The 57,671-nt window shown below is 42.2% G+C and carries 48 protein-coding genes and 1 tRNA gene (1 of these 49 running past the window's edge); 16 read left to right on the forward strand and 33 right to left on the reverse strand.

Annotation, left to right across the window (positions count from 1 at the left end; all coding sequences use genetic code 11):
• Positions 1-117 precede the first annotated feature (117 nt).
• The 4 genes from ACHUFW_RS18830 to ACHUFW_RS18845 form a co-directional block, all read right to left on the reverse strand.
• Positions 118-1,038, reverse strand: a complete 921-nt coding sequence (locus tag ACHUFW_RS18830) for a manganese-dependent inorganic pyrophosphatase (protein WP_394205265.1) — start codon at positions 1,036-1,038, stop codon at positions 118-120.
• 116 nt (positions 1,039-1,154) lie between these two features.
• The gene (locus ACHUFW_RS18835; protein ID WP_394205266.1) at positions 1,155-3,731 is read right to left on the reverse strand and encodes a M1 family metallopeptidase; all 2,577 of its coding nucleotides are present in this window, start codon (positions 3,729-3,731) and stop codon (positions 1,155-1,157) included.
• A 323-nt stretch (positions 3,732-4,054) separates the two neighbouring features.
• Positions 4,055-5,941, reverse strand: coding sequence for a S8 family serine peptidase (locus ACHUFW_RS18840; protein WP_394205267.1), 1,887 nt, complete (start codon positions 5,939-5,941; stop codon positions 4,055-4,057).
• Positions 5,942-6,394: 453 nt separating this feature from the next.
• Positions 6,395-6,940, reverse strand: coding sequence for a GNAT family N-acetyltransferase (locus ACHUFW_RS18845; protein WP_394205268.1), 546 nt, complete (start codon positions 6,938-6,940; stop codon positions 6,395-6,397).
• A gap of 355 nt (positions 6,941-7,295) precedes the next feature.
• Here ACHUFW_RS18845 and ACHUFW_RS18850 point away from each other — a divergent pair, with 355 nt between their 5' ends.
• Together ACHUFW_RS18850 and ACHUFW_RS18855 are read left to right on the forward strand one after the other, a co-directional pair.
• Complete coding sequence (locus ACHUFW_RS18850; protein WP_394205269.1) at positions 7,296-8,438, forward strand: serine hydrolase domain-containing protein; 1,143 nt, start codon at positions 7,296-7,298, stop codon at positions 8,436-8,438.
• 624 nt (positions 8,439-9,062) lie between these two features.
• The gene (locus ACHUFW_RS18855; RefSeq protein WP_394205270.1) at positions 9,063-10,373 is read left to right on the forward strand and encodes a Xaa-Pro dipeptidase; all 1,311 of its coding nucleotides are present in this window, start codon (positions 9,063-9,065) and stop codon (positions 10,371-10,373) included.
• Between the two features lie 419 nt (positions 10,374-10,792).
• On the opposite strand, the gene ACHUFW_RS18860 is transcribed toward ACHUFW_RS18855, so the two are convergent.
• Positions 10,793-11,263 (reverse strand): MarR family winged helix-turn-helix transcriptional regulator, encoded by a 471-nt coding sequence (locus ACHUFW_RS18860; RefSeq protein ID WP_394205271.1) that lies wholly within the window; start codon positions 11,261-11,263, stop codon positions 10,793-10,795.
• A 176-nt stretch (positions 11,264-11,439) separates the two neighbouring features.
• Between ACHUFW_RS18860 and hmgA the strand changes: the two genes are divergently transcribed.
• Complete coding sequence (gene hmgA / locus ACHUFW_RS18865) at positions 11,440-12,729, forward strand: homogentisate 1,2-dioxygenase (RefSeq protein WP_394205272.1); 1,290 nt, start codon at positions 11,440-11,442, stop codon at positions 12,727-12,729.
• 133 nt (positions 12,730-12,862) lie between these two features.
• Here the strand turns inward: hmgA and ACHUFW_RS18870 are convergent, their stop codons facing one another.
• The 4 genes from ACHUFW_RS18870 to ACHUFW_RS18885 all read right to left on the reverse strand — a co-directional run bounded on the left by ACHUFW_RS18870 (position 12,863) and on the right by ACHUFW_RS18885 (position 15,733).
• Entirely contained in the window at positions 12,863-13,117 is a 255-nt protein-coding gene (locus tag ACHUFW_RS18870; RefSeq protein WP_394205273.1) for a hypothetical protein, read from the reverse strand.
• A 118-nt stretch (positions 13,118-13,235) separates the two neighbouring features.
• Positions 13,236-13,976 (reverse strand): tRNA-uridine aminocarboxypropyltransferase, encoded by a 741-nt coding sequence (locus ACHUFW_RS18875; protein WP_394205274.1) that lies wholly within the window; start codon positions 13,974-13,976, stop codon positions 13,236-13,238.
• 99 nt (positions 13,977-14,075) lie between these two features.
• Positions 14,076-15,389, reverse strand: a complete 1,314-nt coding sequence (gene pssA / locus ACHUFW_RS18880) for a CDP-diacylglycerol--serine O-phosphatidyltransferase (protein ID WP_394205275.1) — start codon at positions 15,387-15,389, stop codon at positions 14,076-14,078.
• Between the two features lie 11 nt (positions 15,390-15,400).
• A complete protein-coding gene (locus tag ACHUFW_RS18885; protein WP_394205277.1) occupies positions 15,401-15,733 on the reverse strand; it encodes a DUF1904 domain-containing protein in 333 nt (110 codons plus the stop codon).
• Positions 15,734-15,957: 224 nt separating this feature from the next.
• Between ACHUFW_RS18885 and ACHUFW_RS18890 the strand changes: the two genes are divergently transcribed.
• Positions 15,958-16,134, forward strand: a complete 177-nt coding sequence (locus tag ACHUFW_RS18890; RefSeq protein ID WP_394205279.1) for a hypothetical protein — start codon at positions 15,958-15,960, stop codon at positions 16,132-16,134.
• A gap of 78 nt (positions 16,135-16,212) precedes the next feature.
• Positions 16,213-17,652, forward strand: coding sequence for a D-alanyl-D-alanine carboxypeptidase/D-alanyl-D-alanine endopeptidase (dacB, locus tag ACHUFW_RS18895; RefSeq protein ID WP_394205280.1), 1,440 nt, complete (start codon positions 16,213-16,215; stop codon positions 17,650-17,652).
• 86 nt (positions 17,653-17,738) lie between these two features.
• On the opposite strand, the gene ACHUFW_RS18900 is transcribed toward dacB, so the two are convergent.
• From ACHUFW_RS18900 to aroA, 10 genes are all read right to left on the reverse strand, one after another.
• The gene (locus tag ACHUFW_RS18900; protein WP_394205281.1) at positions 17,739-19,496 is read right to left on the reverse strand and encodes an acyl-CoA dehydrogenase; all 1,758 of its coding nucleotides are present in this window, start codon (positions 19,494-19,496) and stop codon (positions 17,739-17,741) included.
• A gap of 195 nt (positions 19,497-19,691) precedes the next feature.
• Complete coding sequence (locus ACHUFW_RS18905; protein WP_394205283.1) at positions 19,692-20,234, reverse strand: DUF2058 domain-containing protein; 543 nt, start codon at positions 20,232-20,234, stop codon at positions 19,692-19,694.
• A 35-nt stretch (positions 20,235-20,269) separates the two neighbouring features.
• Positions 20,270-21,073, reverse strand: a complete 804-nt coding sequence (locus tag ACHUFW_RS18910; RefSeq protein ID WP_394205285.1) for an SDR family oxidoreductase — start codon at positions 21,071-21,073, stop codon at positions 20,270-20,272.
• Between the two features lie 64 nt (positions 21,074-21,137).
• Entirely contained in the window at positions 21,138-21,833 is a 696-nt protein-coding gene (pyrF, locus tag ACHUFW_RS18915) for an orotidine-5'-phosphate decarboxylase (protein WP_394205286.1), read from the reverse strand.
• 29 nt (positions 21,834-21,862) lie between these two features.
• Positions 21,863-23,023 (reverse strand): lipopolysaccharide assembly protein LapB, encoded by a 1,161-nt coding sequence (gene lapB / locus ACHUFW_RS18920; RefSeq protein ID WP_394205288.1) that lies wholly within the window; start codon positions 23,021-23,023, stop codon positions 21,863-21,865.
• Entirely contained in the window at positions 23,023-23,325 is a 303-nt protein-coding gene (locus ACHUFW_RS18925) for a LapA family protein (protein WP_394205290.1), read from the reverse strand. The genes lapB and ACHUFW_RS18925 overlap by 1 nt, the downstream gene beginning before the upstream one ends.
• Before the next feature lie 122 nt (positions 23,326-23,447).
• Positions 23,448-23,735, reverse strand: a complete 288-nt coding sequence (gene ihfB, locus ACHUFW_RS18930) for an integration host factor subunit beta (RefSeq protein ID WP_028772202.1) — start codon at positions 23,733-23,735, stop codon at positions 23,448-23,450.
• Positions 23,736-23,807: 72 nt separating this feature from the next.
• Positions 23,808-25,475 carry a 30S ribosomal protein S1 gene (rpsA, locus tag ACHUFW_RS18935; RefSeq protein ID WP_394205291.1) on the reverse strand — a complete coding sequence of 556 codons (1,668 nt, stop codon included), beginning with the start codon at positions 25,473-25,475 and terminating at the stop codon, positions 23,808-23,810.
• Between the two features lie 102 nt (positions 25,476-25,577).
• Complete coding sequence (cmk, locus tag ACHUFW_RS18940; RefSeq protein WP_394205292.1) at positions 25,578-26,267, reverse strand: (d)CMP kinase; 690 nt, start codon at positions 26,265-26,267, stop codon at positions 25,578-25,580.
• 187 nt (positions 26,268-26,454) lie between these two features.
• Positions 26,455-27,735, reverse strand: coding sequence for a 3-phosphoshikimate 1-carboxyvinyltransferase (aroA, locus tag ACHUFW_RS18945; protein ID WP_394205294.1), 1,281 nt, complete (start codon positions 27,733-27,735; stop codon positions 26,455-26,457).
• Between the two features lie 382 nt (positions 27,736-28,117).
• On the opposite strand from aroA, the gene ACHUFW_RS18950 reads away from it, so the two are divergent.
• Positions 28,118-29,311 (forward strand): amino acid aminotransferase, encoded by a 1,194-nt coding sequence (locus ACHUFW_RS18950; RefSeq protein WP_394205296.1) that lies wholly within the window; start codon positions 28,118-28,120, stop codon positions 29,309-29,311.
• 85 nt (positions 29,312-29,396) lie between these two features.
• On the opposite strand, the gene serC is transcribed toward ACHUFW_RS18950, so the two are convergent.
• A complete protein-coding gene (gene serC, locus ACHUFW_RS18955; RefSeq protein ID WP_394205298.1) occupies positions 29,397-30,488 on the reverse strand; it encodes a 3-phosphoserine/phosphohydroxythreonine transaminase in 1,092 nt (363 codons plus the stop codon).
• A gap of 387 nt (positions 30,489-30,875) precedes the next feature.
• Positions 30,876-33,578: a DNA gyrase subunit A gene (gyrA, locus tag ACHUFW_RS18960; protein ID WP_394205300.1), complete on the reverse strand. Its 2,703-nt coding sequence runs from the start codon at positions 33,576-33,578 to the stop codon at positions 30,876-30,878.
• 300 nt (positions 33,579-33,878) lie between these two features.
• Between gyrA and ubiG the strand changes: the two genes are divergently transcribed.
• From ubiG to yfaE, 5 genes are all read left to right on the forward strand, one after another.
• Positions 33,879-34,592, forward strand: coding sequence for a bifunctional 2-polyprenyl-6-hydroxyphenol methylase/3-demethylubiquinol 3-O-methyltransferase UbiG (gene ubiG, locus ACHUFW_RS18965; RefSeq protein WP_394205302.1), 714 nt, complete (start codon positions 33,879-33,881; stop codon positions 34,590-34,592).
• A complete protein-coding gene (locus ACHUFW_RS18970; RefSeq protein WP_394205304.1) occupies positions 34,585-35,301 on the forward strand; it encodes an HAD family hydrolase in 717 nt (238 codons plus the stop codon). The genes ubiG and ACHUFW_RS18970 overlap by 8 nt, the downstream gene beginning before the upstream one ends.
• 387 nt (positions 35,302-35,688) lie before the next feature.
• The gene (nrdA, locus tag ACHUFW_RS18975; protein ID WP_394205306.1) at positions 35,689-37,977 is read left to right on the forward strand and encodes a class 1a ribonucleoside-diphosphate reductase subunit alpha; all 2,289 of its coding nucleotides are present in this window, start codon (positions 35,689-35,691) and stop codon (positions 37,975-37,977) included.
• Positions 37,978-38,043: 66 nt separating this feature from the next.
• Positions 38,044-39,174: a class Ia ribonucleoside-diphosphate reductase subunit beta gene (gene nrdB, locus ACHUFW_RS18980; RefSeq protein ID WP_394205307.1), complete on the forward strand. Its 1,131-nt coding sequence runs from the start codon at positions 38,044-38,046 to the stop codon at positions 39,172-39,174.
• Entirely contained in the window at positions 39,143-39,529 is a 387-nt protein-coding gene (gene yfaE, locus ACHUFW_RS18985) for a class I ribonucleotide reductase maintenance protein YfaE (protein WP_394205309.1), read from the forward strand. The genes nrdB and yfaE overlap by 32 nt, the downstream gene beginning before the upstream one ends.
• Positions 39,530-39,734: 205 nt before the next feature.
• Here yfaE and ACHUFW_RS18990 read toward each other — a convergent pair whose 3' ends face one another.
• Positions 39,735-40,256 (reverse strand): YciI family protein, encoded by a 522-nt coding sequence (locus ACHUFW_RS18990; RefSeq protein WP_394205311.1) that lies wholly within the window; start codon positions 40,254-40,256, stop codon positions 39,735-39,737.
• 292 nt (positions 40,257-40,548) lie between these two features.
• Between ACHUFW_RS18990 and ACHUFW_RS18995 the strand changes: the two genes are divergently transcribed.
• On the forward strand, positions 40,549-40,995 hold the full coding sequence (locus ACHUFW_RS18995; protein ID WP_394205312.1) for an ABZJ_00895 family protein: 447 nt from the start codon (positions 40,549-40,551) through the stop codon (positions 40,993-40,995).
• A gap of 67 nt (positions 40,996-41,062) precedes the next feature.
• Here ACHUFW_RS18995 and ACHUFW_RS19000 read toward each other — a convergent pair whose 3' ends face one another.
• Complete coding sequence (locus ACHUFW_RS19000) at positions 41,063-43,078, reverse strand: oxidoreductase (RefSeq protein ID WP_394205314.1); 2,016 nt, start codon at positions 43,076-43,078, stop codon at positions 41,063-41,065.
• Between the two features lie 167 nt (positions 43,079-43,245).
• Here ACHUFW_RS19000 and sppA point away from each other — a divergent pair, with 167 nt between their 5' ends.
• A complete protein-coding gene (gene sppA, locus ACHUFW_RS19005; RefSeq protein WP_394205316.1) occupies positions 43,246-45,084 on the forward strand; it encodes a signal peptide peptidase SppA in 1,839 nt (612 codons plus the stop codon).
• A 92-nt stretch (positions 45,085-45,176) separates the two neighbouring features.
• Positions 45,177-46,190: an asparaginase gene (gene ansA, locus ACHUFW_RS19010; RefSeq protein WP_394205318.1), complete on the forward strand. Its 1,014-nt coding sequence runs from the start codon at positions 45,177-45,179 to the stop codon at positions 46,188-46,190.
• 42 nt (positions 46,191-46,232) lie between these two features.
• Here ansA and ACHUFW_RS19015 read toward each other — a convergent pair whose 3' ends face one another.
• From ACHUFW_RS19015 to ACHUFW_RS19040, 6 genes are all read right to left on the reverse strand, one after another.
• Positions 46,233-46,514: a YeaC family protein gene (locus ACHUFW_RS19015; RefSeq protein ID WP_394205319.1), complete on the reverse strand. Its 282-nt coding sequence runs from the start codon at positions 46,512-46,514 to the stop codon at positions 46,233-46,235.
• Positions 46,511-46,828: a zinc ribbon domain-containing protein gene (locus tag ACHUFW_RS19020; protein ID WP_394205321.1), complete on the reverse strand. Its 318-nt coding sequence runs from the start codon at positions 46,826-46,828 to the stop codon at positions 46,511-46,513. The genes ACHUFW_RS19015 and ACHUFW_RS19020 overlap by 4 nt, the downstream gene beginning before the upstream one ends.
• Before the next feature lie 6 nt (positions 46,829-46,834).
• Positions 46,835-47,962, reverse strand: a complete 1,128-nt coding sequence (locus ACHUFW_RS19025) for a M14 family metallopeptidase (protein ID WP_394205322.1) — start codon at positions 47,960-47,962, stop codon at positions 46,835-46,837.
• 142 nt (positions 47,963-48,104) lie between these two features.
• Positions 48,105-48,782 (reverse strand): response regulator transcription factor, encoded by a 678-nt coding sequence (locus tag ACHUFW_RS19030; protein ID WP_394205324.1) that lies wholly within the window; start codon positions 48,780-48,782, stop codon positions 48,105-48,107.
• A 163-nt stretch (positions 48,783-48,945) separates the two neighbouring features.
• On the reverse strand, positions 48,946-50,724 hold the full coding sequence (locus ACHUFW_RS19035; protein WP_394205326.1) for a DUF885 domain-containing protein: 1,779 nt from the start codon (positions 50,722-50,724) through the stop codon (positions 48,946-48,948).
• A 149-nt stretch (positions 50,725-50,873) separates the two neighbouring features.
• Complete coding sequence (locus ACHUFW_RS19040) at positions 50,874-52,793, reverse strand: RecQ family ATP-dependent DNA helicase (RefSeq protein WP_394205328.1); 1,920 nt, start codon at positions 52,791-52,793, stop codon at positions 50,874-50,876.
• 192 nt (positions 52,794-52,985) lie between these two features.
• Here ACHUFW_RS19040 and ACHUFW_RS19045 point away from each other — a divergent pair, with 192 nt between their 5' ends.
• On the forward strand, positions 52,986-53,750 hold the full coding sequence (locus ACHUFW_RS19045) for a substrate-binding periplasmic protein (RefSeq protein ID WP_394205330.1): 765 nt from the start codon (positions 52,986-52,988) through the stop codon (positions 53,748-53,750).
• Here the strand turns inward: ACHUFW_RS19045 and ACHUFW_RS19050 are convergent.
• On the reverse strand, positions 53,747-54,595 hold the full coding sequence (locus tag ACHUFW_RS19050) for an endonuclease/exonuclease/phosphatase family protein (RefSeq protein ID WP_394205332.1): 849 nt from the start codon (positions 54,593-54,595) through the stop codon (positions 53,747-53,749). The two genes, ACHUFW_RS19045 and ACHUFW_RS19050, sit on opposite strands and share 4 nt — an antisense overlap.
• Before the next feature lie 124 nt (positions 54,596-54,719).
• Between ACHUFW_RS19050 and cls the strand changes: the two genes are divergently transcribed.
• Positions 54,720-56,174 (forward strand): cardiolipin synthase, encoded by a 1,455-nt coding sequence (gene cls, locus ACHUFW_RS19055; RefSeq protein ID WP_394205334.1) that lies wholly within the window; start codon positions 54,720-54,722, stop codon positions 56,172-56,174.
• On the opposite strand, the gene ACHUFW_RS19060 is transcribed toward cls, so the two are convergent.
• The 3 genes from ACHUFW_RS19060 to ACHUFW_RS19070 all read right to left on the reverse strand — a co-directional run.
• Entirely contained in the window at positions 56,150-57,076 is a 927-nt protein-coding gene (locus tag ACHUFW_RS19060; protein WP_394205335.1) for a hypothetical protein, read from the reverse strand. The genes cls and ACHUFW_RS19060 overlap by 25 nt on opposite strands.
• Positions 57,077-57,250: 174 nt before the next feature.
• Positions 57,251-57,338 (reverse strand) — tRNA-Ser (locus tag ACHUFW_RS19065).
• A gap of 122 nt (positions 57,339-57,460) precedes the next feature.
• Positions 57,461-57,671: the 3' end of a methyl-accepting chemotaxis protein gene (locus tag ACHUFW_RS19070; RefSeq protein WP_394205337.1), read on the reverse strand. Its footprint extends 1,787 nt past the window's final position; the window shows 211 of its 1,998 coding nt (coding positions 1,788-1,998); its start codon lies beyond the right edge, outside the window; its stop codon occupies positions 57,461-57,463.

The following is a 57,671-nucleotide window of genomic DNA, read 5'->3' on the forward strand; positions in this document are numbered from 1 at the left end:
AGTTCGCTTAACTATTGATTTCATAACACTCTCCAAAAAAGGTTTGAAAAGTGTCAACGTTATTTAGGACGGGTCATCGTTAATAAAAAAGGCCGCAAACTGCGGCCTTTTTTATTATTAAGCAAATGCAGCTTGTAGCGGCGGCACCACTTGCTTCTTACGGCTTAGCACACCGTCTAGCCATACTTTTCCATCTACTGATGCTTTGTTATAAGCACGTTCAGTTAGATCGGCATCATCAGATATGATTAATACTTCTGAGCCTTCTTTCATGATGTCTGTTAACAGCAACATTACGGTATGACGATTACCTTCTTGCTTAAGCTTAGCAATGTCAGCAACCAATTCAGCTTTAATATCATCAAAAACTGACAAATCAATAACTTCAAGTTGGCCGATGCCTACAAGGTTGTCGTTCATGTTAAAGTCTTTAAAGTCACGCATAACCAGATCTCGGGCAGGCGTGCCTTCAACCGCAGACTTAACCTTAAACATTTCCATACCAAGGGCTTTATAATCTTCTATACCCGCGATTTCAGCCAGCACTTCTACACAGCGGATATCTGCTGTTGTGCAGGTTGGCGATTTGAAGATCACGGTATCACTTAAAATTGCACACATCATAATACCTGCAATTTCTTTTGGAATTTCGACATTATAAAAATCGTACATCATTTTAATCACAGTATTACTGCAACCGACTGGACGAATCCAACATTCTAAAGGTGTTGAAGTCGTTAAATCTCCCAGCTTATGATGGTCAACGATACCAACAATAGTCGCTTGTTCAATATCATCAGGAGCTTGAGTTAATTCAGAATGATCAACAATGTAGACTTGTTCACCTGCATAGCTTTCTTTGTATTCAGGCGCTTCAAAACCAAAACGGTCTAGAATAAAAGCGGTTTCAGGTGATACGTCACCTAAACGCGTAGCGACAGCGCTCTCTCCAATTTGGTTTTTTAAGTAAGCTAATGCTATTGCACCACAGATAGAATCAGAATCAGGGATCTTATGTCCCACTACATACATTGGCATAATCATGTCTCTTTTAAAAAATTGGCGGCATTTTACCAAAAGCAAAAGAAATTTACATTACTCCTTTTGTCTTGATTGCTAAACAAAAGGCACCTAAAAAGGTGCCTTTTTGCTGATTAGAACTGCCTAAGGTAACTATCTACACTGGCTTTTTCTCTTAAACGCAATTGGCTGCATGTTTGAACGCTTTCTTCCAATTTTGCAATCGCTCTCGTATAGCCTGGCACCTCACCGGTGAGTTGACCAAAAAACTGTGTTGCGGTTGCTAAGTTATCGAGATCGCAACCTCCACCATATAACTCAAGTAATCGAGGCAATGCAAACGGAGGCAACTTATTCGCTATCTCGGTGTAGTGCTCATATGCCCAAGATCTAAAATCTGACTGACGCTCAGCTTGATAGCTTTGACCTAGATATAGGTAGCCTAGATCAGGTGCTTTGATGGCGTCTGTTAGACTGTAATTCAGCACTTGTTGTTGCAGTGTACCTTGGGGAGCATAGCCCAAGGCACGTAAAATTTGGGTACGCTTGGTCGGATCTTTTGTTTGCTCAAAAACTTTTATCATTTGATTAAGTAGCTTTGCATCACCGTGATACATGGCAATGGTTAAGTAGGTTCCGATTAAATAGGGATCGACGTTGTTGTCTCCCGCTAAAAATCGTCCAGTCTGATTTGCAGCAACTTCAATAATGTTTTTTTGTTTTGCTTCAAAAGCCAATAAATCGACTACACGGGACCGTAGCTGACTAACTTGAGGATCTTCGTCAGTTTTTACCACCATCCCATAACGTTCGACAATGGGTAGCAAGCTTTGGGCGATAAAGTTTGACCATTGCTGCTGATTTTTCTCATCAACAAAAGGCAACTTTTGTCGGTCAATATAACTGATTGCACTTGAAACTATCGCTGGGTGCGGATCGATAGTAAATTCTTCTAATATTTTCAGTAAGTTGCCTGCTGACAAAAAGCCGCCATCTAGCAAGGCATCTGCGGACGATATCATCGCCCTTCTTTCCCTATCGCTCAACTGTTGAACGTTGGCTAATAGCTTTTCAAAGTTTTCGGGACTTAGCGTCCAACGATAGTACCCCATTGCATTCGCGTCAGGATATATCCAGTCGGCAACCGCCTCCAGTTCAACCACGAGAGTGCGTTTAGACAAAAGTACAGATTTCTCGAAGGTTTGACCATTTACACCATACTTTAACACAACAGGCAAAACCCATTTTTGCTCAGGTGCTTTCGCTTCAGCATAGACATAACTCTGTTGACTGAGAGTGATCTTGTTCCCTTGCTGAGTGACCTTTATTAAAGGGTACGATGATTGTTCGATAAAAGATTGTAGGACACTTGGTACATCTTTTCCTGATGCCTTAGCTAATGTGTTCCACAAATCGCTAGCTTGGGTATTTTTATAGCTATAGGTTTTAATATAATCACGGATCCCTTGCTTAAACGCCTCTTCGCCGATCCAATTTTCCACCATCGACAGCACCGCTTCACCTTTGCTGTAGGCTAGTCCTAAACCATCCATAATATCCGCTTCTGTGCGAATAGGTTTACGGATAGGCTTAGTCGATAGCCGAGCATCAGCGGGCATGGCCCGGTTTCTTGACATACTTAAATGGGTTTCAAATTCAGGGTGCGTTTGATAAGTGATCTTAGCAGCCATCCAGCTGGCAAACGCTTCGTTTAACCAAAGATCGTTCCACCACGCCATGGTAACCAAATTACCGTACCATTGATGCGCAAGTTCATGGCCGATAATCGAAATTGCTCGTCGTTTACTTACATCGCTTGCATTATTCTCATCAAGCAGCAAAATATCTTCTCGATAAGTGACAAGCCCTGCGTTTTCCATTGCACCAAATGGAAACTCCGGTACTGCAACAGAATCTAATTTCTCAAATGGATAGCTAGAGCCAAAATAGTCTTCTAAGGCGGCTAAAACGACCGGCATCTTCTGTGCTGCGTACTTTGCTAACTCAATTTTGCCTTTAGTTGTGATCACTCTTCCGGGAACACTCATCCCTTTAACTGGTATCTCTTCAAATTGCCCCACGGCTAAAGCAACAAGGTATGAAGAAATAACTTGAGTTGGTGCAAATTCATGAGTGATCCAATTGCCATTAAGTGTTTCGCTCACAACAGGCGTATTGCTATATACCTTCTCAGACTTTGGAGAACGTATAGTGAGTTGAAACGGGATTTTATATTCAGGTTCATCAAATAGAGGGAACGCGCGTCTTGCATCACTCATCTCAAATTGAGTAAATAGATAAGGCAGACCTCCATCTATCGTTTTATATAAGCCAACAGCATTTCGATTGTAGGGCGCAGTAAAAGTTAAATTTAGTTGATATTTGCCAGGTACTATTTCGCTGCCACACCCCAATGAAACGATACCTTTGTCGTTCATCGCCGAATCAAGATCACAACTTGTTTCACCGACTAAAACGGCCTCATCAATGCTGTAATCAACGCCATTGACTTCAATGACGTGGGTAGGCTTAAGCACTTCAATATTGATCTTAGTACTGCCAGTAAAAGTGTCCAGATTTGGGTCAAGATTAAGATTAACGGATTGATAAGTCGGTTTAGCGACCTTTTTTAAAACATATTCATTAGCTTGAACGACAAAGGTGCTGGCTAGTGCAATCAACATCGCACCTGCCTTTATATACAATGACATGTGGTTTCCTTAGACTAAAAAATCATTCATACCTGAAAGCAGCGATTGCTTATTATCGTTATTGCGACCACTACGAGAAAATGGCCATTGTTAACCAAATGCTAACAACCTAACCTGTCTAACCTTTAATTACTAGCGGTGGGCATAGATTAACCATAAAACACTTGGCATTAGCTTGGTTTTCACTTGCTCCTTTAGTTGTTTATCCGGCGGCACCATTACACATTAATGGCTAAATTTTAATACTCACTAATTGACTAAGCGTTAAAAAGGAGGCGCGATGGCCTCCTTTTTACTTGCTTTACTTAGTTAATAGCTGGTACTTAATAGCTTGCGGTCAAACTTAACCCACTGTAAGACGTATAGCCTTTTAACATGATGTGGAAGGTACCACCTTGCCCTGAATTGATGCTACAAGTTTCATTACTGCCATTTAAGTAGGGACGACAATCATAATTGCTCGTCGTTGGTTTACTTCCTGCTCGAACATAAAGGTCAGCATCACCACTATTACCTGCGATCTGGACGGTAAGGGTTTTATTAGCGGGTACTTCGATGGTGTAGAAAGTCTCCGAAGAGCTAGTCCCAGATAGGTTGGTTTCAGGCACACCGTTATCTAAGCAATCTGCACTATTACAACCGCCACTTGAAGTATTAAAACTAGCGGTTAATGAGACATTACTATAACTAGAGTATCCTCGAACCATCACATACCACTTACCGGCTGTAGGGTTGGTAAAGTTACATGACTCATTATTACCGTTTTTATAAGGTCTACATTGATAAGAGGACTGTGTGGGCGCACTACCTTGCTGAACGTATATATCAGCATCACCGCTACCACCACTTAAATTGACATTTAGGCTCGATGTGCCTGCAGGAACGTCAATGAAAAATACTGTCTCAGATCCAGTTGCGCCACTTACAGTAACACTTGTATTGTTAGTTAATTCAGTTTCGTCAACTGGGCAATTATTTCCGCAACCGCCGCCATCACCATTTAAGCTGAAAAGTAGTTTATTTGGTGAACCAGACTTAGCATCTGTAACCTTATTACTTGTTGATTGTGTGATGAGTTTACTTTCAATTTGCGAAGGCGAAGAAGATGGAGTTTCATCTAAATACAGTGCCGCCACGCCTGCAACATGGGGAGCTGCCATAGAAGTACCACTAATCGTATTAGTAGCATTGTTAGAATTATACCAAGCCGATGTAATACTTGAGCCAGGTGCATAAATGTCTAAACAGCTACCATAATTAGAAAAGCTTGAACGACTATCGCTATTGGTTGTAGAGCCAACGGTAAGCGCATCGCTTGCCCTAGCAGGAGAATAATTACAGGCGTTACTATTGTCGTTACCCGCTGCAACGACAAAGGTGATTCCAGCTGCTACTGCTGCGTTGACGGCATCATCAGTCGCTTGCGATGCACCACCACCTAGACTCATGTTAGCAACAGATGGACCTGATGCATTATTTTTAACCCAGTTGATGCCGGCAATAACCCCGGAATTAGAGCCAGAGCCGGAACATCCTAGTACCCTGACACCAACAATATTGACATTTTTTGCGACACCATAGGTTGCACCACCAATAGTACCAGCAACATGGGTACCGTGGCCGTTACAGTCGGTAGCATTACTGTCGTTATCGATAAAATCGTAACCACTGGAAGAACGACCGCCAAATTCGCTATGAGTATTTAATACGCCAGTATCAATTACGTAAGCAGTAACACCACTACCATCAAAGTCATAATGGTAGTTATTGTCTAGTGGCAAGTTACGTTGATCAACTCTATCTAAACCCCATGTGGGACTAACTTGATCTGCATTCGTTGCTACCAATGGCCTAACATACATCATTTGATCTTGCTCGATGTACTTAATACTGCTGTCTTGCATTAAAGACTTTAACTGTATTTTATCTGCTTTTACTAAAACGCCGTTTAATGTATTACCGAAATGACGCTTAACTTCAACATCGTATTTGTTTGATAACGCTCTAGACTGTTGAACTGCGAACTCCGAAATCGCCAAGCTATTATTAAGGTTAAGCACACTAGGTGTATTAAACACAACTATATAGTTATCTTTAATTGCCTTTTCACTATCTGCTTCAATGAATTGAGCTTGATATTGTTCAGCATGAAGTGAAAAAGCATTTAAACTTAATGCGACCGCTACTGCTGTTAATTGTTTCTTATACATGTTAACTCCATTTATTATTTTATTATTTGCCTCAGGGCAGAATTAACTTAGTACATTAGTTAACGTTAAAGAATAGTTTAAAATATAAAATAATTCCCTATGGATACGTTTTGTAACAAATCATTTACATCGCCTGGTATTAATCGGCTTAAGTAAGCAAGTTAGGCTGGGATTTATCAAAGCGTCGCTTTTTTGGGCTTTACGATTAACGACTACCAAATAGGATTTAAATATCTGTTAATAGTGATAAATATGGTTAAAATCAACTTTTAAAGTTAAACATGTTGGCAGGAAAACTGTATCCAATCCTCATCACGCATAGTATTAAAGTATAAATAATGCGTGATGATGTAGTGCTTATGACTTATTCTTTAGTGTAATCGCTTACATGGTTATTATATTGATTGATGTTATATAAAAACAAAACCAAGCTGAGGAATAAAAACCTATTAACTACAAAGCCTTTCTATGAAGAACGATTTTTACGGGTTCATTATCAAACAAACCTTTTTCATAGTCACACTTAATAAAGCTAAGCCCAAGTTTTTCCATAACATTAATTGATGCTGTATTACCTGGCTCAGCAATAGCTGAAATATAATTAAACTCACCAAGTTGTTGGCATTGTTTCAATACATATTTTGCCGAACGAGTGGCAATACCTCGTCCCCAGGTTTCTCGCTTAAATCGCCAACCAATTTCTAAATCGTTAAATTTAGGTTGATTTGTGAAAAAGCCCATTGGACGAATTAAAATCCAACCGAGAAAGCTATCTCGGCTTTTATGTTGCGATGAGAATACCCCCCATAAGCCCCAGCCTTTAATGACATCAGTGAAACTCATCATTCTGGGGATCATGATCTCTTGTATCTCTTCTAGGCTAGTTGTTTTACCACCAGTAATAAATCGCATGACTTCTGGGTCTTGATCTAAATCGTGTAATAGAAGTGCATCTGCCTCTTCAAGTTGGCGAAAATACAATGTTGCATCAGTATTCATTGCTGTTCTGATCCTTGTCCTTGTAAAAGATGACTTGCGTGACTGAAGTTGAATGCTATCTATCAACATCATGGCATAACTATGGCTGAAATCCGCCTATAAAACAGACGTATTATGCCTAGATTAAGGAATTATTAAAATAGCGCTTACATCATGACAGCGAGTTAGTTAAGATACTTTGAGTCCGTGAACTAGCCAGGACTCAGGCAACTTTTGCAGGTCGCAATAACTAGGGTGTGTTGATTTTTCGAGCGGTATTTTATTCTCTATACTAAGCGTCAAACCGTTCACCACTGCCTAGACGAATTAAATAGAATTAAAGGCGTTAAGCGTCTGATTTAGTACGGTATTTTTCATGTCATTTAGATTTGTTTCACTTTCTTTAGCCCTATTGGGGACTGTCACCCCCTTGGTATCTCAGGCTACGACTTACACCGATATAAGTGATCGCTTTAAAGCCAATTTTCATCAACAACTAAGAGCCAACAAAGTTCCTGGTGGCGCCTTCGTTATCGTTAAAGATGACAAAATAATTAAGTTAAGTACTTATGGTAAAAGAAAAAAAGGTGGAGACCTTAATGTAAATGCAGACACCGTGTTTCGGTTAGCTTCAGTGTCAAAAACGTTTGCAGGAACCTTGGCAACTATGTTGGTTCAAGAAGGAAAATTTTCATGGAATGAACCTGTCTATAAATACGTTCCGGATTTTACCTTAGCAAACCCTGATAAAGGACGCACTATCAACTTAGGTCATGTGATCGGTCAAAGTACCGGTTTAATGCCAAATAGCTATGACAACATCATCAATGCCAATGGTAAACTTGAGAAAATTATCCCGAAGTTTTCGAAACTGACCCCAATGTGCTCACCAGGTAAGTGTTACAGTTATCAAAATATTGCATTCTCACTCATTCAACAGCCTATCGAGACAAGTACTGGCAAGAGTTATGAATCTCTGGTCGAGGAGCGGATTTTTAGTCCTTTAAAAATGACTAGCGCCTCGATTGGTATCGATAATTTTCTCGCGACCAAAAATAGAGCTGAGCCACATGTCAAAACCAAATCCGGATTTAGACAGGTAAAGGTCAAATCTAATTATTATCAACTGGCGCCCGCTGCTGGCGTTAATGCCAGCATCAGTGATATATCCAAATGGTTGATGGCAAATATGGGCCACCGCCCTGATGTCTTGAGCCCACTTCTGTTGTCTGAAATCACTGAGCCTGGGGTACGCACTAGAAAAGAGCTTCGCCGCCGTGATTGGCGTCAATACCTAGATAATGCTCACTATGGTAAAGGTTGGCGAGTTTACGACTTTAATGGTAAAGAGTTAATTTATCATGCCGGCTGGGTTGCAGGGTATGTGGCCGAGATTGCTTATGCGCCGGAATTGAACTTAGGTATGGCAATTTTATTAAACGGTGAATCAAGAGTTATTGCAGAGTTGGGATCACAATTTTGGTCTGAAGCCTTCGAAAAATATGAAAAATCTTTCTAACGGATGATAACCTAAGTTATCATCCGTTTATCAACGGCTTAACGACAGCTTGCTTTACAAATTTGAAATTGCTCTTTGCAATATTGAGTAGTGCCGCACTCGCGGTAGGTATTATGGCAGGTTTTATGGCAGTTTTTAAAACAGACTGTATCAACTGCGACTGCAAAATTAGACAACCCCAAGACCATACCAATTGCGAGTGAAACCAATTGTAATTTAGTCATTTCAAAATTCGTTTTTAACTAGCTACGTTTAACAAATGTCTCTAACCCCTCCCCCCAGAAAAAATCTGCCAATAACGCTACTTAAACAATTACGCAAAAGAGCTAAAAAAAAGGTACCTTGGGACAAGGTACCTAAACAGAGGGATAAACTTTGCAGAAAGTTCATCTTTTGCAGGTGATGGACTAATCACTAATCATGATTAGTTGACGATGGTGAAGCGAATTGTCACTTCAATAACCAGTACGGCTTGCTCTACTAATTAGATCATAACTTTGGTAAAAAAATTTATCTTTACACTTTTCAACCTAAAATCGCTTGCTTAGCTGTTCCTAATACCGGCGTATTTGTTAATGTTACATTAGTGTATAAATTCTAATAACAACAAGGGAAACCACTTTGATGAACAACATTATTGCGGGCGTAATCAAGAAAGCGCCATCTAAGATGGCATTACTAATTAGTTGCAGTTTAATATCATCCGCAGCACTTGCTCAAGCAGACAAACCAACCCTACTCATTGCCGACGGTTATATCGATGTTGCTCAAGGGAAAACGATTAAGAATGTCGCAGTTTATATCGAGGGAAATACTATTACCCGTGTTACTACTGAGAAGCCTTCTTTAGCTTCGGGTAGCTTTCAAGTCGTGGACTTATCCGGTAAAACATTATTGCCTGGTGTGATGGATATGCATGTTCACTTGACAGGTGATGCTGAAGATAATTTTCTTGCATCAAGAGAATATTCAATTCCTAGACAAACAGTTAAAGCAGTAAAAAACGCCGAAAAGACACTGCTAGCTGGATTTACTAGCGTAAGGAACCTTGGCGCGTCAGGTTACTCTGTAATTGGTGTAAGAGACGGAATAAACGCAGGTGAAATCGCTGGCCCAAGAATTTGGGCTGTTGGTCATTCAGTCAGTATAACCGGCGGACACTGTGATGATAATTTTTCAGCGCCAGAAAAAGCCATTAAAGCGAAAGGAGTAGCAGACGGCCCTTGGGCTGTACGTGCTAAGGTTAGAGAAAACATTAAATACGGCGCTAACGCAATCAAAGTATGCGCAACCGGTGGCGTGTTTTCTAAAGGTACCAAAGTTGGTATTCAACAACTTACTTTCGATGAAATTAAGTCCGCAGTTGATGAAGCGCATATGCGCGGTCTAACTGTTGCATCACATGCCCACGGGACGGATGGCATTAAGGCATCAATTAAAGCGGGCGTTGATAGTATTGAACACTGTAGCTTTATGGACAAAGAAGCAATAGAGATGGCTATAACTTCAGGTACTTACCTGTCTTGTGATATTTACAATACAGAATATACTTTAGCCTTTGGGGAAGCCAATGGCGTTCCTGAAGAAAACATTAATAAAGAAAAACAGGTTTCCAAAGCACAACGCGATAGCTTTACTCGAGCTGTCAAAGCTGGTGCAAAAATGGTTTTTGGCTCTGACGCTGCAATTTACCCCCATGGTGATAACGGTAAACAGTTTTCCCGCATGGTTAAATTTGGTATGAGCCCAGCACAAGCTATTCAATCAGCAACCATCAACAGTGCAGCACTCTTAAAACAAGATAATTTAGGTCAGATAAAATCAGGCTTTCTAGCAGACATCATCGCTGTAGATGGCGATCCACTTGATAATATTTCGCTACTTGAAAATGTCACCTTCGTGATGAAAGATGGTGTTATCTATAAACAGCAATAGCGTTCACTTAGCCCAAGGGTAAAGCTTTCCTTGGGCTACCAACCTCGCATTACCTTTTTAGCCTTTAAACTTCAATTAAGTCATAACTAAGCCTTGTTTGCGATAATAGCCGTGTTCAAGATAAGTTTTTAGTTAGGAGATATTGGCAGTAATGTACCAAACTATCACCTTGATTATATTGTTAACTATAACGATGTTGGCATTAACTAGTTATGTGTTAATTCCGCTAACCAAGCTGCTGTTCAATATATCACTAATCTTGATACCTTTTATCATTATTAGCATAGGCTGCTACTTAGTGTTTCAGCAGCTACAAAAGCGAGGTAAACAATGAACAGTGTCATCGTAATTGGAACGATCATCGTATGTGCAGTTGTATTGGTGATGGCTACACCTAAAAAATAACACCGTAATAACCATCAAGTGTTGGTGATATAAGTATCTAACTTGTCCAACACCGCTAAAAAGTTTTCAAGTTGCTGTGGCTCCAGTGATGCCAACATCTCTCTCTCCCACTCAAGTACCAGTGGAGCCACTTTTTCATACAGTGACCAGCCCGTCGTCGATAGTAACAACACATGAGCTCTTTTATCGACAGGATCCCCCTGTTTTAAGACAAATCCTTTCGTCAACAGAGTTTGAATTGCTCTCGAAGCCGTAGATTTATCTAAACTTGCTTCTCGGGTAATGATTTTTGCGCTAACGCTCGGATTATCAGCGCAACTTTTATCGGCTAAGTGAACCAGAATTCTCCACTCTGGCACAGTAAGATCAAACTGTTGTTGATATTTTTCTGACAAACGGTCACTGATCTTCTTACTAAGCTGGGCCAAACGATATGGTGTAAAATTGGCTAACTTCAAAGCGTGTTGATTGGGCTTAGTGTTCATCAATGCTACCTCTCTTGTAAACAAATTTTGCCGTATTGGGCCGATAAGTTGCCAAATTGAGATTCTATCACTCGATAATATTTAAGGCTTCCCTCTTGAATATGCTCTCACATGAGAGTAGTTTCTAAAGCTATCATAAATACGTAGATGATGTCATGTGACTGAAGGGAGTAATAATGAGTAAACAATTTAACTATATGACTGGCTTTGGTAATGAGTTTGAAACCGAAGCTTTAGAAGGTGCGCTACCAGTCGGCCAATTCAGTCCTCAGAAAGTGAACTATGACCTTTACGCAGAACAGTTTAACGTCACAGCTTTTACAGCGCCTAGAGCAGATAATCGCCGCAATTGGTTTTATCGTATCCGCCCTTCAGTGGTACAAGGGGAATACCAAAGAATAGACAACGGTCTCATTCGAAGTGCACCCATTACTGAAGTTGAAACCCCACCAACCATGTTACGTTGGGATCCCGTTCCTTTACCGCAAACCGCCACCGACTTTGTTGATGGCTTAACAACGATGGCAGCCAATGGCAGTGTCACAGGTCAAGCAGGTATAGGTATTCATATATACGCGATAAACAGTTCAATGGAAGGTCGTTATTTCTGCAATGCAGATGGCGAACTGCTATTTGTTCCCGAGCTTGGAGAGCTTATTTTACACACCGAGTGCGGTAAAATTGAGCTAAGCAAGGGCGAGATTGCTGTTATACCACGTGGCATTAAGTTTTCTGTGCAACTGCTTAGTGATAATGCAAGAGGTTATATCTGTGAAAACTATGGCAACCCTTATGTGTTAGCTGAGCGAGGCCCGGTAGGCGCTAACGGTTATGCTAATGACAGAGACTTTCAATATCCAGTTGCTGCTTTTGAAGATCTCGAAGGAGATTTTGAATTAGTCACTAAGTTTGCAGGTAACCTTTTCAGATGTGATATCAAACACTCGCCTTTAGATGTGGTCGCATGGACAGGTAATAGTGCACCTTACAAATATGACTTATCTCGTTTTAATGTGATGAATACAGTGAGTTTTGATCACCCTGATCCTTCTATATTTACCGTATTAACCTCACCTTCTGGCACTCCTGGTGTTGCTAATATCGACTTTGTGATTTTCCCACCACGTTGGATGGTTGCTGAAGATACCTTTAGGCCGCCCTATTACCATCGAAACATGATGAGTGAGTTTATGGGGCTTATTGAAGGCGTTTATGACGCTAAAGAAAAGGGGTTTGTTCCCGGAGGGTCAAGCTTGCATAACTGTATGTCACCTCATGGACCGGAAGCCGAGGTTTTTGAAAAAGCATCAAATGCCGAACTTGCTCCGCAGCGTTATGACAATACACTCGCCTTCATGTTTGAGTCACGATACATCATCGCTCCAACAAAATTCGCGTTAGAGGGAGATACAAGACAACAACAGTACCGTGAATGTTGGCAAGGCATTAAAAAACTATTTAGTTAAGTGATTTATCTCTGAACTAATGTACGGTCACTAAGGGACATGATGTTTTTAAGATTGATCATTGAGTATCGTGCTCTCTTAGTGGTTTTATCGTGGTTGCAGTATTTAACCGATACTGCCAAATTTGTTAAGTTCAGGCGACTAATCGATAGCGATAGTCTCGCCAGCTTTGGCAAAATTCCCAGCGATTTTCTACACACGCTTTGTTGACTTGATATCGGTTAAAGGCAGCAAAATTTAGCGGATGACTTGTTGCTTTAAGATGGACAATAGCGGCATTATTTTGTGAACTTAGCATCGCAGTGCTATTACCTGTAATACTGCAAAATGCGAATAAACCAATGCCAAGCATAAATTGCTTCATGTTGATCATTGATTTCTGTGCCATATGCAGTGCCCCTAATAACTAGTTATGCAGTAACAACACCTATTCTATTCACTATAACCAGTTTATTTGGTTTTGCAAATCCTGAGCTTAACACCACTGCAACACAAAGAGTGATGACCTAAGGCGCATTCCTAATAAATTTATCAGTGAGCGTGGTTAAAATGCTCGTATCATGATTGCTCTTTCGGCTACGGCTGAATAATGAAGACTCGATAAATAGTTCAAACCAGGTATTGAGTGCCTGTACGTTATTAGTCTCACCGAGAGAGCCTAAAGCCAAGCAGGCAACTTCTGCTGTACCTAACTGAAAATCTCGACTACCTTTTCGTAAACCATACATCGCTGCCGTTTGCGGGTTAAATGACAACATAGGTAAATCGTGTAGATAAGCAGATTTACGAAACATCTTAATCGCTTCTCGCCAGCTACCATCAAGTAATACAAATAAAGGTCGCTTATTAGAAAAAGATGGTACCGCTTCAGGTGCAACCAACTGTTGCTTAGGTGCGGCATATTCACTGGGGAAGATTAAATAAGGCTGATATTGCTCACTATTTAAGAGCTCAATAACTTTACGGTTTGTATGGGTTCTAGACCAAATATAGGCATGTGTATCTTCAATTAGATCAGCAATTAACCGCCCAGAGTTACTCGGCTTTAATACTTCATCATCATACATTAACAGTAAAAAGCTGGCGTTTGAGCTAAGCAATCGCCTTGCCTGACAAGTGCAATAAGCTTGAGCCAATAAACAACGTTCGCAGCGAACTAAATTTTTGCCTCTTGCCATATAAGGTCGGCTAGATATCGCTTTCCGATATTGGTATAGGCGATGAACTGCGTGTTCTGGCAAGTGCATGAGTTTATTCTCTTATTATTCAAGAACGCTATGGTTTGTGCTTGGTGATATAAAACAAAAATGCGGTAACCTAGATCACCGCATTTTATATATTGACGACTATAAAATCCGCCGCAATAGGAAATCTGCTTTAAGGCGTCTTATCCTATTCATGATCTTTCTTACCGGAGCTGGATAGTTTGTCAACGTCTCGATTTGACTGTAATGGTACAAACGTTCAGTGTGTTGCAAAATATGGCTTTGTTCCTGTTCGAAACTCTCTTTCCACGCACCACATTCGTCTTGTAACAGCAATCCATTCTCTAAATCGAGCGCCCAAGCGCGTGGGTTTAAGTTACTACCGGTGATTAAATGCTGTTTGCTATCTGCGCTGATGCCTTTGAGATGATAGCTATTGCGGCCATGCTTCCATAAATGAATATTTAACTGGCCATTCTCAATTGCCCATTGCTGACGTTTAGCAAACTTGCGCAGTGACTGCTCGTACATATATGGCAGCGCACCAATAGTAGAAAACTCTTCTTCAGGTGGGATATAAAAATCGTTAGAAGTTTTATCGCCAACGACAATATCAATCCGTTTCCCATCACGTAAATGCTTAGCCAGTGCGCGAGCTAGAATATAGGGTGGGTTAAAATATGGAGTGCAGATAAACAGATGTTCTTTTGATTGCGACACCATATCTACGACTAGCTTATTCAGCTTATTCTTTTTACGACCGAGACCGACTATTGGTGTTACTCGATTACCAATTTTTGTCGACTCAAATTGGTAGTGCGCTTTACCTAATCTTAGCTTCAAGCTACGAACATCATTCTTCTCGGGTAATTGTTCACAGTCTTTTTGCTGTGACAGCGAGCATACCGCGATATCCTTGACCAAATAGTCTTGGATCATCTGCTTCATGCTACGAGCCAGCTCTGCAGACTCTATGACATGATAGCGATCAAACCGATACTTTTCGCGTTGATGCAGGTAGATGTTGTTGATGCTGGCACCACTGTATATAACCGTATCATCAATAATAAAGCCTTTAAGGTGTAATACGCCCATAAATTCACGTGATTTCACCGGTACGCCCAATATATCAATAGGATGTTCGGTCTCAGCATTGGCTTGGCGATACATGAGGTAATTACCACTATCGCCTTTATGGCCTATCAGACCACGGCGCGCGCGATGAAAATCAACTAAAACTTTGATATCTAAATCAGGGTTAGCAGCTTTAGCGTCAATCAACGCCTGAAGGACTTCTCTACCCGCTTCATCATCTTCTAAATAAAGTGCGGCGATATAAATTGAGTGTTTAGCTGCTTTAATTTGCGTGATCAATTCTGACTTAAGCTTTTCTGGTGTTAGTAACCAGCGTAAAGCGTCAGGTGATAATGCTATTCCACCTAGCTTATCCAGCAAGGCATCCTCCTTTAAAAATGGTTTCCATCGCGATAGTAGTTGCGGGGCTCAAGTGCCGTAAACATGACAGCAACGTGCGTCGCCTGTCGGTAGATCGACAAAAGTTGTTGTCGAATAATACTCTCTACTTCGTCTTGGATATCGGGGGCTTTTGGGAACCACAGTACTTCAACTTGTAAAACACTATGATCTGCAGTTCCGCCACGATAACTCGTGATAGGGACCCAGTCTAAGGTAAATGCTTTAGCGTCTAGTTGAGTCACAACAGCTAAATCATTTAATAATGTATGGCTTAATTGGGCCACTACATCTTCAGGTAACCCTCTCATCCGTATGTGTGGCATAGCCTTCCCGTACGTTCTTTTAAGGATTAAGAAACTACCGATTTAAGTGCGTTTGAGCAAGGTTTTTCTGCCAAATTGGTTAACAGAGTCCGCGATATTGATGCAATAATGAGCAACCAGAGCTGCAGCGATCATTTTTAGTAAATATTTCTAACTTACTCACGGCATCAAGTCCCAATAACTGCTAGATTGATTTAATTCTCAATGACTAAGTAGACCAGACAATGAACGTTAAACTCTTGCTGACTTTAGGGGCAACTTTACTTGCCGCTTGGCTAATTTTTCACTTTAAAGCTCAGTTAGGCATATTGGTACTGCCTCTGTTTTTCGGTTTAGTCATTTTCGTGACAATTAAGCTCTATCGCTTGATGGAAAAAGATGAGCCCAGTGATCCTAATTAGGCTGACTACTTTGCTATTTGGCAGCATTGATGCAAGCTGACATAATAAAGTTTATTATTATTAAACGTATCTTAATCAATGTATAAACAGCTCGCTTTGTCAGTGTTGCTATGTTGTTTTAGCCCGTTTGGTTTCGCTGAAAATAACATTGCTAATTCCTTAAACGTCATTCAACCGCCCCACTCCCAGTTAGCCATTAAGGTGACCGATTTAGTCAGTGGCCAACTATTGTTTGAAAAAGACGCTAATAAGTTAATGGTGCCCGCAAGCACCCAAAAGTTGCTAACGGCTGTGGCGTCTGCTTACGTCTTGGGTAAGCAGTTTACATTTAAAACCCAGTTAAGCAGTGCTGCAAATGTCATTAACGGTACTTTGCAAGGCGACTTGTTTATTCATTTTAATGGAGATCCTACGTTAACCTCAGAGCAATTAAGGCAATTGCTGCGACAACTACCCAAACATGGCATCAATCGAATTAATGGCGCAGTCTATTTAGTAGGAAATACTAGCGACAAAGTCCAAGCTAAAGGTTGGGTGTGGGATGACTTAGGGATCTGCTTTGCTGCACCCGTATCAGATTTTGTAATTAACAAAAACTGTATTAAGGCCAAACTTAAACCAACGCTTGCAAGCAACCAGAGTCAAATCGTTTATCCAAACTACTTACCGACGATGATCAGCACTACCGCTATTTTTGACAAAACGAGTCAACGTCAATTCTGCCAACTGGAGTTAACGACTTTACCCGAAAATCAATATCATATTAGCGGCTGCTATCAAGGTAATAAACCACTGCCGCTGACCATCGCGGTATCCGATCCGAGTCTGTATGTGCAAAAAATTGTTGCCAACCTATTTGAGCAAACACAAATACCGGTAGCACAAGGTATATATGTGATTGAAAAATCGCCTAAAGGCCTTGATGTTATTGCAACGCACCAGTCTAAAGCGCTACCGGAACTATTAAAACGAGTACTGGAAGATTCAGATAACTTGATAGCTGATAGCTTATTCAAGCAAATCGGTGCTAGTTACTATCAGCAAACAGGCACTTTTGCTAATGGCGCAAAGGCGATGAAAAATACACTGTCTGAACTGGGCGTCGATATAGACCATGCGCAAATCGTCGACGGCTCGGGCCTTTCTAGGTATAACTTGATAACGGCAAACCAGCTTGCACAAATTCTCACTCTGATACACACGCAAACTAGATTTACCTATTTAAATGATTTGCTCGCAGTATCTGGCAAGACCGGGACGCTAAGGCATAAGCCGATTTTCCGTCGTCCCCCTTTACAAGATATTGTTAGCGCCAAAACGGGGTCAATGCAGGGAGTGGATAACCTAGCCGGCTTCATCCAAGGCACGGATAACGCAAGGCTTTTGTTTGTCGTGCTAGAAAATGGCCTAAGCCCCCACGAAAAGGACAATCAAATCGCGCCCTTTAATGGCTTGTTTTTGCAATTGCTGCTAGATAGCCAACAAACTAACAGTCAGCCTTCACCAAGAGTAAATTAACAATCTGCCTTTGTCATTAGCAAACAAAAAGGGCCACATTAAAGGGCCCTTTTTTAACGATACAGCTTAAACTTCGTTATTTAACGTTAAAATAGCGCTTCATCTGGTGCTATTATGGCACTGTCACCGGCATTCACCTGAGCTAAATGATAATCTACCTTGGGCAATAATTTATCCATGTAAAAATTCGCTACCGCCTGTTTAGTCGCGGTGAACTGAGTGTCGATATGATCGGTTGCGTTATCACTGAGTAAAACATTGTAATAACCGTATACCAGATAGCCAAATGCATCCAAGAAATCTACCGCACAGGCATTAATCAAAGCAGGTGAACTGAGCTTATTTTGGTTAATGGTATCTGCTGTGGCCAACAATGCATCGAATCTCTGCAATAGCGCTTGTTTATGGTTATCTTGGGTATTAACCAAATTGTCTAGCTGCTGTTTGCACTCATCAACAAACTCAGTTAACGCAGCTAGATTGTCGCCCGTTGTTTTACGCCCCAGAAAATCAATAGCTTGTATACCGTTTGTGCCTTCGTAAATCTGAGCAATACGCGTATCGCGTACCAGTTGCTCAATGCCTGTTTCTCGAATATAGCCGTGGCCACCAAACACCTGTTGAGCCATAATTGCTGCATCTAAACCGCGATCACTTAGGAAAGCTTTTGCCACAGGGGTTAATAAACCGACGTACCGTGCGGCTTTGGCCTGCTCTTCCCCTTCACCATGCTTAGCTAAATCTAATTGTTTACCAGTGAAAACCGACAGCGCCCTTCCAGCATCTGTTAACGAACGAATAGTGAGTAACATACGGCGTACATCGCCATGCACGATAATAGGGTCACTGGTTGCGCCGGTTGGCGATCCGCCTGCAGCAACACCTTGTACCCGTTCTTTGGCATAATCTGAAGCCATTTGGTATGCCGCTTGCGATGTGCCTAAGCCTTGGATACCAATCGCTAAACGTTCGTAGTTCATCATAGTGAACATGCAAACTAAACCACGATTAGGTTTACCAACGAGGTAGCCTTGTGCCTCATCAAAATTCATCACACAAGTCGCTGAGCCTTTCAAGCCCATTTTGTGCTCAATAGAGCCCACTGTGACGCCGTTGGCTTCGCCAATCTCACCGCTATCAGTGACTTTAAATTTAGGTACTAAAAACAGCGATATTCCATTGGTGTTTGGTAATTTTGCTAAAACCAAATGGATGACATTTTCTGTTAAATCATGGTCACCGCCGGTAATGAAAATTTTGCTACCGCTGATGTTATAGCTACCATCTTCATTGGGCACCGCTTTTGTACGAATGTTTCTAAGATCTGAGCCTGCTTGAGGCTCGGTCATGTCCATTGCACCGGCCCACACGCCGCTATACAAGTTTGGCAAATACTTATCTTTTAATTCATCACTTGCATGAGCGTTAATGGCTAACGCCGCACCTGCAGTCAATGAGCCGTATAAGGTAAAAGCATTACATGCACTATAGGCCATCTCATCAACCAGCACCCCTAACATTTTTGGCATGCCCATTCCGCCATACTCAGGATCGCCGCATAAACCGACCCAGCCGCCTTCGGCATATTGGTCATAGGTCGCTTTATATCCATCAGGTGTGATCACCTTTGCATCTTCAAACTTCACCCCTTGCTCATCACCATGACGGTTAATAGGATGAATCAGCTCCCGACTGATCTTGTCTGCTTCCTCTAAAATTGCATTAGCAGTATCGAGATCGACGGCCTCAGCTAATGCAGGCGTTTGTGCCCAAGTAGTCGGTGCATCAAATACTGTCTCTAGTAGAAAACGCATTTCGGTCAGTGGCGCTTGGTATGGGTTCATTTGACTCTCTCAAACGTTGGATTAAAACAGTTGTTTTAATTTAGCGCACTCTCACCCTAAAGCAAACCTTTTTTTAACAGTTTTACCTTGAATGTGAGTTTCGATTAACCGCTGAGATAAAAAAGCCCCAAGTGTCTACTTGGGGCTGAGTAAGATTTAAGTGCGATCTAATACCAATCGGTATAAGAACGTGCTCTACCACATCAGGTCGTCTGGTATCACATAATCAGCGTAGGGATCATCTTCTTCGACGGTATTATTTTCGTCTGTTTGCTCCCACAAATAACCACACCAATCAGGTACCAGTAATTTTACTCGTTCAGCCAATTTATGTGGCACCAAGTAACTACTGTCTTCATGACGAACAATACCTAATTGACCGTTGAGCAGCTGACCCTGAAGCTTTTCGTCGACATACACAGCAAATATTTTGTTATTCAATGTGTAATTAAATTTAATCTCTGCCGTTTGCGGGAGTGTGATAGCCAAACGTTTAAATTCGGTGACTAAACCTCTCACTAAGCCTTTTTCAGCCGCTTGGTTAAACCTTTCAGTGTTAAGCGCTTTATCTTTCTCTGCTTGCAAGCGCTTTTGCTCTGCAATTTCAGCTTTTAGTGCAGCACTGCCGTCGTCAACCTTAGCCTTTCGGTCACGTCGTTTCTGTGTTTTCGCTTTCTGCACTTTTTGTTTGCTGACTAGGCCAGCTTTAAGTAGTTGTTCTTGAAATGGGTTCGCCATTTGTATTCTCACTTTCTTAACCGTATTGGACGGACTTAATCTTGATTTGCTAGTTTGCCCAGTTCAGCCATTGCCATACTGGCACCACCTAACGACCACCCACCGTCAACAGGAATCACGGTGCCGGTCACATAACTTGCCATCGGTGAGGCAAGAAAAAGTGCAACGTTTGCTATATCCTGACAAGCACCATTGCGTTGCAGTGGAACGCTTTTTGCGACTCGTTGCTGCAAGGCACTGCTTGGCGCTAATCGGTTAAAACCTTCAGTATCGGCAATTGGACCTGGTACGATAGAGTTAACACGTATCCCTTCAACGCCCCATTCCAATGCCAAGCTTTTGGTTAACATATCAACCCCAGCTTTAGCTGCACTAACATGGCTTTGCATTGGCATAGCAATATAAGCTTGCGGCGCACTAATTTGAATAATCACACCTGGGCGGGTTAAATACTGGTGTGCTTGTTTCATAACATGGAAGCTACCTAACAAATCGATATCTACCACTGACTTAAAGCCATTTTCTGATAGTTTTGCTGCCGTCGCTGGAAAGTTACCTGCAGCGCCGCTAATTAACACATCAATTTGTTTGAACTGCTGCGCAATCTTAGCAAAGCCTGCCGCCACTGCTTCTACATCACGAACGTCAAAGTCAACGCCCAAATGGACACCACTCTGGTTAACAGCATTGAGTGCGTCAACAGCTGCATTAACTTTGTCTATACTACGACTAGCAACGGCGACATTGGCGCCTTGGGTAGCAAACGATTTTGCGATTTGAAGGTTAATGCCACTGGTACCGCCGATAACCACTACATTCTTGCCTTGATAATCAAACATATTCGCTCCCATTAGATTCTATTTTGTCAGCAACAAACCTAAAAGCTTTGTTAAAATAGTCAACTTATTTTATTGACTCATGTATCTCTGTTAATGCCGCTAGCGGATTAACTGCTTTTGTGATTGGGCGGCCAATGACCAAATAGTCAGAACCTGCAGCCAACGCTTTTGCTGGTGTCATTACACGGTGTTGATCGCCTTGATCAGCGCCTACTGGGCGGATGCCAGGGGTAATTAATTTAAATTCCGCGCCAAATTGCTGCTTTAACATCGTAGCTTCTTGGGCTGAGCAGACAATACCATTTAGCCCTGCTTGTTGTGTTAAACTGGCCAATCGTTTGACATGCTCTGCGGCTGGCACATTAATACCTAACAGCGCCAGATCGGCGTCACTCATGGAGGTTAATACCGTCACGGCAATTAGCATAGGCGCATCTTTGCCATAGGGCGCTAACGCTTTATTAGCTGCTTCCATCATCGCAAGCCCACCGCTTGCGTGGACATTGGTCATCCATACACCAAGTTCTGCTGCCGCGGTAACAGCCTTAGCAACAGTGTTAGGGATATCATGAAACTTTAAATCTAAGAAAAGATCAAAACCACGCTCGTGAATGTCCTTAACAAGTTGCGGTCCAAAAAGCGTAAACATCTCTTTGCCGACTTTGAGACGACACATGTTGGGGTCCAACTGATCGATTAATTGCAAAGCAGCGTTTTTGTTGTCGTAGTCTAAAGCGACAATGATAGGTTTTTGACTCATTTTATTCTCCAGTTTGCTTTGCTCAACATCTACTCGCCATCAAGTCCGCGCAGACGCTTGATACTGCCCCAATTTTTACAAGAGGGACAATGCCAATAAAGTCGGTGTGATGGAAACCCACACTCTATACAGCGATAACCTGGGCGGAATTTAATTTGTTGGTCAACCAGCTTCTCTAACATGGTCAAGCTCTCTTTTGCCTGGCCATCTTCAGCTTGTTGTAAATGCATTTTCATTAAATGCTGAAAACTCTTCATTGTTGGGTGACGGTATAAGCCATCTAAAACCAACTGCTCGGCTTCTTTGCAATCGCCCTGCTCAATTAAGTGTTGTGCCAAAGTTATCGCAACACTGGCGCCTCCCCCTTGCGACAACGCCTGGCGCAACAACTCTTCGTAGCCCTGCATATCTTGAGTAGATTGGTAAGTTTGTTTGGCAATCGTTAATGCTTCAGGGAAAAATGCAATATCAGCATCGATGATACGTTGCAGGCACTCTTTTGCTTTTTGAAACTCTTCGATATCGACATAAACTTGGGCCGCAGCGATAAGTGCTCGGCAACAAAGATTGTCGTATTTTAAAGCTCGTTGGTATGTCGATAGCGCTTGTGACTTATCTGTTTGTTCCGCTGCTAACTCACAACACAAATGGGCACTGAGTTGCTTTAGGGCTTGCTGGCGTTTACGTTTGAGCTTTTTTATAATGCCCAGCGCTTTTTGCCACTCTTTAGTCACTTGATAGATGGCGATCAGTTGGTCTTCAGCTTCTTCACTATGATCTTCTTGTTCAACTAAGTTTATAAATATTTCTTCTGCGCGATCGTAAAAGCCTGCTGCTAAATAATCTTTACCGAGTTCCATCATCGCAATATCGCGTTGTTCTGTGGTGAGACTAGGTCTTGCTATAAGGTTTTGATGAATACGAATAGAGCGGTCAACTTCACCGCGTTTGCGAAACAGTGAGCCTAATGATAAATGGGTATCTATGGTGTCGTCATCGACATCTAACATAGAAATAAATAGATCGACGGCTTTATCTGATTCATTAGAAAGCAAAAAGTTTAAGCCCGTGAAATAATCACGACTCATCTGCTTACGTTGACTTTTTTGCTTATGGCGAACACTACGCCGCCCCATATACCAACCGTAACCAGCTGCTATTGGTAAAAGCAAAAATAGAATTTCTAACATTAAGCGTTAGCATCCTTGGTAACGGCTAGTGGTGCTGGTTCATTCTCTACCTTACCTTGCAAAAGTAGATTTTCTTTCTTTAACGCACGGACGGTCAGGCGCATTTTAGTAAGGTGATAAATGGCAAACAACCAACTGACAAGAAAACCAGCAAGGAAAACAATCGCAAGAACAACGGGCAGACGATACTCGCCTTGGGCAACGAAGTAGCTAATGGTAACAACTTGCTCATTGCGCGCTCCAAATATCAGAGCCAATACAAAAAACAGTGCGACGAATATGGTTACAATAAAAGACTTCACCTTGTTCTCCATTTACTCGGTCATAGCTACCAATTATCTAAGAAATTCACCTAACTAGCCAGCGTTACCTAAAAGATAGGCACAAAAAAGCCTCCAATTGGAGGCTTTTAAAACAAACTCAATTACGAGTTGACGAGATCAACGCGTTCGCGCAGTTCCTTGCCAGGCTTAAAGTGCGGTACATACTTGCCATCCAACTCAACTGATGTGCCAGTTTTAGGATTACGACCAGTACGCGGAGCACGATAATGAAGAGAAAAGCTACCAAAGCCGCGGATCTCGATACGGTCACCGCCTTCTAAAGTTTGAGCCATTTGCTCTAACATCTCTTTAATTGCACTTTCTACTTCTTTTGCCGACAGCTGCGACTGCCTAGTGGCAAGTTTTTCGATCAGTTCGGATTTTGTCATCCTATACCCTCTATTATCAAGCCAAACACAGTCACCTAACAGGGGTGCAAGCACCCCCGAACTTCAGGCGATTTACTTACGAGCTGCTTTGAACGCTTCAGCCATGGCGTTGCTCATAGCAACGTCATCTTGCTTGTTCAAGTTAGCCATCGCTTCCTTCTCATCAGCTTCATCTTTCGCACGGATAGATAGGCTGATAGTACGGTTCTTGCGATCAACGCCCATGAACTTAGATTCAACAGCGTCACCTACTGAGTATACAGTAGAAGCGTCTTCGATGCGCTCACGTGAGATATCAGCAACACGTAGATAACCTTCTACGGTTTCTGCTAGCTCAATAGTAACACCTTTCGCGTCAACTGCAGTAACAGTACCGTTTACGATAGCACCTTTCTTCTTATCTGCAAGGTATGCATTGAAAGGATCGTCTTCAGTTTGCTTAACACCTAGGCTGATACGCTCACGCTCAGGGTCAACTGAAAGTACTACTGCAGAGATTTCGTCGCCTTTCTTGTACTCAGCAACAGCTTCTTCGCCAGTGCCATTCCAAGAAATGTCTGAAAGGTGAACTAGACCGTCGATGCCGCCGTCAAGACCGATGAAGATACCGAAGTCAGTGATAGACTTGATCTTACCAGAAACTTTGTCACCTTTTTGGAAGCGCTCTGCGAAGTCATCCCATGGGTTAACTTTACATTGCTTAAGACCTAGAGAAATACGACGACGTTCTTCGTCGATGTCTAGTACAAGAACTTCTACTTCGTCACCTAGGTTAACAACCTTAGATGGGTGGATGTTCTTGTTAGTCCAATCCATTTCAGAAACGTGAACAAGACCTTCAACGCCTTCTTCAATTTCAACGAAACAACCGTAGTCAGTTAGGTTAGTTACGCGACCAGTTAACTTAGTGTTTTCTGGGTAGCGCTTGCTGATTTCTAACCATGGATCTTCGCCAAGTTGCTTAAGACCTAGTGATACACGAGTACGCTCACGGTCATACTTAAGTACTTTAACGTTGATTTCGTCACCAACATTAACGATTTCAGATGGGTGCTTAACACGCTTCCAAGCCATATCAGTGATATGTAGAAGACCGTCAACACCACCAAGGTCAACGAATGCACCGTAGTCAGTAAGGTTCTTAACGATACCTTTAACTGATTGACCTTCTTGTAGGTTTTCAAGTAGCGCATCACGCTCTGCACTGCTTTCAGATTCGATAACAGCACGACGAGAAACAACAACGTTGTTACGCTTCTGGTCTAGCTTGATAACCTTGAATTCTAGTTCTTTGTTTTCTAGGTGAGCAGTGTCGCGAACTGGGCGAACGTCAACTAGAGAACCTGGTAGGAACGCACGGATACCGTTTAATTCAACAGTGAAACCGCCTTTAACCTTACCATTGATGATACCGATTACAGTTTCAGCATCTTCGTACGCTTTTTCTAGAACGATCCAAGCTTCGTGACGCTTAGCTTTCTCACGAGAAAGTTGAGTCTCACCGAAACCATCTTCAACAGAGTCAAGCGCAACGTCAACTTCGTCGCCAACAGCGATTTCAAGAACGCCTTGTGCGTTTTTGAATTGGTCAGCTGGGATTGGGCTTTCAGACTTAAGACCAGCGTCAACAAGTACAGTACCGTTTTCGATGCGTACAACTACGCCGCGAACGATAGAACCTGGGCGGAACTCAAGTTGTTGAAGGGATTGTTCAAATAGATCAGCAAAAGATTCAGTCATGTTTAATTTACTTTAAGTAATAAACCACAGTCTTTCCTAGACGTGGAGTCAGTATAGTTATTCGCATCTTCCGTGTTGCGAATGGCTTAAAGACCCTGCAAATTATGCAAGGTCTGTTAATTTATCTTCAATATGGTTTAGACATTGCGTTAGCACTTCGTCGATACTCACACCCGTGGTGTCGATCACTAACGCATCATCTGCTGGAACCAATGGAGCAACCGGACGATTCATATCGCGGTCATCACGCTCTTTGATCTCAGCCAAAAGACGGTCGATATTAACATCGAAGCCCTTGTCCTGCAACTGATTATAGCGTCTTTGGGCCCTTTCTTCAGCTGAGGCCGTTAAATATAATTTTGCTGGCGTAGTTGGAAAAACCACCGTCCCCATATCTCGACCATCTGCGATAAGACCAGGCGCTTCATTAAACGCACGCTGCCGACGTAATAATGCTTCTCTAACACGGGGGAAAGCGGCAACTTGCGACGCTGCATTTGAGCACTCTTGGCTACGAATAGCCTTGGAGACATCTTCTCCTTCGAGCACTACCTTGATGCCATTATCTTTACTGGTAATAAATTGCACATCGAGGTGAGCGGCAAGTAATGCTAATGATTCTTCATCTTCAACGCTCACATTGTGATGCAAAGCGGCTAACGCCAAAACACGATAGATTGCACCACTATCAAGAAGCTTCCATCCTAAACGGTCGGCTAATAGCTGACTTATGGTACCTTTTCCAGCACCACTAGGGCCGTCGATCGTGACAATAGGAGCCCGCTGTGACATATGATTCTCCAAAATAAAATCCATCATCCCTAAAAGATTTTTAGTTAATCCAAAAAATGAGCGCGCGCATTATACACCAATCGGCAACATAAAGCGGTAAAAAGTTGCGGTTAAAATGAATTTGATTCAGCAAATAGACAGGAAGTGGCGCCAGCATTGTGCTGCCGCCACTGATTAAAATAACAGATTATTTTGCCAAACTAGCAAACTGATTAAAATAATCTGGGAAGGTCTTGGAAGTACAATCTGGATCGTTAATTGTAATGCCACATTGGGCAAACGCTAACATAGAGAAACACATTGCCATACGATGGTCATTATAAGTGTCGATCTCAGCCGTATTTAGCTCAGCTGGCGGCGTAATGGTGATATAGTCATGCCCTTCATCAACTATCGCACCGACTTTTCTCAATTCCGTTGCCATTGCCGCTAAACGGTCTGTTTCTTTAATACGCCAATTATAGATATTGGTCATACGCGTTGTGCCCTTGGCAAACAATGCCGCAGTGGCTATGGTCATTGCCGCATCTGGAATATGATTCATATCTAAATCAATGGCATTAAGAACGCCACCTTTAGCAATGATATAATCATCACCCCAGATGATTTCAGCACCCATCTTTTCTAATACATCGGCAAATTTCACATCGCCCTGGATACTTTTAAGACCGACACCAGTAACCTTAACTTCACCACCTTTAATCGCACCAGCAGCGAGAAAATAAGATGCAGATGAAGCATCACCTTCCACAAGTACCGTACCAGGTGACTGATATTTTTGACCACTTACAATCTCAAACTGTTTATAGTCATGATTGATCACCTTAACCCCAAACTGAGCCATTAACGCTATGGTAATATCAATGTAAGGCTTAGAAACGAGTTCACCTTTAATGTGAATCGTCACACTGTCTTTAGCCAGTGGCGTGACCATTAACAGCGCAGTTAAAAACTGGCTTGAAAGATCACCGGCTATTTCAACAGTGCCACCATTAAGTCCTGTTGCATTGATTGTTAACGGTGGAAAACCATCATTTTTAAGGTAGGTAACGTCCGCCCCTAGTGTTCGTAGGGCATCAACAAGATCGCCAATAGGACGCTCTTCCATACGAGGTTCACCGGTTAAAGTAAATTGCCCTTCACCAAGCGCCAATGCAGCACATAAGGGACGCATTGCGGTACCCGCATTGCCCAAAAATAGCGTTTGCGCTTCGGATGTAGTTAGCGGCCGCCCTAACCCTTCAAGCTCACATACGGTGTTGTTTTCAGAAAGCGTAAATTTAACGCCTAATTGCTTAAGCGAAGCTAACATATAACGTATATCGTCAGAATCCAGTAGATTGGTCAGTTTAGTTTTACCTGACGCTAATGTAGCTAATAAAAGTGCTCTGTTAGAGATACTTTTAGATCCTGGAATATTAATGGTGCCCTGAACTTGCTGAATAGGTTCTAGTCGTAATTGTTTCATTGATCACTTCTTTAACTGTTGGCGAGTCTGCCTCGCGGTTTTAGATTTACCATCACGACAAAATGGTGGGCTGTTCAAAACATACTTTAATGGCTTTGAACCTCGTGGTTATTAAATTACTGATTAAGGCGTAGGATTCAACCATTTTTTACAATTTCGACATGGATTAGTGTGTTTTTATTTCAAAGTTGCTTTTTTCTCAATAGAAATGGCGATTTTCAGCGCATTTTTGTGAGATATGGAAAACTGGCAGGTTAAATTGCCATTCTAATAATTCAGATAACTTCAAAACAAACTGTTTTCCCAATAGCTAATTCGTTTATGCTTAGCCTAATAACAACAACGGCGCAGCCGATCCTCTAAACAGATTAAGGTAGGACCCATGAAGTTTGACTCTCTCTCGCCTATGCCAGCCGATCCCATCTTGGGATTGATGACTCAATACCGTCAAGATAGCCACCCTCAAAAAATAGATTTGGGTGTGGGTGTATACAAAGATGAGGCTGGAAACACCCCTATTCTTGCTTGTGTTAAAGCCGCTGAACAGCACCGAATCGATACCGAGGAAACAAAAGTTTACATTGGGCCTACAGGCTCTGCGGATTTCAACAGCCTAATAAGTGAGCTTTGTTTCGGTATTACTCATCAAGTGATCGAGCAAAATAGAGTAAGAACTGTATCAACACCTGGCGGAACAGGCGCGTTACGTGTAGCTGCAGACTTCATCAAGCGTGTTAATCCAAATGCCGTTATATGGGTAAGCGATCCAACTTGGGCAAACCACACTGGGTTATTTGAAGCTGCGGGGATCACTGTAAAAACTTATCCCTACTATGATCATGAAAACAAAACACTAAAATTTGAAGAAATGCTAGCTTGCCTAGAGCAAGTATCGAGTGATGATGTTGTGCTACTTCATGCTTGCTGCCATAACCCAAGTGGCATGGATCTTACCCAAGCTCAGTGGGATCAAATTGCGGTTTTAGCAAAAGATAAAGGGTTTACCCCACTTATCGACATGGCTTACCAAGGCTTTGGCGACGGTGTTGATGCCGATGCATACGGCGTTCGAAAAGTTGCTGACACTGTAAGTAATTTAATTTTATGTAGCTCTTGCTCTAAAAACTTCGGTTTATATCGCGAGCGCATTGGCGCATGCAGCATCGTCGGTAAAGATGCTAATGCTGCCGATATCGCTTTTTCAGTGTTACTTTATGTTGTTCGTTGCATCTACTCCATGCCACCGGCGCATGGTGCAGCCATCGTTGAGACCATTTTAGCTTCTCAAGAGCTAAAACAGCAGTGGCTGGATGAATTAGCTGTTATGCGCAACCGTATTAATGGCAACAGACAGATGCTAGTCGATCAATTGAAAGCACTTGGAGTAAAAAGAGATTTCAGCTTCATTTCTAACCAAAAAGGCATGTTTTCTTTCTTAGGGATAACACCGGATCAAGTTGCTGAAATACAAACTAAACACAGCGTTTATATGGTGGACTCAAGTCGTATTTCTATTGCAGGTATTGGCGAAGGCAACGTTGAGTACTTAGCAAAATCGATAGCTGATATTTTATAATCCAATTGCTAAGGTTCAAGTAAAAAAAGGGTCTAACATTAGACCCTTTTTTATGAAAGCAGATATTTAGCAGCAGGTAGAAAAACTAACTATTTTGTGCTTCAAATTGCTGCATAAATTGAATTAACGCTTCAACTCCACTCAGTGGCATCGCATTATAAATACTTGCTCTCATTCCGCCGACACTACGATGCCCTTTAAGAGCAACCAAATTATTGGCCTTAGCTTCTGCTAGAAAACGGTCATTAAGGCTCTCATCGGCTAAGTAGAAAGTGACATTCATTTTCGAACGATACTTCGCGCTAACCTTGGTCAAATAAAATTCACTACTATCTATGTACTGGTAGAGTTTTTCGGCTTTTATTTCGTTTTGTGCGGCAATTTGTTTAACACCACCTTGTTGCTTCAACCATGCAAACACTTCTGCAGCTAGATACCAGGCAAAAGTCGGAGGCGTGTTGTACATAGAGCCGTGTTTAACTGCTAAACGATAATCCATAATGGACGACTGCGGTAAGCTGGGTAATTGCAGCATATCATCACGCACGATAACGATGCTTAATCCAGAGGGACCAATGTTTTTCTGGGCGCCAGCATAGATCAATCCAAAGCGACTGACATCTATTTCTTGCGACATGATATTTGACGACATATCAGCGATAACAGGCCAAGGACAATCTATGCTATCAAATATTTCGATACCATCAACGGTCTCATTTGGACAGTAATGAACATATCGATAATCAGTGTTAATCGCATTAAAATCGGGTAGTTCTACTGTCACTAGCTCATTGTCTTTATTCACTATTTCGACAACATCAATGCAGTTTTCACCCGCCAGTTTTCTCGCTTCTTCAACAGCAGCTGATGACCAACTACCATCGACAAGATATAAAGCTCTACCATCATTACCTAAAAAATTATTCACAACGGCTGAAAACTGGCCGCGACCACCACCATGCATAAACAACACATGGTAATTTGATGGAATATTCATTAGCTGACGTAAATCAGCTTCTGCCTGCTCAGTTAATGCAATAAACTCTTTACTGCGATGACTGACTTCCATGACTGACACACCTAAGCCATTCCAGTTTAATAACTCCTTTTGTGCCTTTTCCATCACCTCAGTCGGTAACATTGCAGGTCCCGCACAGAAATTATATGTCACGCTCACTTAGCTCTCCTTCAAAAAAACTGTGATTTAATACCAATTGGCATAAAGATGTGATCGCTCAGCGAGAGTTTGTCACTTCTGAGACAAGGCAACGAATGAAGAACATAGTTACGCTACGTTCAAGTTCGTTTATACAGTATCAGAAGTGCTAAAACTCGCCCTTTGGGCGCTTTTTTGGCTGCCTACTTCTTCGTTGAATAACTTCCCAATAGAACCACTATTACTTAAGTTATTCGTCTCTAACTCGTTTGCCAAAAATAGCTCTGAGGAGATCACTTTCTTATGCCGATTGGTATAATATATTGCTTGTGGTGTGTAACTATTTTTATTTTATTGGGTTAAAACAAAACGAGCGCCCAATTGGACGCTCGTTTATCAAACTAAAAATTAGCCTTCAGTCTGTTCATCAGTATCTGGCTTTGCTTCAGTTTCTGCTTGAGCATTTTCGCTATCTTCAGTCGCTACGATGATAGGATTACCCTCTTCATCTAATTCAACTTGCTCCTGAATTTCTTCAATTCGCTGCAGACCAACTACTTGCTCATCTTCTGCGGTGCGGATGATTGTCACACCTTGAGTGTTACGACCAATAATTGATACGCCTTCAACAGGTGTACGAACTAAAGTACCTTTATCACTGATAAGCATGATCTCATCGTTAACACCAACTTGCACCGCGCCAACAACTGCACCGTTACGTTCGCTAACTTTAATTGAAACCACACCTTTAGTGCCACGGCTCTTAGCTGGGTATTCAGACAGCTCAGTACGCTTACCGTAACCATTTTCAGTAACGGTTAGAATTGCACCATTTTCTTTAGGTACAATCAGCGACACAACCTCTTGGCCTTCTTCTAGCTTAATGCCTCGAACACCGGTTGCAGTACGGCCCATAGCTCGTAGTGCAATCACCTCTTCGCCGGTTTCAGGATCAATCTTCACTTGACCGGTTTCAGCATCACGGGCTTTTTCGTTAAAGCGAACCACTTTACCTTCGTTAGAGAACAACATGATGTCGTTACTGCCGTCGGTGATATCAACACCAATTAACTGATCACCGTCTTTTAGGTTAACGGCAATGATACCGTTAGCACGTGGATTGCTATATGCAGTAAGCGCTGTTTTCTTCACCGTACCGTGTGCAGTCGCCATAATGATATATTTATCATCAGCATATTCACGAACCGGTAGAATTGCTGTAATACGCTCACCATCAGCCAGCGGCAATAAGTTAATGATTGGTCTACCTCTAGCTTGGCGACTTGCCAATGGCAATTGGTATACCTTCAACCAATACATCTTACCAAAGTCTGAGAAACACAAGATGGTGTCGTGAGTATTCGCCACAAGTAGCTTCTCAACAAAATCTTCATCTTTTACTTTGGTTGCGGCCTTACCTTTACCACCACGTCTCTGCGCTTGATAATCAGTCAGTGGTTGATACTTGGCATAACCTAAGTGAGATAGGGTTACGACAACATCTTCTTCATTGATCAAGTCTTCTAAACTAATATCAACGGCAGAGGCATTTAACTCAGTACGTCGCTCGTCACCGAAGTTCTCCAGTACTTCTTGCAGCTCTTCTTTGATCACTTCCATTAAGCGCTCAGGGCTACGAAGAATAAATAGCAAACCAGCGATAAACTCAAGCAACTCTTCGTACTCACTAAGAATTTTTTCATGCTCTAGACCAGTTAGTTTATGTAAACGAAGGTCCAGGATAGCTTGTGCTTGTTGCTCAGTAAGGAAGTAGTTACCATCACGAATACCATACTCTGGTTCTAACCACTCAGGGCGCGCTGCATCATCGCCTGCTTTTTCAAGCATGCCTTGTACATTACCAAGCTGCCAACCTTGGGCAACAAGCTTAACTTTTGCTTCAGCCGGAGTTGGTGACGCTTTAATAAGCTCAATGATTGGATCGATATTAGCTAAGGCAATCGCCAATGCTTCAAGAATATGGGCTCTGTCGCGGGCTTTACGTAACTCAAATACAGTGCGGCGAGTAACAACTTCACGGCGATGAAGGATAAAGCACTCAAGCATCTCTTTAAGATTAAATAGCTTAGGCTGACCATTGGTCAGGGCTACCATATTGATACCAAAAGAGGTTTGTAGTTGAGTCTGTGCGTACAAGTTATTCAGAACAACTTCGCCAACTTCGCCACGCTTAACTTCAATAACGATACGCATGCCGTCTTTATCAGACTCATCACGTAGGCCACTAATTCCTTCGATTTTTTTATCTTTAACAAGCTCTGCGATTTTTTCAATCAAACGTGCTTTGTTAACTTGATAAGGAATTTCCGTAACAATAATACGTTCACGGCCGTTCTCTTCAATTTCAACTTCTGCACGCGCTCGCATCACGGCTTTACCGCGACCAGTGCGATAAGCATCCTCGATGCCCTTGCGACCGTTAACAATCGCTGCCGTTGGGAAATCAGGACCTGGAATGTGTTCCATTAACTGCTCGATCGACAAGCTTGGCTCATCAATCAAGGCTAAACAGCCAGAAATGACTTCAGATAAGTTATGTGGCGGGATGTTGGTAGCCATACCAACAGCAATACCTGAAGAGCCATTAACCAACAACGCTGGGATTTTAGTCGGTAATACCGCTGGAATGTGTTCAGTACCATCATAGTTAGGTACGAAATCAACAGTTTCTTTATCTAGGTCAGCAAGTAGTTGATGCGCTAACTTGTCCATGCGGATTTCGGTATAACGCATTGCCGCTGCCGCGTCACCATCTACTGAACCAAAGTTACCTTGGCCATCAACAAGTGTGTAGCGCATAGAAAATGGTTGCGCTAGACGAACAATCGTATCGTAAACAGCTGAATCACCATGAGGGTGATATTTACCGATCACGTCACCCACAACACGGGCAGACTTTTTATACGGTTTGTTCCAGTCGTTTTTAAGTTCGTTCATCGCGTATAAAACGCGGCGATGAACCGGTTTCAAGCCGTCTCTTACATCAGGTAGAGCACGCCCGACGATTACGCTCATTGCATAATCTAAATATGAATTCTTTAATTCGTCTTCAATATTAATTGGTGTTATAGATGAAGCCAGATCAGTCATAAACTGCTCGATCCCTTGAAATTTAGCCTACTCGAATTTGCTTACTTTATGTACGCAATCATAGTAAAGCCTGAAAACGTGATTTGGCATTCTAACACAGTTATTTATTGGTGCTAGACCCTAATGAAATTTCCGTAGAAATAACTGCAAAGTGTTTAAAAGATTGACCCAAATCAAAACGCTAGCAACTTATACGCGACTGTTTACTATATCGACAATTCCGCCCCTTTTGCCGCTAGGCAACCGACAATGTATCGGTATAATGCTTACATAACTCGTTAGCTTATATAAGGTACGCTCGTGGCAGATAATCTAAATGTGGATCCGCAAGAGATTGCAAAATTCGAAAAAATGGCCGCAACCTGGTGGGATTTAAACGGTGAATTCAAACCACTGCATAAACTCAATCCACTTCGCCTTAATTACATCGACCAAACCGTTGGCGGTCTGTTCGGCAAGAAAGTCATTGATGTTGGCTGTGGCGGTGGCATCCTTGCAGAAAGCATGGCACGCATTGGCGCGAATGTTGATGGATTAGATATGGGTGAAGAGCCACTCGAAGTTGCAAGGCTACATGCATTAGAGTCACAAGTGACCATCAATTATATACAAAGCACAGCTGAAACTCATCGCGACACGCATCGTCACGCCTATGACGTCGTCACCTGCATGGAAATGCTGGAACATGTGCCAAACCCAAGCTCAGTGATTCAAGCTTGCGCTGATATGGTAAAACCAGGTGGATATGTATTCTTTAGCACCATCAACCGCAATATCAGAGCCTATATAGAAACAGTCATCGGTGCTGAGTATCTATTAAAAATGCTACCCGTCGGCACCCACGATCATAATAAGTATATTAAACCTGCTGAATTAATTGCCATGGCAGATAACGCAGAGCTTATTTGTACCGACGCTACTGGCATTACTTATAACCCTCTCACCGACATTTTTAAGTACACAGACAGTTTAGATGTCAATTACATGATAGCGACGCGTAAAATAGATGAATAAACTTAATGTACCTGAACACAGCAAAGTCAGTGCCGTGTTATTTGATTTGGATGGGACGCTAGCTGACACGGCAGACGATCTGGTCGCTGCGCTTAACCTAGCGCTAGCAGATTTTGGTTACGATCAGGTTTCTCTTGCCAAAATGCGTCATGTTGCATCGGACGGTAGCCTAGCCATGGTTAAAGCCGCAGCAAATGGCTTAGATGATGAAAAGTTAGAAGCGCTTCGTCAAAGCTTATTAAGCCATTATGCCAGCGTTAATGGTCATCAAGCACGATTATTTGCTGGTATTGACTCGCTATTGACGCAGTTAACAGAGCGAGGAATCGCTTTTGGCTTAGTCACCAACAAGCCCGCACGCTACACCCGACCATATATGGATCAAATCGGATTAACTGAAAAGATGAGTTGCATCATCAGCGGTGACAGTACGGCCTTTTCCAAACCGCATCCACAGCCGATGCTTTTAGCTGCACAGCAAACTAACGTAGCTCCGGAACATATTCTCTATTTAGGTGACGCGAGACGAGATTTAGAAGCTGCTCAAAACACCAATATGCTTGGTGGCGTTGCCGGTTGGGGGTATATAAAAGATAACAGCCAAGCTTTGGATTGGCCTCATCACTTCTTCTTTAATGAAGTAGAAGAAATTATCGGCGCCATTGATAGCTTAAACCAGCAATCAACGCAATTTGATAGTGTGAATTAAGAATAACTAAAACCGCGTAAATCGGATCAAGAGATCGACTAAACGATCTTGCGATCCGAACAATTATAATTAGGCGGGCAAAATTTACCCATCAATCTTAAGTCGCTAGAAAAACAAGCTTTAAAGGTTAGTTGTTACTAACCCGTGACATTATCCTCAAGTTATCCACAAGATACCCCCTAACTTCACACTTGCATTATCGCGACAACCTCACTATCTTGTACCTAACAAAATAAAAAGCACCATATATTGTGTGTAGGTAACAATCAAAGCACTAAAGGACATGGATGTGCATAACGTCTTTTTCTGTTGCTAGATTGTTTTTATATAGAAACAAAGGGCCATTTCACGGTCCTTTTTTAAGCGATATTAACAGGCCTATCTTTAATGAACAGCAATATGAAAGTCACCAAACGTAGTGGCGAGCGCGAGACCATTGATTTAGACAAGATCCATCGAGTGATCACTTGGGCAGCCAAAGGTTTAAACAATGTTTCAGTTTCAGAAGTAGAACTTCGCTCTCACCTGCAGTTTTTTGACGGCATTCCTACCGAAGCCATCCATGAAACCATTATTAAAGCAGCTGCGGATCTAATCTCACCAGAATCACCAGATTACCAGTTTCTAGCAGCACGTTTGGCTATCTTCCATTTGCGTAAAAAAGCCTTTGGCCAGTTTGAACCACCTAAGCTGTATGACCATGTTGTCGGTCTTGTGGAAATGGGGAAATATGATGCGCATATTCTTCAAGACTACACCCGCGAAGAAATTGACACGCTAGATAGTTATATCGATCATTGGCGCGATATGAACTTCTCATACGCCGCGGTAAAACAGTTAGAAGGTAAATATTTAGTTCAGAATCGTGTTACTCACGAAATCTACGAAAGTGCACAGTTCTTATATATCTTAGTTGCGGCCTGTTTATTTGCTAAGTATCCAAAAGAAACACGCTTGAAGTACATCAAAGACTTCTATGACGCAACATCAACCTTCAAGATTTCTCTGCCCACTCCGATTATGGCGGGTGTGCGTACACCGACACGTCAATTTAGCTCATGTGTGCTAATTGAATGCGGTGATAGCTTAGATTCAATTAATGCCACGGCTTCATCGATTGTGAAATACGTATCTCAGCGCGCCGGCATCGGCGTCAACGCTGGACGTATCCGAGCTTTAGGTAGCCCAATCAGAGGTGGAGAAGCATTCCACACCGGCTGTCTACCATTTTTCAAGTATTTCCAAACAGCGGTTAAGTCTTGCTCACAAGGCGGCGTTCGTGGCGGAGCTGCAACACTGTTTTATCCACTTTGGCATTTAGAAGTGGAATCACTGCTGGTTTTGAAAAATAACCGTGGTGTCGAAGACAACCGTATTCGTCATCTTGACTATGGCGTGCAGCTAAATAAATTGATGTACCAACGTTTGATTAAAGGCGAATACATCAGCTTATTCAGTCCATCTGACGTACCTGGCATGTATGATGCGTTCTTTGAAGACCAACAGGAATTCGAACGTTTATATTTAAAGTATGAAGCCGATGAAAGCATCCGTAAAAAGCAAATTAAAGCGGCAGAGTTGTTCTCTTTAATGATGCAAGAACGCGCATCAACGGGTCGTATCTATATTCAAAATGTTGACCACTGCAACACGCACAGTCCGTTTGACTCTCGTGTAGCGCCAGTGCGTCAATCTAACCTATGTCTAGAAATTGCATTGCCAACTAAACCATTGAACAACATCAATGACCCAGATGGCGAAATTGCATTGTGTACGCTTTCAGCGCTTAACCTAGGTGCGATTAAAAACCTAGAAGAGTTAGAGCCATTAGCTGATCTGGCTGTGCGTTCGCTTGATAGCTTATTAGACTACCAAGATTACCCAATCACGGCAGCGCACAAGGCGTCGATGAACCGTCGTACTCTAGGTATAGGTGTTATCAACTTTGCTAATTACCTCGCCAAAGAAGGCGTGCGTTACTCAGATGGTTCAGCAAATAATATTACCCATAAGACGTTTGAAGCAATTCAATATTACTTGCTAAAGGCATCGATGAATTTAGCCAAAGAACAAGGTGCTTGCCCATCGTTCCACGAAACCAATTACGCCAAAGGTATTTTGCCGATTGATACCTATAAGCGAGATTTGGACAAAATTTGTGATGAGCCACTGCATTTGGACTGGGAAACGCTGCGTGAAGAGATTAAACAGCATGGCCTGCGTAACTCAACATTGTCAGCACTCATGCCATCAGAGACTTCATCGCAAATCTCTAATGCGACAAATGGTATTGAGCCACCGCGTGGTTTAATCAGCGTAAAAGCCAGTAAAGATGGGCAATTAAAGCAGGTTGTCCCTGATTTTGAGAAATATCAGTATAGCTATGAGCTGTTGTGGCAAATGCCTGGTAACGAAGGTTATCTTCAACTGGTTGGTCTAATGCAAAAATTTGTCGACCAAGCGATTTCAGCCAACACTAACTATGACCCGACACGCTTTGACGGTCAAAAAGTGCCAATGCAGGTATTACTAAAAGATCTGTTGCTCGCCTACAAATACGGCGTTAAAACACTTTATTATCATAACACTCGAGATGGTGCATCCGACAAACACGACGACATCACTAGCATCGAAAAAGAAGATGATAGCTGTGCCGGTGGCGCGTGTAAGATTTAACGCACAAATCCTCGTTAATTAGATAAGTACGTGGGGGCAAAGCTCCCACTTAATGGAAGAGTAAAAATGGCCTATTCAACTTTTTGTCAAACACCAAATAACGCCTTATTAGAGCCGATGTTTATGGGGCAGCCGGTTAATGTTGCGCGTTACGACGTACAAAAGTATGAAGTGTTTGAGAAATTGATAGAAAAACAGCTATCATTTTTTTGGCGTCCTGAAGAAGTCGACGTCAGTAAAGATAAAATTGATTACAATGCCCTACCCGAGCATGAAAAGCACATTTTCATCTCAAACTTGAAATATCAAACTTTACTTGACTCTATTCAAGGTCGTTCACCAAACGTTGCTTTTTTGCCTTTGGTCTCTCTACCAGAATTAGAAACATGGATTGAAACGTGGTCGTTTTCAGAAACCATTCATTCACGTTCATACACGCACATTATTCGTAATATTGTGAATGACCCATCTATTGTATTTGATGACATTGTCGAAAACGATGAGATTTTAAAGCGCGCAAGCGATATCGCTGTTTATTACGATAACCTCATCAACCTGACTCAAGCTTACAATTTGCATGGCGAAGGCGTCCAAGAAATTAATGGTGAGTCGATTAACGTCACCCGCCGTGAAATCAAAAAAGCCCTTTACCTATGCATGATGTCAGTCAATGTGCTAGAAGCTATTCGCTTCTACGTCAGCTTTGCCTGTTCATTTGCTTTTGCAGAACGAAAAGTGATGGAAGGTAACGCAAAAATCATTCGTTTGATTGCTCGAGATGAAGCATTGCACCTCAACAGTACTCAACACATCATCAAGTTAATGCAAGGTGGTAAGGACGATCCTGAAATGGCAGAGATTGCCAAAGAGTGTCAAGCTCAAGCCACAGATATCTTTGTAAAAGCAGCAGAGCAAGAGAAGCAATGGGCTAAATATTTGTTTAAAGATGGCTCGATGATTGGTCTAAACGAACAAATTTTATGTCAATACGTCGAGTACATTACCAACGAACGTATGCGCTCAGTTAACTTGGTTAGCCCTTATGAAGAAATTTCTAACCCGCTACCTTGGATGAAGAACTGGTTAGAAAGTGACTCTGTACAAGTTGCGCCACAAGAAGTAGAAGTGTCTTCTTACCTGGTTGGTCAAATCGATGCCTCTATCGATGAAGACGAGTTCGCAGATTTTGACCTATAACCTGATCAAAAAGGCTCCTATTGTAAGCCTAAAAGGCCAACCCGTGTTGCTGTATACTCAGCAACACGCAAGCCTTCTGCATGCGCTTGAAGCCAAAAAGGTGAAGGTATTTTCAGAATGTCGTAATGGCTTTTGTGGCGCATGCAAAACCAAAGTGATAAGCGGAAAAGTGCGATACCACACAGAGCCGTTGGTAGAGCTTGAAGCAGATGAGTGCTTACCCTGCTGCTGTCATCCTGATGGCGATATTGATTTAGCGCTATCAACTAAAGGTGCGGATGTATTTCCCGTCCGAACTCACTCCGTAAATGACAACCAAGACACCATACCGCTAGAGCCTCTGACAACCGACTAATCTAACCAAGTTAAAAGCTTACAAGATCACAGCTTTTCTAATTAAGTCGACAACGAGCAACCATTGACCTAACCACTAAAAACCCACTGATAAAAATACTCAGCTTGGCGTTGTAGTAAGATCTGATAGATTGCGCATTTAGATAGCTTTTATATGTAGTTTTGAACCTATATTAATGCGAGATAGGTTAACACGCCACAATCTGCTATATCTTATCTTTAGCAATTAACTGATGTATTCGGTTCACTTCCATTAACGCCGCACTGCCATACCAAGGGTGTAATTCCATTTTTAAACTGCCATAGGCAATAGCCGGATCACTAGCGGTTAACTGCCGCGCTTGTTCAATGGTGGTGACATTAAATATATAAATTCCTCGTAACTCGCCATCATCGAGAAACGGGCCAGCGACAACCAATTTCCCCTGCTCTGCTAAATCAACAATCGTCTGCATATGTTGGCGTTGTAACAAATTAGCCTGCTCTTTCGTTTTCGGTCTATTTGGTCCTTTATAAAGTAATGCCATGACATATTTTTTCATGCCGTAACTGTCTGCGTTTAGCTGCTGTGCCAAGTCTTTATCGTAGTCAGCAAATGCATTAAAGCTAGAAAGTCCAACAACTGCAATTGTAAATATCAGACAAAACGTAAAAAGCTTGGAGAGTTGTCCGCTGATTGAGAATAGAGGCGCACGGTTTAGGCAAAATTTAATGACGAGCGTTTTCATTTCAATACTCTTCTATAAATATTGTTAATAATCAATTTAACGGAGATATTGATTTAAGCGAATCAAATGCTAGTTAAAATTCAGCATAATGGCTGAAGGAGATACGACTTAACGCTGTAGTTACAGTAAGGTTGGTTTGCTATAGTCTTCGGCTGGTTAAATACTGCCAAATCAAGCTGGTTATCAATCATGGACTACTTTTTCGAAAAGCGCACTTTTAACCAATCTCTATAAGTAACTTAGGCAAGTAAAGGAAAACTTGCGAAACAAATTTCACTTTAAGGAAGAAGTAATGACACAACAGTTTACTAAATACATTTCTCGTTTACCGATAGCCCTAGTCATCGGTGTGACACTTTGGCTCGCATCAATGGTCATGAGTATTATGCTTGGCGTCTTACAAGAAATTTTTGGCACTAGCTCAACAAGCGGCAACGTCATGACGATTGTGTTACCCGCAATGTGCGTTGGCCTATATTTAGGTCAAAAGACCGGCGTATTAATATCACGAAAAACAAGATGGCAAGCGATTTTCTATTGGACAGTATTTAACCTTGTGGCTTTTGCGCTCACACTGCTAACAATAGAGTCAGATCTTCTGATCGATTTAAGGCAGTTAGGCCTATTTAATCTGATATTTATTATCGCTATGACCGTCTACCTAGTTTTGGCATATTACTGTTTTAAATGGGGAGAAAAATTGGGCGTTAACCAACACAAGAAACAAGCCTCACAATGATTTTAGAATAAAACTGAAATACCAGCCCAGTGTCTAACTGAGCTGGTTTTAAAACTAAAACAAGGTTTTACAACGCTACCGCGAGCTCAGCGCCCTGTCTAATCGCCCGCTTCGCATCTAACTCAGCAGCGACGTCAACACCACCAATTAAATGGACCGGTAACCCGCTGGCTTTCATTTCTTCCACCAATTGGGTATTAGACTCTTGGCCTGCACAAAGCACCACATTATCTACATCTAAGATCTGTGCATTGCCATCAACACTAATATGTAAGCCTTTATCATCAAAGGATTGATAGCTAACACCAGTCTGCATTTGTACTTGATGTTGTTTGAGCACTGAGCGATGGATCCAACCGGTGGTTTTACCCAGCCCTTTACCCATCTTGGTCGTTTTGCGTTGCAGCAAATGCACCTGCTTATGTTTATCGGCTAATTCTGGCTCAGTCAGTCCACCTCGCTCCTGGTAGCCTTTATCAATTCCCCATTGCTTCAACCATTTTTCTGGTTGCAATGTGCTAGACTCGGCTTCACAAAGGAAGTGCGCCATATCAAAACCGATCCCCCCAGCACCGATCAAGGCAACTTTATCACCTAGGGTAACCTCTCCATTCAGCACCTGTTGATAGGTGACCACACGAGGGTCATCAAAGCCTGGTAATTCAAGCTTTCTCGGTACTACACCCGATGCGATAACCACTTCATCAAATTTCTCTTGGCTAAGTACCGCTGCGTCTAAACGCGTATTTAAACGCAAATCAACTTCATGTAGTTTCATTTGCTCATTAAAATAACGAATAGTCTCATTAAACTCTTCCTTACCTGGTATTTTCCTCGCTAAATTAAACTGACCACCAACTTCGCCCTTAGCTTCAAAAAGTGATACTTGATGACCTCGACTAGCGGCATATATTGAAAACGCCATTCCAGCCGGCCCTGCTCCCATCACGGCTATACGCTTTTTATTGGTCGTGGGCGTAAAGTTAAGCTCTGTTTCATAACAAGCCCGTGGATTAACTAAGCAAGTTGCCCGTTTAAGACTAAAGGTATGGTCCAAACAAGCCTGGTTACAACCAATACAGGTATTGATGAGATGGCTTTGATTCGCTTCAGCTTTGTTTACAAAATCTGCATCTGCCAGGAAAGGTCGCGCCATGGACACCATATCAGCTTGGCCTGATTCAATGATATGTTCGGCTATTTCTGGGGTATTAATACGATTGGTTGCTATAAGTGGTACGTTTACTTCACTTTTGAGACGCTCAGTTACCCAGGCAAAGGCGCCTCTAGGTACACTGGTAGCAATCGTCGGCACTCTGGCTTCATGCCAACCGATGCCTGTATTGATGATAGATACGCCCGCTTCTTCTAACCATTTAGCTAACAGTACAACCTCATCCCAACTTGAACCATTATCAACTAAATCGAGCATTGATAACCTAAACACGATAATAAAATCGTGACCTACTCGCTCGCGAATCGCCTTAACGATCTCAACAGGAAATTGCGCCCGATTACTAAAATCACCACCCCACTTGTCGCTGCGCTGATTGGTCCGACTACAAATAAATTGGTTAATTAAATAGCCTTCAGATCCCATCACCTCAACGCCATCGTAACCCGCTTTTTTGGCTAGCGCAGCAGACTTGGCATAGTCTTTAATTGTGCTAGCAACCTGTCGGGTTGACATAGCCGAAGGTGTAAAGGGGGTGATAGGTGACTTTATTTTACTGGGAGCTTGTGAAAAAGGATGATAACCATATCGACCTGCATGGAGAATTTGCATGCATATCTTTCCTCCCGCCTCATGAACTGCTTGAGTGACCTTTTTATGTTTGTTGACTTGCCAAGAATAAGTAAGCTGGCATGCGTTAGGCGCCAGGCGGCCGCGTAGATTGGGGGAAATACCACCAGTCACAATTAAGCCTACGCCACCTTGGGCACGTTCTTTATAGAAAGCTGCCAGTTTCTCAAAGCCGCCCTTTTCTTCTTCAAGACCTGTATGCATAGAACCCATTAACACGCGGTTCTTTAACGTAGTAAATCCTAAATCTAAGGGTTCTAGTAAATGTGGAAACGACATTCAAACATCCTTTTTAAACAAGTGATTTAATCCAGCATACATTGGCTGAAGTAATTGCTCAATAGTTAGTCCTATGATGGCGTAAATAGATTCATTTACAATTCTGTTTTCCCCTGCTTGCGCTTTTCAGTTAGCATAGGGCCATTAGAGTGATAAAGGAGTGGCTAATGTCCGCTAAACCCTCATTATTTAAAAGAATTGTAAAGTTAATATGGAATCTAGTTAACGGTACGCGCAAACTTTTGCTCAACCTGTTCTTTTTCGGCTTTCTACTTATTTTCATCTTTGCTTTAACCAGTGAAGACACTATTGAGATAGAAAGCGGCTCAGCATTAGTATTGGACTTATCCGGTGTTGTGGTCGAACAGAAACGTCCGGTTGACCCTTTTGAAGCCGCCATGAAAAGTGGGCGCAGTAATGGTGATGGTGAAATATTATTAGCCGATATACTCGACGTAATAGACAATGCGGCTTCCGATCGTCGTATTTCTGCCCTTATATTGGATGTTGGACACCTAAAGTGGACTGGCATTAGTAAGTTACAAACCATAGGTGATGCCTTAGTACGCTTTAAGAAAAGCGGTAAGCCAATCATTGCCAATGGCAACTGGTACGGCCAAAACCAATACTTCCTAGCTAGTTTCGCCGATACAATCTATTTGAATCCCCAAGGCAGCGTAGAGATTGAAGGCCTAAGTCGCTATCGCCAGTATTATAAATCCGCGCTCGATAAACTAAAAATTAAGGCCCATGTTTTCCGAGTTGGTACCTTCAAATCTGCTGTTGAGCCCTATTTGCGCGACGACATGTCAGATGCAGCAAAAGCGGCAAATAAAGCCTTACTGGATGATATCTGGTTAAGCTATCAACAAACCGTGAGCCATAATCGTGGTATAGAGGCAAGTGACTTGATGCTTAGCGGCCAACGCTATTTAGTCGAACTAGATAAAGCCAAAGGTAACGGCGCTGATATGGCTGTTAACCTTGGTCTCGTTGATAAATTAGCTTCTGCCGAAGAATTTCGCCTAAGCATGGTCGAGCTAGTCGGAGAGCAAGCTAAAGGCGATAGCTACAAACATATAGGCTTTGCAGATTACCAATCCTTAGTTGCTAGCCATCCAACTTTAAATCTTCAAGACACTGTTGGTATCGTTGTTGCAAAAGGTAATATTCTCAATGGTAATCAGCCTGCGGGTCAAATCGGTGGTGAAAGCACGGCGCAACTGTTAAGAGATGCACGTTTTGATGATCAAGTTAAAGCCGTAGTGATGCGAGTTGATAGCCCAGGCGGTAGCGCGTTTGCTTCAGAGCAAATCAGGCAAGAAGTGATTGCATTGAAAGCAGCTGGTAAACCTGTTGTGGTCAGTATGGGCAGTTACGCAGCTTCTGGTGGCTACTGGATTTCGGCCAGCGCAGATTACATCCTGGCGACGCCTACCACCCTCACCGGCTCTATTGGCATATTTGGCATGGTCACCACTTTTGAAGATTCATTGGCACACCTAGGGATCCATACGGACGGCGTTGCAACATCAGAATGGTCTAGCTTTTCTTCAACTAAAGGCTTAAATGAAGAGCTCAAAGCAGTGATTCAACGTCATATCGAACGCGGTTATTATGACTTTATTTCGCTGGTTGCCAACGAACGTGGCATGAGCCTAGATGAAGTTGACGCCATAGCTCAAGGCCGCGTTTGGTCGGGCGTTAAAGCCAAGCAGTTAGGTTTAGTAGATGAGTTAGGCGATTTGGATAACGCCGTTGCTAAAGCAGCTGAACTAGCCGAATTAGACAAGTTCGATACCAAAGTCATCGAACAGGAATTAAGTGCTCAAGAGCAATTAATTCAAGCGATGTTTGCTCAAGCCGTCAGTTACTTGCCGCAATCTCAACTTCAAAATTCAGTACTACAAGATGTCTTTATGCAACTTGAGTCAGCAATTAATGAATTCTCCTCTTTTGATGACCCCAATAACCTGTATTTATATTGCGATACCTGCAATATTTAATCTACAGACAAAAAGCCCGCAATAGCGGGCTTTTTTAATGGTGATAACCTCAGTATAATCGGCGCAAAATAACAACTGATAAGTCGCACTCAATGACAAAACGTTCAATTTACGTCGCCTATACCGGTGGTACTATTGGTATGCAAAAAACCGCTAATGGTTTTGCACCTGTTCCCGGTTTTTTAACTGATTGTGTAAAATCGATGCCAGAGTTTTACCATGAAGAGATGCCAGACTTTGTTATTTCTGAATATTGCCCTTTGATCGACTCGTCAAATATGGCGCCGACAGACTGGCAGATGATAGCTGATGATATCAAAGCCAATTATGATAAGTATGATGGCTTTGTTATTCTCCATGGTACAGATACCATGGCTTTCACTGCTTCAGCATTATCTTTTATGCTACAAGGTCTTGCCAAACCGGTAATTGTTACTGGATCGCAAATTCCATTAGCGCAGCTCCGATCGGACGGTCAAACCAACCTACTCAATGCTCTTTATATTGCGGCTAATTACCCTGTGGCTGAAGTTTGCTTATTTTTCAATAACAAGCTGTTTCGTGGTAACCGTACCACTAAGGCCCATGCCGATGGTTTTGACGCATTTGCCTCGCCAAATTTCCCGCTACTTTTAGAAGCCGGTATAAAAATAAGATTAAAAGCAGGCAAAATAGCGACGGAGCCACAACAAGCTTTAACCGTAAAAACCATTACGCCGCAGCCTGTTGGTGTTGTTACCTTATACCCTGGTATCACCACAGACGTCATTGACAATTTATTACTTCAGCCTGTTAAGGCGCTGATTTTATTAACTTATGGCGTTGGTAATGCACCGCAAAATCCAGAGCTTCTTGCCTGCTTACGCCGTGCATATGAACGCGGGATTATCTTAGTCAATTTAACACAATGTCTGCAGGGGAAAGTCAATATGGGTGGCTATGCAACAGGCAATGCACTTGCTAAAGCTGGTGTCATAAGTGGCTTTGATATGACGACTGAGGCGGCACTGACCAAGTTGCACTATTTATTATCACAGCAGTTAACTGCTGAGCAAATCCGCACAGAAATGCAGAAAAATCTATTTGGTGAGTTGACCGAAGATTAATAGACAAAAAAGGCGCGGCTTTGATACCGCGCCTTTTATATTTTAAAGCTCTTGCTCTTTAAATTGAGCGATAGACTCGCCTTTAAATTGCTTTTTCAATTCCGCTTTCGACAGCTCATTAACTTCACCTTGGCTATTTATAGTAAAGTGATCTGTTTGATTCAGTCGTCTAGCTTGATACAGCATAACTAACTGCTGCGTAGAATCTCTCTGCTCTTGGGTTAATACCGTTCCATCCTGCCACTTGCCAATCTCAACGGCAGTTAACAAACTCTGATATACCTCATCAGGCATGTCATCTATGACTTTATTGATATCACTCATACGCTCTTCCGCTTATGTAAAACGATTCTGACTCTGGCTATCAGATAACCGACGAAACCAAACACGAAACAACTACCAGCCACATACGCTCGCATCCCTGTGGCGCTTTCTCCGCCCCAAAACCAAATAACCACACCAGCGATAAATAAGGTCATCGCCAAAAAGCTTTGATTCATTAACTGATTAGAGCGGCGAATATGACTAATACGCAGTTGTGATTCATTCACTTCACCCATTGAAAATCCACAATGGGAACAGGATTTCGCTTTGCTAGATATCCGTTTGTTACACTGTTGACATTCAACTAACGCCATGAGTATTTACCTTAATTTATCAACGACAGCGAGCATAGCAACTAAAGAGGCCTCACCCAGATACATGCTACGCTCCGGTGACCAACCTGAAATGGGATCAGGCATATTTTCATTGTCTTTAAATGGCATCTCTAGCGTGTTAGATAAACACTGAAACTCTTGCGCTACCCAATTAGACGCAACGGTCAAGTTAGCTTTACCAGGCTCATCCTTGTCATAGCCGTACTTATCTTGGAAGTCTGCACTAGCAAGTAGTAATGCATCAACAAATGAAGTTTGTAGACTCGCCATTTTTTCATTGTAAGCAGGTACACCCTCACAACCAGCAAGGAACACATAAGGTAAGCCTTCATCACCATGCACATCATAAAACAGATCAACGCCTATCTGTTTCATCTTTTGAGTAACGTGGAAAACTTCTGGGCTCTTTGCTAAAGACGGGCTTTGCCACTCACGGTTTAAGTTAACGCCAGCTGCGTTGGTACGTAAATGGCCGCGAGCGCTGCCATCAGGGTTCATGTTAGGTACGATATAGAAGTTTGCTTTATCCAATAACGCTTTTGCAGTCGGGCAATCGCCGTCTAGTAAGTTGTTAAGTAGCCCTTCTACTAACCATTCAGCCATAGTCTCACCAGGATGCTGCCTTGCAGTTATCCAGATTTTGGCTTTTTCTTCGTCATCATCACCCACTTTAACTAAGGTAAGATCGCGTTTGTCCAAGGTTTCGCCCAAATGACTCAACGTCACTAAAGGATGCACTTGTACTGCTGCTAACAAATCTTGGTGGCGTTCATAACTGTAAGGCGCGAAATAGGCGATTTGTATCGCATCACATTCTAGTTGCACATCAATGATCAATTTGCCGTCTTGATAGCGTGTAGGTAGGCGGAACCAGGTTTGTCTATCATAGGTCGCTGCAGCTTGGTAATTTTCCCAACCTTTAGGGTAAGATGCGCCATCAGCGTTAATGATATTTAGGGTGTATTTAGCGCCAACTACGCCTTCAAGTTTAAAGTTGAACCATTGATAAAACTCGCCACCTTCGTCTGGGCGAATGGCCAGCTGGACGTCATCGTGATTCTCTTGATTAATGACTTCAATGTTGCCACCATCAAAATTGGCAGTAATACGCATATCTATTCCTTAGTAATTTTTGTTTTTGCAGCGCCTAGCCGGCCACTGAATAGGCCATAGAATAACCTAAAGCAGGGCTTTTACCCACGATAGTCATAAAAAAAGCCACTTAAAAGTGGCTTTTTTCATCAATCTTGACCGTTTACATGGCTGCGTAACTGTAACCTTGTCCGCGAACCGTATTAATTAGCGTTTTAGGCAACTCTATCTGCGCTAATTTTCTGCGAGTGTTACTGATATGCATATCAAGATTACGATCGAACTTACCGAGCTCTTTTTGTAATACTCGCCGTTGCAATTCAGCCTTTGTAATAACCTCACCTTTGCGCTCAAACAGATACTTAAACAGTTTGTATTCGGTCTGAGTGAGGGTTACTTTGCGATTGTCGATCAAAACCGAATAATCTAAATCGTTGAAGTTTATATCACTGTTAACCTGTTGATTAACCCCTTGCGCTTGCGCAATTTCAACGCGACGTTGTAATGCAACCATTCTGACTAATAACTCCTTTATACTGAAAGGCTTGGTGACAAAGTCATCCGCGCCTAATTCATAGCCCTTAATTCGCTCCTCTTCGTTATCTATGGCAGAAATCACGATAACGGGTGTCGATTTGTCGCAACTGTTTAATAAACCAAAACCATCCATATTGGGCATCATAATATCCAATAAAATAATATCTGGCTGAAAATGCTTTAGGCGTGTTAGTGCTTCAATACCATCGGCAGCACAGGTAACCTCATGCCCCTCTTGCTCCAAAGCTTGACATAACAGATCACGAAACACGTGATCATCATCGACTAACAGTATGTGGCTCATGCTTACTTACTACGAATGCGAACGATTATCATTAAGGTTACATCAAAGGTGTGACTGGTGCTAGTAGTTTTTACTATTTTTGCGATCTTAGTAGCAATTTGTTAAGCCGATAAAACAAAAAGCCAGCAAATATGCTGGCCTTAAGGTAATTGTTAGTAAAATGTTACTTTGCCAGCATCAATTCTCTGACATATTTCACCGGCGCACTGCCATAACTTAAGAACTGCTCATGGAAAGTTTTTAGATCAAACTGCTCACCCTGCATTTGTTTAAGCTCTTCTCTAAAGTCATAGATTTCACGATAGCCTGAATAGTAACTTGTTAACTGCACTTGACTCAGGGTTGCCCTGCGCCACTTACCTTGTGCCTCAGCTTGTTGCTGAAAAGCTTCATTAACCATGAGATCCAATGCCTGCTCTTCAGTCATACCTTTGACTTGGATGCTGTAATCTAAAATAGTGTTAGCAATAACACGTAGATTCCACTTGTAATACATCAGCCACATCTCAGGTTCAAAATTACCATAGCCTTCTTCTAGCATCATTCTTTCGGTATAAACGGCCCACCCCTCAATCATCGCGCCGTTACCAAATAAGCTTTTAATCATGCTTGGAGATTCGTTAGAGTAGACAAGTTGCGTGTAGTGGCCTGGTATCGCTTCATGGATATTGAGCACTTGTAGTATCCAGTGGTTATACTCCCTTAGATAACTCTCAGCTTGTTCGTCACTCATACCATCGAGTGGGGTGACGTTGTAATAAGTATTACTGCTTTTTTCATATGGACCAGGTGCACTAATAGAAGCACCTGCGAATCCACGCATATAGGCGGGTGTTTCACGAACCACTAATGGCTTGGAAGGATCTAACGTTATCAGTTGTTTATCATTGACAAACTTAACCAGCTCTGGAATTTGCGCACGCACTTCCTCAACGAAGTTTTCACGCTTCACATGTTTCGCACTAAGGTGGTCAATTAGCTGTTTAATCGCCACATTTTTCTGTTCAGGCTGCGGCGTATCAAAGTATTTGCTCCATAACTTATCGGTTATCTTAGCCATTTCACCTTGTACGCGAGCTTTATCGGCCATCGCTTTTTCGTATAACGCTTTGCCACTCATGCCTGCTTGAATATCAAAGGCAAATTTTTGCTCGTATAACTCTTCGCCAATCCTAAAACTGCGAGCACCAGTTTGCTCGAGTTGTTTTTCAAGATTCTCTAACCATGCGATATGTTGATTAATCGCAGTGGTTGATTGCTTAAAACGTTGCTCAAACAGTGCCTTCTCTTCTGTAGTTAATCCGGATTTAGCCACCTTTTCGAGTAACTCATCAGAAAATACACTGAATGCACCCTTATTTTGCATTACTGCTAATTGCGTGTGTTCTAAAGTGGGTTTAGCAATATTGGCCTGAGCGGCTTGATAATAGGCAGGCACATTTTCCATTCTTGCTAAAAATGAACGTAAGCGTTCATCTAATGGCGCAAAATCTTCATTAATAATTTGCGCAAAACCACCTGCAACGTTGTAGCTACTTGGGTTCCACTGCCAAGATTTAAAGACCTCTATTTCCCACGCACTGCGCTTCAATAAATTTTCAATCAATCGATAATCGATTAACTCATTAGCCGACAGTTTGGCGGTATCAAAGCTAGCAAGCTTGTTAAGCTCTGTATTCACAAATGCTAAATACTGACGGCGCTGCTCATCATTGGGCACTTGCAAAACACCATCATATTTATGGTAGCCACTGTATAGCGCCCATGTTGGTGACTGCTGCCACAAGCCTTCTATAAATTGCGCTGAGAAAGTGGCAAAATTAACTTGAGCTTGTGCTTCAGTTTGGTTTGAAGGTACTTCATTGTTTGTAGATTGCGTGCTACATGCTGTAATTCCCGATACTGCAGTGGCTATGGCTAATGCCAGTAACGCTTTTTTCATCATTCTATCCTATGGTTTTCATTGTTATTTTTTTGATTTATTTTTCCTGTATCAGTTAACCACTTTATCTCGCAAAAATCAGCTCCCTAGAACTGCTATACATAGCTTGTTACAAATCGTTATATTACTTAGCTGGTTTACTACTCAGGTTATGATTGGTCAAAGTCGATAACCGCAGCGTTAACATCAGCAAAGGGTAACTCGGCACACAATCCGAATTCTGCTAATTTTCTCAATTTTAATTTGGTAAAAATAGGCATATGTAAACCGCACAAAGCAAAAGTCGCACGCTGATGAGTATAGTGCTGACCAAGGCTTTGCTTAATAGCATGGATGTGTTTAGTGATGTCGGTCTGGGCTATCGTTGTTGTGGTAGTTTCTGGAAACAACGCGCCACCATTACGGCACGCTGAGCAATGTTGACAAGGTGACGATAACTGGTCGTCTCCGAAATATCTTGCTAACGCCAAGCTAATACAAATATCGGTCTGTAATAAGGCCAATAAACTTTCAATACGACCTAGCTCGCTGCGCTCTTTTTGTTTAAAAAGTGAAGCAAGTTTGCAAGCAACTTTATCGACATCAAATTGACTGTCTAGTACCTCAAATACCTGCGTCATCTGCTTACTTTGTAATTCAATTAAATCCTGCTCGTCAAGATAGGTTAATGCATTTAAACCACGTTGCTGCTGATTAAGGTCATTATCGATATCACTTAAACTAATACTGTGCCAAACTCTTGAAGCTTTTGCTGCACTGAAAACCTTCTCAAGAAAAGCCACTCGCTGCGGGTCGAAACGCCTTAAAATCTCTGCTTTATCAGCGTTAAATTTAAACTTATGTTCCGCAAAATAACTGTAAGCCGGTTTAATCACACCTTGTAGTTCTATATAAACAAGTAACGTTTTTAGTGTCAGTGATTTAATGTTGGTTTCATTAGATAGCTGATTAAGCATCACTTCCCAATTATGTTTAGCATCAGTGATACGCTGTAAAACTTGTTTAATCCCTTCCTCTTCTGGCGTGTCACCATAAACGAAGTTTTCTAATACAGTGAGGTTATCTTTACTCCCCAAAACAAGGCAACTAGCCGGCAAGCCATCTCTTCCTGCTCGGCCAACCTCCTGAGCATAGTTTTCTACAGACTTAGGTAGGTCATAGTGAACGACAAAGCGAATATCGCTTTTATCAATCCCCATACCAAACGCAATGGTCGCAACTATTATTGGTACCTCACCACTCATAAATTGCTGCTGTATGTGCTGACGCGTTTCGTAGTCTAAACCTGCATGATAAGCGCGTACTTGAAAACCTTGTGTTGCGAGTTGCTCTGCAAGCGTCTCAGCGCTGTGCTGCAAGGTCACATAAATAATTCCAGCTTGATGCTCGAACCCCGTTAACCAATCAGTTAATTGAGCAAATTTAGTATCTGTCGCCGCACCAATCGATTGCAAATCTAAATTTGGGCGATGAAATCCAGTACGTACAACATTAGCAGGTTCAATGGCAAACTTTAGGCACATGTCATCAATAACCTTTGCTGTCGCTGTAGCGGTTAACAGTAACACTTGCGGAATGGCCAGCTGCTTTTGATAACGGGGTAATTTCAGGTAGTCCGGTCTAAAATTGTGACCCCACTCAGAAATACAATGTGCTTCATCAACGACCAATAATGATAAAGGGATAGATTCGATAAACGCCCTAAAACGTTCATTATTGAAACGCTCTACTGACACCATTAACACTTTAATTTTACCAGCACGAACCTGACTCATAATCGCCTGTGCTTGTTCCCGAGTCTGAGATGAATCAATACTCGCCGCGCCTATGCCTCGTTGATGTAAGAAGGATAATTGGTCTTGCATTAACGCAAGTAAAGGTGAAACTACCAAGGTGAGATGTGGTAATTGCAAAGCACTAAATTGATAACACAGGGATTTGCCGGAACCGGTGGGGAAAATAGCTGCAGCACTGTTACCAGCTAAAATAGCTTCTACAACTTGCTGTTGACCTGGCTTGAAACTGTCATATCCAAACGTTTGAGCGAGTAACTGATTTAACATAGGCATAAAGTTGGTAGAGGTAGTGATTAATGATGCTATAGAATCTACCCGGACTGTAAAGACAAACTAGTATCAAAATTGCTTAAGGAATAATCAAACCCAACTAAAACGCTGCAAAAGTTAACATTTTGTTGCAATACCGCCTGTTGTGGGCATTATATTGTCTTAGTATTTGTGCTTAAGAATAAAGGTTGTAGCGTGATTTCTAACTTGCACCCTGTAGCAAAAAACATCAACAAACTCGTCGTTGCCACAGTTGCCACAGTTGCCTTATTGAGTAGTGAGGTCGCTGCCAATGAGCTAGCCAGCCCCCAATTAGTTACCATTGCGACTCAAGACTGGGCGCCTTATCAAATTGAACAAGGTGACAAACAATATGGCTATGCCATAGATGCCCTAGAGTGTGTGATGGGACAATTACAGCAAGACTATCGCGTTGAATTCGTGCCATGGGGACGCGCACAATCTGGCACAGCTCAAGGGCACTATGATGGTTTTTTTGCCGCTTCAAGCCATCAAGGCCGTGATGAATATGCCATCCTAAGCGATACCTTTATCGAGCAAAAATGGTCGTTTTACCTGCATAAAGATACGGTATTATCAACTGATATAAATACATTAAAAACCAAAGCGGTTTTTGGTAGTAGGAAGCACTCTAATACACTTTTTTGGCTACAAGATAATGGCTTTAAAACTATTCACAAAACAAACAATATTAATGACTTAGTAAAACTGTTAGTCAATAGACGTATCGACGCAATTATGGAGAATGAGATTCTTTTTGCTAATGCCATTTACCGAGCTAATGTCGAGAAAGGCACTTTTATTAAAATTACCAATATCAATAAACCCCTAGGTGTATATTTTGGTAAGCACTTCCTAAATCAATACCCAAGCTTCCTGGGTAAATTCAATCGCGCGACTAACAATTGCCATTTCACTCAACCTAAACCAACAAGTTAAGGCTTGAGCGCAAAACGAGCCACGATTGGATTATGATCTGAAGCTGTAGACGCTATCGCATCCGCCTGCAATAGCGTTAAATCTCGATAAAATAGATGATCAAGAGGCTGACCTAAAACTCGGCTACGATAATCTTGATGAAAGCTGGCACCTGTCAGACCAAAAGTTGCTGCAAATTGATTAACTACCTGCATCCGCCCTGCTCGCCAAGTGTTAAAATCACCAGCAACGATTAGCGGACCGTGATGCTGTTTAAGTTGCTCCGCCACTAAATCCCATTGCGCTTGGTAGGTAGACAGACGCCAATCAAAATTAACCCCATGAAGATTAACAACAAGTAACTGCCGGCCGTCAGACAAATGGTAACGACTCACGAGCGTTGATTTAGCAAAACGGATCCAGGGCTCAACACTTTGATATGCACAAGCTTCATCAGCGTGGCTATTTGACAGTGTCATCACTCCCATCGCTTGGCCTCGAATGACAAACCCTTTGGCCATTAGGGCGTGCATATTGGCGCCATTAATTTGATGATCCAATGCTGCGTTGAGCTTTGCTTCTTGCAATAACACTAAATCGTAACGGCTTAAATCATTAAACTGCTGACGCCAATTAGGTTTTTTCTGCTTATAAATATTCCAAACAGCCACAGATAGCTCACCTTGTTCATCTAACACCTTAGTGTCAGCGTTTGATAGACAATGGTGAACAAAATAAGGTTGCTGGCCGTAGCTCATTATCGCCGCTTCTCCGTTAAAGGATGAAATTACATGGTCATAGATTAACATCAGTATCAGACCACAGATAAGTATCACTAGCGCCCTTTTACCGGACCGAATATTCAAATACTGCCTCACTCCGAATCAAGCTATATGCGTTATCGCTTTTAAGCCGCATTTTAAAATTTTACTGTATACTACTGCTCATCGCATTTTGCAAACAAACTCAGTGGGATATTCACCACCATATATGGAAAATTTTTATCAACTGCTCACACTCCTTAGTGTATTACTTTACTGGTTAGTCCTTGCCGGTGTCGTGGTAAGAGTCATAAGCAAACGACGAAATATCGGCGTTTCCTTCGCTTGGATGTTGATTATCTACTTTGTACCCTTTGTTGGTGTCATTGCATACCTGATGTTTGGTGAGCTTAATTTGGGTAAAACCCGCGCTAAACGCGCGATTGATATGTATCTTCCTTATAAAAGATGGTTTGCACAATTGTACCAATTGCCCCAGCACCGCCCTGAAAAGTTGAGCTCATACGCCCAATCTATCAGTGCTTATTGTAATACTCATGTGGGGATACCTAGCTTGTCTGATAATGAGATGACTTTAAAGTCATCACCAGAGCAAATCTTATCAGCCATTATTAATGATATAGATAACGCAACTCACCATATTTATATGGAATTTTACATTTGGCACCCAGGCGGACTGGCTGACGATGTCGCCAATCGATTGATTGCTGCAGCTAAACGAGGCGTGACAGTTAAACTACTGATAGATGGTGCTGGTAGCAGGCAGTTCTTTAAATCACAGTGGCCAAAAAGATTAAGAAAGGCCAACATTCAAGTGATAGAAGCGCTAAAGGTGAGTCCTCTGCGGATGTTTTTCCGTCGACTCGATCTTAGGTTACATAGAAAAATTGTCACTATAGACAATAGCATTGGTTATACCGGTTCAATGAACATGGTTGATCCTAAATGCTTTAAGCAAGATGCAGGTGTTGGCGAATGGATTGACGTCATGGTTAGGATTGAAGGCCCTAGTGTTGCTGCGCTAAGCTGTATTCACGCTTGGGATTGGGAAGTCGAAACCAATCAACGTACTCTGCCAGACATTCAATCGCAAAGTGCAGCCAATGCCCAGCCTGACAACCAGATCCAGGTGATTCCATCAGGCCCTGGCATGCCAGAACAGATCATTCATCAAGTCTTGATGCAGAGTATTTATCAAGCGACTGAATCAATAGTGATCACAACCCCTTATTTTGTACCGAGTGAAAATCTACAAAATGCCTTAATTGCTGCCGCAAACCGCGGCGTTAACGTTAATGTGATTATTCCAAGGCACAATGACTCCACCATGGTAAAGTGGGCTAGCCGCTCATTTTTTAACGATTTACTCAATGCAGGGGTCAATATCTATCGATTTAAAGGTGGTTTATTACATACCAAATCGGTTGTCGTCGATAACAGTCACTGCCTAATAGGTACCGTCAATCTCGATATGCGTAGTTTGTGGCTGAATTTTGAAGTCACCTTAGCAGTCGATGAACGGGCTTTCACCCAATCACTTATCACCCTTCATCAGCAATATATGGCGGATTCAGAAAAGCTAGACAGGCAACGCTGGCAACGCCGCCCCTATTACAAACGAGTGATAGAGCAAGTATTTTATTTGTTCAGTCCGCTGCTGTAAAAAGGAAATGTTTCTAAAAGCCACCAAGCGTTGGGATTATCAATTAACGACGCTTGCTGGTTTTCAATTGTTATCACCTTTTTATCTTGCCACTTCTCAATGGGGAACAGGTGCGCTGTGATGGGGTTTTGTTTCATCAATTGCAGTAAGGATCCATTATTTCTCGCTTGCGTAAGCCCAAATTGCAACCGCTCCGCCAACACGCTGTTATTTTGGTCAACGAAAAACCACATATTAAATGGGTAAACGATTAACAATTCATCAAATATTGCCAATCTATTGCCATTAAGCACATGGTATTGCTCAATTTCGCTATAGGCTTCGTGGATACCGCGGGGAAAATAGTCGCAGCGCTCCCTTTCTAGCATGGTGAAGTTAGCTTCATAACTCGACACTGTCATCACAGGTAAACCTGCATTTCTTAAAATTTCAGTATCTGGCCAATGTTTTCCATGGCAAGCAACCAACTTTGACAGCGCCTCAATAGAATCAATGGCTAAGAAAACTTGCCTATCTTGTTTACGAATAATTAGGGTTCTCACCCCAAGAATGCCTCCAAGTAAATCAACTGGGATAGCTGTAAAGTCTTGCTCTCTAGTTAGATTACTGCCCGCCCAAATCACATCAAGATAGCGATTGTCTTTTAACATTCTAAACCAACGCCCTTGGGTCGATGTGTCTGGGCTTAATAGGATTTGATAATCGCCGTATTTGTCACTGGATTGCGATAAGGCAAGGTCAAGAAGTTGCAAAAAGTAAGCATGTGACGCGTCATTTTCTGATTGCGGAGCGATGGTTCTAACCGCCGTCATATCTGAGCTAGCAGTATGGTGGGTATCTGGGTTAGCCCCCTCTATTTTGCAGCTAAATAATAACACCAAGGTAATCAAAACCTGCTTCATAATCTACACCTAAGGATATGTAGTTAATTTAAGTGTAGAACAAATTTTCTAAGCTATAGATTCTATTGGCTAATTGTTGATATAAGCGGTGTTAAGGCGTCGAATTTAATGAAAACAAAATGAGAAATAAAACGAAAAAAGGGTGACAGCTTTTACTGTCACCCTTTTAATATATGGCGGTGGAGGAGGGATTCGAACCCTCGATACGTTGCCGTATACACACTTTCCAGGCGTGCTCCTTCAGCCACTCGGACACCCCACCGTTATTAACGAATCTATGTCGTCAACGGAGCGCTACTCTACGCAAAAGCCGGTATAGGGTCAAGGGAAAAAACTGAAATACCAGACGTTTGCATATTTGCTAAACGATTTTTTCCAACCTACTTACTTAGCCACACTAAACTTACTGACTAAGTTAACCATTTCACTCGCTTCTTTAAGCAACTTCTCATTTAATATACTCAGTTCATCAGCGACTTGCTGCGTACTCTGGTAGATATCGCTTATCTTCATGGCATTGCGATTAACTTCTTCTGATACCGCGGATTGTTCATGGGTGGCAGCGGCAATCTGCTCATTCATACTGTCGATCACC

The sequence above is a fragment of the Shewanella waksmanii genome (genome assembly GCF_043643685.1).
GTDB classification, from domain to species: Bacteria; Pseudomonadota; Gammaproteobacteria; order Enterobacterales; family Shewanellaceae; genus Shewanella; species Shewanella waksmanii_A.

Bases quoted from the DNA above. Each gene is read 5' to 3' on its own strand.
- gyrA (WP_394205300.1), bottom strand. From the start codon at position 33,578: ATGACTGATCTGGCTTCATCTATAACACCAATTAATATTGAAGACGAA.
- cmk (WP_394205292.1), bottom strand. From the start codon at position 26,267: ATGTCACAGCGGGCTCCTATTGTCACGATCGACGGCCCTAGTGGTGCT.
- ACHUFW_RS18990 (WP_394205311.1), bottom strand. From the start codon at position 40,256: ATGAAAACGCTCGTCATTAAATTTTGCCTAAACCGTGCGCCTCTATTC.
- ihfB (WP_028772202.1), bottom strand. From the start codon at position 23,735: ATGACAAAATCCGAACTGATCGAAAAACTTGCCACTAGGCAGTCGCAG.
- ACHUFW_RS18910 (WP_394205285.1), bottom strand. From the start codon at position 21,073: ATGTTTGATTATCAAGGCAAGAATGTAGTGGTTATCGGCGGTACCAGT.
- ansA (WP_394205318.1), top strand. From the start codon at position 45,177: ATGACAAAACGTTCAATTTACGTCGCCTATACCGGTGGTACTATTGGT.
- rpsA (WP_394205291.1), bottom strand. From the start codon at position 25,475: ATGACTGAATCTTTTGCTGATCTATTTGAACAATCCCTTCAACAACTT.
- ACHUFW_RS18995 (WP_394205312.1), top strand. From the start codon at position 40,549: ATGACACAACAGTTTACTAAATACATTTCTCGTTTACCGATAGCCCTA.
- ACHUFW_RS18840 (WP_394205267.1), bottom strand. From the start codon at position 5,941: ATGTATAAGAAACAATTAACAGCAGTAGCGGTCGCATTAAGTTTAAAT.
- ACHUFW_RS18855 (WP_394205270.1), top strand. From the start codon at position 9,063: ATGAACAACATTATTGCGGGCGTAATCAAGAAAGCGCCATCTAAGATG.
- ACHUFW_RS19020 (WP_394205321.1), bottom strand. From the start codon at position 46,828: ATGGCGTTAGTTGAATGTCAACAGTGTAACAAACGGATATCTAGCAAA.
- ACHUFW_RS18890 (WP_394205279.1), top strand. From the start codon at position 15,958: ATGAACGTTAAACTCTTGCTGACTTTAGGGGCAACTTTACTTGCCGCT.
- ACHUFW_RS18885 (WP_394205277.1), bottom strand. From the start codon at position 15,733: ATGCCACACATACGGATGAGAGGGTTACCTGAAGATGTAGTGGCCCAA.
- dacB (WP_394205280.1), top strand. From the start codon at position 16,213: ATGTATAAACAGCTCGCTTTGTCAGTGTTGCTATGTTGTTTTAGCCCG.
- ACHUFW_RS19030 (WP_394205324.1), bottom strand. From the start codon at position 48,782: ATGAGCCACATACTGTTAGTCGATGATGATCACGTGTTTCGTGATCTG.
- ACHUFW_RS18830 (WP_394205265.1), bottom strand. From the start codon at position 1,038: ATGCCAATGTATGTAGTGGGACATAAGATCCCTGATTCTGATTCTATC.
- ACHUFW_RS19060 (WP_394205335.1), bottom strand. From the start codon at position 57,076: ATGAAGCAGGTTTTGATTACCTTGGTGTTATTATTTAGCTGCAAAATA.
- ACHUFW_RS18850 (WP_394205269.1), top strand. From the start codon at position 7,296: ATGTCATTTAGATTTGTTTCACTTTCTTTAGCCCTATTGGGGACTGTC.
- yfaE (WP_394205309.1), top strand. From the start codon at position 39,143: ATGAAGACGAGTTCGCAGATTTTGACCTATAACCTGATCAAAAAGGCT.
- ACHUFW_RS19000 (WP_394205314.1), bottom strand. From the start codon at position 43,078: ATGTCGTTTCCACATTTACTAGAACCCTTAGATTTAGGATTTACTACG.
- ACHUFW_RS18845 (WP_394205268.1), bottom strand. From the start codon at position 6,940: ATGAATACTGATGCAACATTGTATTTTCGCCAACTTGAAGAGGCAGAT.
- cls (WP_394205334.1), top strand. From the start codon at position 54,720: ATGGAAAATTTTTATCAACTGCTCACACTCCTTAGTGTATTACTTTAC.
- ACHUFW_RS18860 (WP_394205271.1), bottom strand. From the start codon at position 11,263: ATGAACACTAAGCCCAATCAACACGCTTTGAAGTTAGCCAATTTTACA.
- ACHUFW_RS19015 (WP_394205319.1), bottom strand. From the start codon at position 46,514: ATGAGTGATATCAATAAAGTCATAGATGACATGCCTGATGAGGTATAT.
- nrdA (WP_394205306.1), top strand. From the start codon at position 35,689: ATGAACAGCAATATGAAAGTCACCAAACGTAGTGGCGAGCGCGAGACC.
- ACHUFW_RS19025 (WP_394205322.1), bottom strand. From the start codon at position 47,962: ATGCGTATTACTGCCAATTTTGATGGTGGCAACATTGAAGTCATTAAT.
- ACHUFW_RS18905 (WP_394205283.1), bottom strand. From the start codon at position 20,234: ATGGCGAACCCATTTCAAGAACAACTACTTAAAGCTGGCCTAGTCAGC.
- ACHUFW_RS18875 (WP_394205274.1), bottom strand. From the start codon at position 13,976: ATGCACTTGCCAGAACACGCAGTTCATCGCCTATACCAATATCGGAAA.
- ACHUFW_RS18870 (WP_394205273.1), bottom strand. From the start codon at position 13,117: ATGGCACAGAAATCAATGATCAACATGAAGCAATTTATGCTTGGCATT.
- hmgA (WP_394205272.1), top strand. From the start codon at position 11,440: ATGAGTAAACAATTTAACTATATGACTGGCTTTGGTAATGAGTTTGAA.
- lapB (WP_394205288.1), bottom strand. From the start codon at position 23,023: ATGTTAGAAATTCTATTTTTGCTTTTACCAATAGCAGCTGGTTACGGT.
- ACHUFW_RS19035 (WP_394205326.1), bottom strand. From the start codon at position 50,724: ATGAAAAAAGCGTTACTGGCATTAGCCATAGCCACTGCAGTATCGGGA.
- nrdB (WP_394205307.1), top strand. From the start codon at position 38,044: ATGGCCTATTCAACTTTTTGTCAAACACCAAATAACGCCTTATTAGAG.
- ACHUFW_RS18835 (WP_394205266.1), bottom strand. From the start codon at position 3,731: ATGTCATTGTATATAAAGGCAGGTGCGATGTTGATTGCACTAGCCAGC.
- ACHUFW_RS19040 (WP_394205328.1), bottom strand. From the start codon at position 52,793: ATGCCTATGTTAAATCAGTTACTCGCTCAAACGTTTGGATATGACAGT.
- pyrF (WP_394205286.1), bottom strand. From the start codon at position 21,833: ATGAGTCAAAAACCTATCATTGTCGCTTTAGACTACGACAACAAAAAC.
- ACHUFW_RS18950 (WP_394205296.1), top strand. From the start codon at position 28,118: ATGAAGTTTGACTCTCTCTCGCCTATGCCAGCCGATCCCATCTTGGGA.
- ACHUFW_RS18900 (WP_394205281.1), bottom strand. From the start codon at position 19,496: ATGAACCCATACCAAGCGCCACTGACCGAAATGCGTTTTCTACTAGAG.
- ACHUFW_RS18970 (WP_394205304.1), top strand. From the start codon at position 34,585: ATGAATAAACTTAATGTACCTGAACACAGCAAAGTCAGTGCCGTGTTA.
- aroA (WP_394205294.1), bottom strand. From the start codon at position 27,735: ATGAAACAATTACGACTAGAACCTATTCAGCAAGTTCAGGGCACCATT.
- sppA (WP_394205316.1), top strand. From the start codon at position 43,246: ATGTCCGCTAAACCCTCATTATTTAAAAGAATTGTAAAGTTAATATGG.